Raw genomic sequence first — 57671 nt, forward strand, 5'->3', positions numbered from 1 at the left:
TCTAAGAACAGGTGGGAAATTCATTTCAAGAATGGAAGCCAAAGATGGCAGTGCTGGTTTCGATTTTGGTGGAATCTATGATGAAGTAAAATTACATGAGGTTATTGCTTATACCATAGGTGATGGAAGAAAAGTAAAAATCACTTTTAAAGGTAAAGAAACCGAAACCGAAGTAATTGAAACTTTTGATCCTGAAACTACACATCCGATTGAGTTTCAACAACAAGGATGGCAGGCGATTTTAAATAATTTTAAAAAATATGTTGAGCAAACAAACGATTAAAAAAGCTACTTCAGTTATTAATTTTATAAGTCATTAAATTCCATTAGTGGAGGTATCTGTAGATATAAAATAACTACAGATATCGCCATTTTTTATTTTTTCCTATTGTACTAACCACTTTAGTTGAACAACAAAAAAACCGCCAATTATGGCAGCCCAATCTTCAAGTAACGCACCCGTTTGTTTAAGTGAATTGTTTCACAAATGATAAACAAAACCTTAATTAGAAAAGGCGATACAACATAAAAGTATCGCCAGTCTTTTTCTCCTCATTCATTAAAAAGGTTTCATACAGTAATAACAACTTTCACTTTATCAATGAACGGTTTTACCTTTTATCGTATCAAAACCCATTATGTCAAGTCGTACTTCCGACCCCTCTCTTTTTTGCAGTAATGGCAGCTAATGCAGATTCGTTGAAACCTTTAACAATGAGCCATACCGCTAGAATCATTTCATTAGCTGCAACTGGCACAGACAAAATCGCACCCCAAACTGAAACTTGTTGAATGACGCCAAACATTTCTAATAAGGCTGCAATAAATACAAGAGTTGCACCTGTCATACCCAAGATGGGGATAAAACTTGGTACAAGCTTTGATTTAAAAAATATATAACTGTACATCATGGTATTGATTCCGAGCATGAAATTGGGACCAAGTAAAAATGACCAGTCATGTACTGCTTTTAATAAAATGCCTGAGGCTTGGAAAGAGGCGATATTCGGAAAACCTGTTGCTGCATATTCCCTGCTTAAGGTCAATAGTGACAGTACGCTTATTACACCAACTGTAATGATAATCGCTTCAAGAAATCTGAAACAAAGATGCCAAAGAGCAATCGTTTCATTATACTTTCTTAAAAATGGAAACATGGTAGTGGCAGTACCAACCGCTGAAACCACCAGAATTAGCTCCATAATCGCTCCCATTATTACCTGGTTAGTGTGTTCGGAACCTTTAATCAGGTAATTAGGATCCTTTAGGATAGGGTTGTATAAATTTAGACCAATGACTGCTGTAACGGCTGCGAGTATAAAAAATATCCCCACAACTTTTGCTGCTTTTTTATTTGAATTCATTTTTTATCCCCATTTCCTCATAAATTCAAAAACGGTGAAGCAATAAACGAACATAATAATTACTTTTTTGTGTTTTCCCCATAAAAGAATACCTCTTCCAGCGGTAAGTTAAAGGCGAGAGCAATGCGGAAGGCAAGTTCTAGAGATGGGGAGTAATTTCCTTTTTCAAGAGCCACGATGGTCTGTCTTGTTACGCCTGCCTTGTCAGCTAACTGCTGCTGTGTCATTTCGTTATGGTCAAATCGTAATCTTCTGATATGATTGCCGACAAGATTTTTTCCCATTATTAGACTCCTTTCCGATAGTGATAAAGTTTTGTCAAAGACCCGGTCACATCGGAAGTGAATCCCGAAATGATCAGGATGATAAACATCGCATGTGACGGCTGAGAGACGACCAGCGATCCCATTGCTAGTAGAAACCCGACGATAAATACGAAAAAAGAATTTCGGTTCGCTTTCAATTCAATTAACTTATCCAGTTCATCCGCAAATTTTGGCTCCTTCTCACCAGTCGTAAATCTAAAGAAAATATTAAATAAAATGCTGATAATGATGTGTGCCACTATTGAAAACAACATCAGGTTGAGGACGAATAAACCCCAATAGCGTAAGGTGGCAAGCGAGACAAGCTCTCCTTCAGGGTGTCCCGGGTACATGTATAAGCAATAAGTACCAAAAATGAGAATCGTACTGATTAGTGATATGATGCTTTTCTTTTCTTGATACGTCATGGTTTCCCCCTTGTATTTTCTATTTTCCTTCGGTAAAACCTGTTATACATAATGTAATGCAAACTTTACATAAAGTAAAGTATAAATTACAAAAAACCAAATATCTTTAATTGGCACTGTACCGACATGTTCGAAAACCAATTGACAGGGGATGTCATGCTTATTCAACAAACCTGCCCCGTTACTTTAAGTGCACTTCTTCACAATCTCTTATCTATCTTAACATAAATATCCAATCGATTTTCTAAATATAAGCACCAAAAACGAACGTTTTAGGGAAAACTTTCCCTATCTATAATTCACATGATTTATGTTGTTTTCTTATACCTAAACCCTTCCCTTTATCATCTTCCCTTAAATTGACTTACTACCCGTATTAGGGAATAATTATTCCTGAGGAGGGAATTAAATGGGGAAAATTTTTGGATATGCTCGTGTTTCTACTCAAGATCAAAATTTAGATCTTCAAATTGACGCTTTAGAGAAAGTAGGCGCAGCCGTTATTTACCAAGAGAAAATGACTGGAACGAAAAAGGAACGCCCAGAATTAGAGCAACTCCTAAAGGCTATAAGTAAAGGCGATTCTGTGGTCGTTTATAAGTTGGACCGTATTTCAAGGTCTACAAAGCACCTAATTGAGTTAGCTGAAACCTTTGAAGAAAAAAAGGTCAATTTTATTTCCATACAGGATAGTATTGATACATCCACAGCTATGGGACGGTTTTTCTTTCGAACAATGGCGAGTATTGCTGAATTAGAGCGAGATATTATCAGTGAGCGAACAAAATCAGGTTTACAATCTGCAAGAATGAGAGGTCGAAACGGAGGAAGACCTTCCAAAGACCCTAAATTGGTGGAACGGGCTTTAAAACTACATTCTTCTAATCAATATAGCATCAAAGAAATTACGGATATGACAGGTGTAAGTAAATCAGTGTTATATCGAGCTTTGGAAAAAATTTAAACCTTGGGGTTGGAATAGGAGGGATTTTCCTTTGTACCTAAGAGCAAGAGAACTACTTACACCTGATCAAAGAAAGGATTTCTTGACAATCCCTTCTACTTTAAGCAATTGGGAATTAGCATACTACTATACCCTTACACATGATGATATTGAGGTAATAAGACGTAGAAGAAGAGATTATAATCGATTGGGTTTCGCTATTCAAATCTGTCTTTTTCGTTATCCTGGTTGGTCTCTTTCAGATATTAAGAACATTCCTAATAAGGTGATAAATTATGTTGCTAAACAGTTACAAATAGATCCAAGTGAATTTAAGCTATATTCTGAACGAGAGCAAACGAAACATGAACATATGGAAGAAATACGAAAACATTATGGTTTTAATAATTTTTCTGCCCAGTCATATCGAGTTATTTCACAGGCATTACTGCCCCATGCAAATGAAAATGGAAATGCCATGTTCCTAATAAGGATAACTTTAGAAGAAATGCGTAAGCGAAAAATCATCTTGCCTGCTATGACAACGATTGAAAGGTTAGTATGGGAAACAAGGCGAAGGGCAGAGGGAAAAGTATACAATTCACTCTTTAAACCGTTATCTCATTGGCAAAAACAGCAATTGGAGAAATTAATTGATCCCCCTTCAGATAAATCAAAAACTAAAGCTTGGATGGCTTAGAGAAATACCAGGTCAATCATCACCTGATGCTTTTTTGAAAGTAATTGAAAGATTAGATTATGTCCGTTTATTAAATCTTTCTATAGGGTCCGAACATATTCATTCGAATAGACTGCTTCAGCTTGCTAGGCTAGGTGCCCGATATGACCCTCATTCTTTTCGAAGATTTAATGAGAAGAAAAGGTACGCGATTCTTGTAGCTCATCTATTAACTCTTAGACAGGATTTAATCGATCAAGCTATTGAAATCCATGACCGCCAAATTATGATCTTACAGTCAAAGGGAAGAAAAGCACAAGAGGAACTACAAAAGCAGAATGGGAAATCTATCAATGAAAAAATATTGCACTTTGCAGATATTGGAGAAGCTTTAGTAAAAGCACGAAATGAAAGACTAGATCCATTTGAAGTATTAGATAAAATAATGCCGTGGGAAAAAATCGTTGATTCTATAGAAGAAGCAAAACGTTTAGCTCGCCCAATGGATTACGATTACTTAGATTTGTTGGTTACCCGGTTTACCTATCTTAGAAAGTATACACCCTTACTGCTTAGTAAATTGGAATTCCAACCAACACAGGCTGCTGAACCTTTATTACGTGCTCTAAATGTTCTACGTGAAATGAATGAAAATAGGAAACGCCACATTCCCGATGGAGCACCATTAGATTTTGTGCCAAATAGATGGAAAAAACATGTGTATGATGAGGATGGTAATATTAATCGCAAGTATTATGAATTAGCAGCATTAACCGAATTAAAAAACCATATTCGTTCCGGAGATATATGGATTGTCGGAAGCAGATTACATAAGGATTTTGAGGAATACTTAGTTTCCAGAGACGATTGGGAAGGAACTAAAACTACAGGTAATAGGTTAGCTGTTAGTATGTCCGCCAATGAATATTTAATAGAGAGGAGTGCATCTTTAAATGAAAGATTAGATTATATCTTGAAAAACCTAGATTCTCTTGAGGGAATAAGTATTGACAAGTCAAGGATACGACTTGACCGTTTAGAGAAAGATACACCTGAAGAAGCAAAATCTCTTAGCCAAACTTTATATAACATGTTACCTCGGGTAAAACTTACTGACTTATTGATTGAAGTTTCCAATTGGACAGGATTTGATGAACACCTTACTCATGCATCTAATAATCGTTCTCCTAAGGGTGAAGAAAAATCTATTGTAATGGCTGCGATTATGTCCATGGGGACCAATATCGGGCTTACCAAAATGGCTGAAGCAACACCAGGAATCACCTATCACCAGTTGGCTAATGCAGTCCAGTGGCGATTACATGAGGATTCTTTGAGTAAAGCTCAAGCAACTTTGGTAAATTTTCAACATCACCTTTCTTTATCAAAACGTTGGGGAGATGGGAGCACTTCTTCTTCGGATGGCATGCGTGTACAAGTTGGCGTTTCTTCTCTTCATGCTGATGCTAACCCACATTACGGAACAGGGAAAGGCACTACTATCTATAGATTTACCAGCGATCAATTTTCTTCCTTTTATACAAAAGTTATTAACACAAACGCTCGGGATGCCGTTCATGTTATAGATGGGCTTCTTCACCATGAATCAGAATTATCTATTGAAGAGCATTATACAGATACGGCTGGTTATACAGATCAAGTCTTTGGGTTAAGTCATATATTAGGTTTTCGTTTTGCTCCTAGAATGCGAGATCTATCAGACTCTAAGCTTTATGTTATGAATAAATCTAACGATTATTCAAAGATTGAAGGAATTCTACGAGGAAAAATTAACATTGGGGTTATTCAAGATAACTATGATGATGTCTTACGATTAGCACATTCCATACGAGAAGGGAAAGTATCAGCTTCTCTTATTTTAGGAAAGTTAGGGTCCTATTCCCGTCAAAATAAAATGGCAACAGCATTGCGTGAAATGGGCAGAATTGAAAAAACAATCTTTATATTAGACTATATTTCTAACGAAACATTACGTCGGCGTATCCAAAGAGGATTAAATAAAGGAGAAGCCATGAATGGATTGGCTAGAGCCTTATTTTTTGGTAAACGTGGAGAATTACGGGAAAGAGGATTGCAAGATCAACTTCAACGGGCTAGTGCTTTAAATATTCTTATAAATGCTATTACAGTTTGGAATACAGTTTATCTCACAGAAGCTACAAAGATCCTAAAAGCAAAAGGATTATTAAAAGAGGAGTTATTATCTCATATTTCCCCATTAGGTTGGGAACACATTAACTTACTAGGGGAATATACATTTGATTTGAAAAAGGTACCTAACTCAAATAAATTGCGTCCTTTAAAGATATAGAGATATAGCTGATTTTTCCTTAGCGTCGGAGAAATCAGTTTTTATTTTCCATTTATTGTATTAGCGTGGGTTATATGTCAAAATGTTGGCTGTACCCCTTATTCTCCTAATGTTAGTAGCTTGTCAAAAAGAATATAGCGGTAAGTTAGTACAGTGGGGTGATACTGCTAATAGTGTTGACACAACTAAACTAAAAAGAAATAACATTCCATATGAAATAAAAGACGGTAAATTGTATATTCCTAAAGATGCAGTAAGTGATGCTACATATTGCTGTACATAAGTAATGATGTAAGTCCCTTTCTAAATAAAGAGAAGGGATTGCAATAACTTCCGCTAACGATAATTATGTAAATGAGCTGATTTATTTTATTCTTTGCTTAGCGTGAGGTTTTTCTAAAATGCTGGCGATGCCCTTTGTACTCTGAATAATGGTTTTCCGGTTATGTCTGTTAACCGGAAAATTGAAATATCAAATCTATTTCCTAAAGTGACACTTGACTGGAAGCCCCTAATTTTTAGTTCGGTCACAATATATTCGGATTGGGTATTTATCCAGACTCGTACTTCTATGGGGAATTCTTTAGGAGTATTGATACCTCCATAGTGATTTTTATATTTGTATGCATTTCATCAATCATTCCCTTGACTCTTCATTTGTAGTACTGTATAGTACTAATATGAAAAAAAATACACTTAGTAATAAAGATATTGCTCTGCAATCCGCTTTTACATTGTTTCTTACTAAAGGTTTTCTGGCAACAAGCATGGACGACATAGTCGCACGTAGCAAAGTTTCAAAAACGAACATTTATTATTATTTTAAGAGCAAGGAGGAGCTGCTGCTCGCTATTGTTAATCAGTTGATAGCACATTACGAGCAGCGAATTAATTATATTGTGTCTCAAACTGAGCTAACCGTTCAGGAGAAATTAGAAGCGGTACTCCACATTTTAAGCGATACTATTGAACAAAATAACTACCTTGGCGGTTGTCCTTTCCTGACTCTGTATACACAGACGCCTATTGACGCGGTTGAAATTAGAGATAGAATCAAGAGTTTTTTTGAAAAACAGCTGCATGGTGTTGAATTGATTTTAGCCCAAGGGATTGCACGACAAGAACTAAAGGAAGAGCTGCCCGTTAAACAAACAGCTATGTTGATTGTCTCCTCTATTGAGGGTGCTCTCTTCTTGGCTCAAGCTTCTAACAACCAAGATATGATCAAAAATTTATTTCCTGCTTTAGCTTCCATGCTAAAGTAATATTTTTAGATATATTAGTACTAGTTAGTACTATAAAATAATAAAGGAGTGTTTTTATTATGAATATCTTCATGACCGGCGGAACTGGTTATATTGGACGTCATTTAATCGCTGAGTTAGCTTCTCAGCATCAGATTTATGCACTTGTACGTCAAAAAAATCGTCTTCTTACCATCATCAATCAACTGGCACCCAATCAACAGAACAACATTGTTCCTGTTATCGGTGATCTAACGCAGCCTCGATTAGGTTTAAGTGATGACAGCTACAAGCAATTACTTGCAACTGATCTAATTATTCATGCAGGAGGTCCAATGAATATTGAGTTGAACCTCAGTGAAGCTGAGCAGTCTTTCCTCGCCCCTGCAAAATCCCTTGCTCGGCTAGCACAGGATATCCACGCTGCAAAAGAATTAAAGCATTTTATCCATGTCGCAGGCTTTATGAGTCCCTATCATGAACAAAATGCATTGTTGGATCTAGATCATTTGCTGGACAATCAACCGCCTTATGAAAAAATGAAGTTTTTAGCCGACTCTTATATACGAAAATCTCTTCATAACATGAGCATTCCCTTATCTACTGTTAATCCTAGTGTAATCGTCGGAGACTCCTTCTCAGGGAAAACAGAACAGATTGGAGGCCTTAGTATCTTAGTCGATGCCGTAAGGCGAAATCTTATGCCGCTTGTTCCAGGCGGCGACGATTATTGGTTACCAATGGTTCATATTGATCATGTGGCTTCGTTTATTTCAAAACTTGCTAATACAGAAGGGTTATCAAGCAATACCTACTATCTTTTAGATTCTAAGCAAGAGAGTCCGTCGATCCGAACTTTCATCAAACTCATGACACACGAATTGCAGACAACAAAGCCGTTAGGAACTATACCGCTTCCGTTATTGAAAACTGTGCTTAGAATGGGTGCTGGTAAGATGCTTGGTATTCCTAAAGAATCCATGAGTTTTCTTGTTAAGTCGGAATTCCCTGTTTACAGTAAATTAGAAATAGAACAAAGGAACGGCAGAAATTCATTCGTAGTTCCGTCCACGCTCCCTTTTATCATTAGTGATTTGGATTATCGGTTAAATCATTTAGGCCTGAATCAAAATGAGCAGAAAGATTTTAGTCAACGAAGAAGGGCTAACTTAGTTTCGCTAGAGAAAGATAGGAATGAAACGCCTATTATTTTTCTTCATGGGACGTTCAGCAATGCCGATGCCCTTTTGCCCCTCTCACAATTTTTAAGCAGTTTAAATACTTGGTTCGTAGATTTACCTGGATTTGGGCGTACCCCTTATCACCATAATCCTTCTGTGCTAGAAGGCTATGTAGAGAGCATTTCCACAACGATCACTGAGTTGAACAGACCCGTTATATTAGTGGGGCATTCATTTGGCGGATTGATTGCGGCTCAAGTGATGGAACGGCTGCCCTCACTGATTAAACAACTCATTTTATTGCAGCCAGTACTGCATCCTATCCAACCTAAATATAGATTTCGACGTATTACAAGTTTCGTTCTAAAATATATGGAGCCCGCCCGTTTGGAAAAAGAGCTACTTCAAGCCAATAGCTTCAGAACATCCAGTCAGTTATTGAGTAATTACGCTCATTCTGTGGTCCGTGATTTAAAATCCCCCCGTATACGCAAAACTAACGCTACGGTCATGTCTTGCTTAACTATATCAAAATCCATTCAGTTAAATCCCGAGACATGGGATAAGAGGAAAATTAAGATACTATGGGGAGCTTTGGACAAAGATCATCATGTCCCAAAGCAGTTTGAACACTTGGATATTACACGTATTCAGTACGGTCATCAGTTTCCTGTTGAATCTCCTGAACTAACTGCTCAATGGATTTCTCAAGCTGTAACAGTATAAAGGTTCTTTTGATAGTATTGATGGAGGTGTGGATTGTCAACACAAATTCAGACTGCTTTTTTAAGGGCTCGTTTTCTGAACTCAACTGGACTTAAATAACCTAAAGTTCCATGAACATGATGATGGTTAAACTGGTTCTGTTGCAAAGTTTGAAAAAAGCATAAACAGGTTGGTAAATGAAGAACAATGTTTAGGAAGTAGCTAGTAATTGTTGAAGTTCATTGTACGTTGAAAAGGAGGAGTCTCTTTGAAGACTTCGCCTTTGTTTATATAGGGCATGAATGGTTTCATAAGCGTGCAGATTTATTTTTTACTTTCCAAATTTGATAGATGGGATTGCCATATTCATGAATCCATCGCATAATGGTTGTTGGGTGCACTGAAATACCACGTTCTTTCAGGATTTCAGATACATCACGATAACCTAAAGAAAAACGGCAGTAGTAGCCGACAGCTACTAAAATAATATCTTTCTTGAATTGTTTTCCTTTAAAATATCTCATGTCTGATTCTCCTAGATCCTGTTTTCTAGAGTGTAGCTTCATGTAGAAAATTTTGCAACAGAACCGGATTTCCTACATTCCATAATTAATAAGATTACTGTTAATAAAGGTAATTCCCCAAGTAAAAGAAACAACAAAGATATTGAACTATTCTTTGATGTTTCTTCTTCAACAAACTATGTGCTTACTTATGGTACGGTTTACCGTAATTAATCCTAAACAATAAACAAAATTAAGAATCAGAAAATGACTATATACCTTTGGAAGTCGTATTCTAACGTTTTTTCTCGTTGATACAGCAAAATTGTATAAGGAATTATTTTAAACAAAAAGCTAAAAAAATATGTACCATTTTTTCAGGTGAAATAATTGAAAAACATTTAAAAGCCATTTAGAAATATAGTCAGGAGAATATAAAGAACTTGACCGATATAGAAAGGGATCATCTCGAAACCCAATAGGTAAGATACATCTCTTAAATATTTTCTCCATCTTGCGTTCTCATGTTTCCTTTATTTTACAAAAAAGGTACTGCTTTATTACTCCAGATTCAATATTATATGTATTTTTATCGCCTATTTCTAAGTAATACCAACCTTTTGCTACAAAAATCGCCTCATTTCTACATAATTATGGTATAATTACCACATGTAACTAGTCGGGTGGGAGGTTGCCCTAATCCTTTCTCTTCTAACTGAGAGAGAAGGGGGGTGACCGTAATGAATGTACTTTTTGACGTAGTAGTAGTTATCCTAAAAACGATTGTCTCCCAAACGACGATCCTTCTATTTAGTAAAATAACTATTAAAAAAGACAAAAAGAAAACCACCCGTCATGCATCCAACAAAACCGGGCGGTCTTCTAAAACGAGGTAATTAAATTTTAGGAGCAACCGACCACATTGGATTGGTTACAGAGACGAGATGTTAGCGCATCTCGTCTTTCCTTATATATTCCCCATTATAACATAAATATTCTAAAAATATACAAAGAACCTATCAATATTCCTTCATTAGTACTTGTTTAAATTTCTGGGATTGCAACCGAGTAGATACAAAAAGTTTTTTGTTAATAAAAAAATATCCAGCTTAGTGCCGGATACATGTCATGAAAGAAGTTCGACTTATACTCAAATTTTACACATTTAGCATATACAAAGGATTATAGAATCGTAAAGGTTATGTAAATTTTGTGAATGTGAAATAGAAAATCCCGGTTATGCTAACCGGGTTACAATGAAAACAACTTATCTTAGGGTTTACTTTAGTATATGACCAAGGTTCAATAAAGAAAGTTAAGAATCTGTAAATATGAATGAAGGTGATAACTTGTTACAGAATCTATCTTGTTGGTGGTGTATTTGTCTTAAGAATCTTCTTAGCTAGGCAGGGTAATAACCCTGTATTTTTTATACGAAAATGTTCACTTTAGATAAACAAAATCATCTTGGTATGTAACTTGTTATTGAAATTGAGAAAATTATGCTGGTGAAAGTGTTTATTACTTTACTAAAAATTGGGCAAAGTTTGTAGATATTTGGGGAAAGAATATTTACTTTTATAAATTTTTATCCTGTCTTACTTTCTTAAGATTACTTAACATATCGAGACGGAATTTATTTTTTCTTAAGTCCTCTACCCCTCTCAATTATAAAAAAATATCATTATTACGTCAAAACAATATTTTACGTAATTTTCGGTACTCCCGAATATTTAAATTAAAAATCCCCCACTCTGCAGCAGGAGACCTTCTGTTAAGCTAACTGAAATTTTGTAAATGAATCATATTTTCCACGTCATATATTGGTTCTAAGAAGCTATATTAATTGGGCTCATTTAGAAATTATCTCGAACTGCCTTATTTAAAAGGCCAATGCTACGGTCTAAATCCTCTTTCACTTGCTTCTTATAACGTCTAGCTTCATCCATATTGGCAATTTCATATACTTTAAGCTCTTTACGCTTAGAACCCTCTTTTATAATCCGGGACCTTGTGATGATTCCGTCTTCCAGAAGTTCATGCAATCCTTTGTAAACTTCAGAATGGTTAGGCTTATAATTAAAGTGTTTAAATGTTTTATAAAAATCCTCCAACATCTCTTTACCGTATGGTCTCCCCTGCTCGATCCACGTGAGCAAATACAGCTTCACAAACGCACGCTGCTTGATTAAAAAGTTATCTCGGTTCCGTGGTTTTACCTCTTTTTCTTCTATTATATTATCCTCCAAAATAAACCCTCCTCGCTGATTGTTTAGTGGATTATAAACCGTTCTTAGTCCGGGCGTATATATACTATTCAATATGAATTTAGAACATATTGACGTTAAAAAATTGTTGAGAATGGAAAAGACCGCATATCAAGAGATGTCCTCGCTTGTATATGCGTTTCCGATTATGATATTCAAACCACCTAAATAACATAGATTCACAATGAGGAATATCATAAGTAAAAAGGTTCGTTGAAAGCTATTTTACTGTCTACTTATGGACAGGGAATACAATCAATTTTAAGTAAATCTAGGATATCAATAATAGTAGAACGATGGGATTGGGTTAAAAATCTAAGTGTTTGCGAACGGTTTTTATATAAGAGCGGCTAACTGGAACCTTATATCCATCACAAAAAACTATATTATATGTGCCGCTAAACCATTGTTCTATTTCATTAACATATTCAAGGTTAATAATATATCCACGATGTACTCTTAGGAATGAGAAATTTTCTAATTTTTGTTCTATCTCATATAGGTGAGAATCAATTAAGTACTTATCATTTAGTGTTTTTATAAATACTTGGCGATTTTCTGTTCCTACATACATAATGTTATGGATATCCACCAATAGAATTCGTTCATCTTTGACTACCGCAAGCTTACTTATAGTTATGTTCGGCTTTATTTCTTTTACATCATGTGATTGGTCTTCTTCTTTTTTTAATTGATTCCACTTTACGATTTTTTCTATTGTCTGTTCAATTCTTTCCTCATCAAAGGGCTTTAAGATATAATCAACTGCATCAAGGCTAAAAGCTTTTACAGCATACTTGTCGAAAGCGGTTACAAAAACAACAAAGGGTGGCTTTTTTAATGTACGAAGTTGTTTAGCTAATTCAATCCCGTTTCCTTTTGCTAAATGTATGTCTAAAAATACAACTTCGGGCTCTAATTGATGAATCTCCCAAATGGCTTTTTGAATTCCATCTGCTTCACCTATTACCTCTATTTTATTACTTTGACAAAGTAAATCATTGAGGTCCTCTCTAGCAAATATCTCATCTTCAACCAAGTAAGCTGTTATCACACACTTTTCCTACCTTTCATAGTGTAGTGGAACCACAATCGTAATAACCGTTCCTTTTTTAAACTGACTTTTTATAGAAAAAGAAGCTTCTGAACCAAAAACTAAGGATAGCCTCTCCTTAATATTTTGTATCGCTATCCCAGTCCCTTTATTTGATGGAATTTCTTTGCTTCCTATGTTTCTCATTCTTTTGCTAGGAATTCCTATACCATTATCTTTAACTAAAATTTTCAAGAGATTTTCTTCTTTGTATATATTAATTTCAACAGTTTCTTCTTTACACCGTTCTGAAAATCCATGAACAATTGCGTTTTCAACTAGAGGCTGAATTGTAAAGGGAGGGATCAATGCCTTTTCAAGACTTGAATGTATATTTTTCTTTAGTATAAATCGTTCGGGAAAACGGGCTTGTTCTAAAGTGAAATAAGCCATTACACTTTCCATTTCCTTTTCAATTGGAATTAAAATCTGGTTTGTCGCACTCGTATTATTACGAAGAAAGGTACTTAATTGAATAAGAAGTTTCCTAGCAAAAAAGGGATCTCTTTTGCAAAGAGCGCAAATAACATTAATAGAATTAAAAAGAAAATGAGGATGAATTTGAGCTTGCAATGCTTTTATCTTTGCATTCTGAAGTAATTCTTTATGACGCTCAGCCTCTCCTAATTCTAACTGTGTGGAAAACAACATCATTAACCCTTCAGCTAATTCCTGTTCCGGTTCATTAAGTTTATAAGGTCTTGTATAATACATTTTCAAGGTGCCAACAGGCTTTTCTCGAACAAATAATGGGGCAATAATGACTGCTTTCAATGGACGCTTGGTATTTATAGTTGATTTTAAAGTAAATATTTCCCCTGTCTGAAGTACTTTTTCCATGAAATTTTGATCATCTTCCTGCAGTAAGTGGTCATATTTCTTCCATTTTCCTACATGAATCAAAACTTCATTCAAATCGGTAATGGCTACAGAATCCGCATTTGTATGCGTATACAGTATATGTGCTACTTTTTCGCAAGTTTGCTCATTTAAACCTTGACGAAAAAATGGCAATGTTTTATTTGCGATAAATAAAGCCTTTTGGGTCTGAATGGCTTTTGCTTTATCTTCTTCACGTAAGACACTATAAAAGATTAAACTACAGATCCAAATTCCAATGCCATTTACAATGATGATGGGTATTCCTGTGAATTTTATTAATAGAACTCCCATTTCATGGGATTCAATTAATTCAGGGATTAATATAATTTGAATGAATAAGATACAAACACTTATTATTAAAATATGCGATGGTTGAATTCTTTCTTTATAGGCAATTTTCCGATTGATCCAACCAGCAATTAATCCACCTACTACTGTTAGAAAAAAAGTTGCCTTATTAATAAATCCTCCTAGAAGGTATCGATGTCCTCCAGCAATAATTCCAGAGCCAAGGCCTACTGCTGGGCCGCCAAAAAGACCTCCCATAATAACACCTATATTACGAGTATCAGCAATTGCTTTAAAGGATTCCATATTATGATCCGGATAATTAAAAGGTTTTTTGAAAATATCTGGTTGGATTACAATCCCTGTGTAGTTACCGATTATTCCAAATAAACCAAAAATTAAAATCATAACTACTTTACCCTTCCAACTTAAACGCTGGTAAATCATTTGTCGAAAGAGATTAAGTCGAGTAATTAAGAATGCAATCGTAACAATCATGCTCATCCGCCAAATCATTTGATACATTAGATCTAACATAGAAACTTCTCCTATTTTTTCATTTAAAGAAGTGAGAAAATCATTTTTAAGTATTATTAAATGTGTAAACTTCATAATTCAAACCTAGATATGACTAAGTTTGTTAGCCATGAAAAAGGAGTAACCTCCCTAACATCTCGAAAAATATAGTTTGTAAACTATACTTTTCGAGATGTTAGGAATGACCTTTCTCTCTTTAGTATACGACAAGAAAGTTAATTTGGTGGAAGAATTAAATCAAAATGTCTCCACGGTTGGATCTTTGAGTTTCTTTGTCCAACTTAAATACAAATAATAGTTTTCTTTACAAACACCACTCAGAGTTGTGTTTGTTAGTTTAATTAAGCTATTTGCATTCTGTCCCTCAGCTTGATAAGAATATCTCTTGAATTTTCTCTGATTCACTGGATTTCAAAATCCATGTTATCATCATAACGGATAAATAAAATGAGTTCAGATCACTCTGCCTCATGGGGCTATGGAGTTCCATTAATAAAGGATGCTTTTTATTTTTTTATCAGAATGTGAAAAGGCTGCCTAGAGGTTATACTTTTGTAGCAGTCACTCCTTCTACTTACACCCCGTGCCTGCCTAACATAGTATATATTTAATGTCTGGTAGAGCTTTTTCTAGCAAATATGCAATCTTAGAAAGATCACTACTTGCTTCCTTTATAGTAGAAATATTTCTGAAACGTAGTATTGTATCTGTTGCTACGTCTACCTCCGATCTTTCTGGAATATTATAGAGCATAATAGGAAGATCTATAGAATTAGTTGTTTAATTAAGTGATCATAGAATTGCTTTGTTTTCCCATAGTCAATTTTCAGTTTATCGTTAAAATGCGTTACAATTGCGGTCAATAGACATCCAAAAAGTCAGTCAAAAAATATTTTTCATCATATGCATTGCAGCATAATGATATCCTTTTCTTTCTAATTTAAGATTACCATCTCTTAACGAGAAAAAAGGACTATCCCACTAATTTGGTCGTTAACTTATTCCAATCTATTATTTTTTCTAAAATGATTGATATAATCACACCCATTATGAGGCAATTTGTAATGAAAGGCCGCAAAAGCACTGGAATACTGCCAAATAAGCCTGGAGGGATATTCATAATACTGGGTCCATCCGAAGTGCAGAGGCGGAGATACCAATATTTAAATTAAGCTCCACATTAGCCCCGCGTGGCTGTCCAATAATGGATAACGATGTCCAATCCAAGACTGCAGGATTCTGGAAATTCCTGTAAATACAAAGGAGCATCTTATTGTCATTTCAATCGTATTTGTAGGAGTTGGAACGTAGCTCCTACAGAAAATGGAACAACAACGGTATTGGCAAACATAAAAAAAGCCACTGTAAAGGAGACAATAATTTCTCAATAGCTCCTTGCTTTTTCACTTATCATCACTTCTTCCAAAATCAATTTTTGCTTAAATCGTCTATAAGCTCATCATAGAAGCCAATTCTTAAACCGGTTGTTTCTTTGGATTCAATAGGTTTTTTATATAAATTTCAAATCTTCTTTTTAACATATATAAAGTTAAGAGAAGCGACTGTTTTCATTACAATCGCTTCTCTTTAATTACTTAATCAGGCCTTCGTTACAGTATACAGGTTCAACCTCCATTACTTGATTAAACTTTATTTGAAAATTGTTAAGCCGTTTAAGTTTTCAAAATGCATACCCGGTTACTATTTAGAACCATAAGGTTTGGCAATAAATTTTTCCGTTTTTCTTATTTAGCGTCTATTGTAAGCTCTAAATTTACTGGTTCTTCTTTTGGCTTACCGCTAATAGTCAACGCGGTAATAGCTGCTAAAACTAGAGCAGCTATCATCATAATGAATGAGGAATGGAACGTACCGGTTTTTTCAATCATATAGCCCATTAAGAATGGTGAGATGAAACCAGCAATAGATCCAAAGCAGTTAACTGTCGCTGTACCCGATGCCATTATTTTTGCGGGGAGACTATCAACAACCAGACCCCAGAACCCTCCCTGTGCAAGGAACATAAAGAACGCTGCAAAACATTGATAAATAATTACCATTGTTAAACTGGAAGCTTGGAACATAAAAAATAAAGATAAGCCACCTATTAATGCGTTAGGAATGAAAACCCATTTCCTATTCCCTTTTACTTTATCTGATAAATATCCGCCAAAAACGATGGCTACTGTTCCAACTAAATATGGTAATGCACTAAAGATACCTGTACTCATTAGAGAAAGACCTTTTTCTTTGATCAGGTAAGAAGGAAGCCAAGAAGTAAAACCCCAGAACGTTATATCAAAGAAGAACCAAATAATAGCCATTTGCCATAAGATTGGTTTTTTGAAAAGCTGTTTAAAAGAAATAGATTTCGTTTCCTCCGAAGGCTTTTCATCTAAATCCTCATCCAACTCTGAAAGTTCTTCTTTTGTTATTTTAGAATGGTCTTTTGGGTTATCTTTAATCCTCAGCCAAATGTAAATACCTACACAAAGGCCCGGGATACCCATGATGATAAAGACAGCTCGCCAGCCAAATAATCCTATAATAGCTGCTGTTGCAATAACTGCTAAGGCCGGCCCCAGAGTGTTTACTGTTGATTGAATTCCTGTAGCAGTACCGCGTTGCTTACTAGGGAAGTAGGTAGCAATTGCTTTGTATGATGCCCCGGGTAAACAAGCTTCCCCTAAACCGAAGATAAAACGAAGCATTAACAAAAGTGGAAAAGAGAAGATTAGTCCAGTTAAAGTTGTAAAAATGGACCACCAAGTAATAGCAATACTCATGGTACGGCGGAAACCAAATTTATCTGATAAGATTCCGCCTGGAATCTGGAACAATGCGTAACCGGCAAAGAATATACTTAATAGTAATCCTTGAGATGTAGCATTTAAGTTGAAGTCTTTTCCAATAAATGGTAATGCAATCGTAATTACCATACGGTCCATGAAAGAAAATAACCAACATAACCACAGTACTAATAAAACCGAATAACGAACCTTCCATTTTTTCTTTGGTATTACCTGCGATCGATCATTCATTGAAGTTACCTCCTGATTTTTTTAATTGTACCCTTTAATTAAAACGCTTTCACTTATTGGAATAATCAAAATTTTTACTTATAAATTTTATTTTCTGATGAACCTCCCTTAGATTTATTTTTAGAATTTTTTAATTATTCCGCAAGTTATATGCTATAAAATAATTTGTATTTTTTGTTAAATTTGTGACGAAATGTTTTTTTTTAGAGATGAAACGCTTTTATTCAGAGACGAATTGAATCTATGCTTTTTAATATAATTGTTGAATTAAAAAAAGGATGACTGTTTAAAATTCAAATCTTGAATTTTAAACAGTCATCCTTTTTTATCTTAAATTGTTAGATTCATTGAATCGGAAAAAGATGTAATTCGTTATGGAAACAAGGGATTTTGTTTTAGATATACACATTTCGTCATGAAAAAATACTAAATTAATAGATTATTATGTATTCTGGAAATAAGAATAAATTAACAATGCTATAATGGCAATTTATTTTTATCAAATTAGAGTATGTGATTCAACCAAAAATATGAGAAAGGAGTAATTTCATGAAAATATTCTAGATTCTCTGATTTATCTATTAACTCTTCAAAAATTTGTGTAGCATCATCATATTAAATGAGAAATGAGAAAAATGTTAAGCTTGTAGCTCTTTCATCTCCCTTATTAATCAATCATAAACTCGTTTTTTTGACCATACTCTGTGGTTTGAAAATTTTTGCGAGTGGCTGCAAATTGTATGATTATCATCAGTAAAATCATTGCAATCAACCCAAAAATGGCAGATGAAAAGCTGTTTGTAGCGTCATGAGCGTTATTTGTTGCATCTATTGGCAAAAGAAGGTTTATGGGAAACAATCCACCTGCGCCAATACCAATAAAGGCTGAAGCGATCAAAGGTTCAATGTGTAAAAGGATTAAGATTAGACCTATAAGCTCAAGCAAGGATCCTATCACCAGCCTAAGGCGACGTGAGGAAAAATTTTTTAACAAAATAGGAAAAATTAGATTTACAGGAATTTTGAATAACAACGAATACAGTAAAAGAAGTTTGTGCGTAAGGATTTTGTGTATCCTTTCCCTTGAATCACCTGAGGAAGCCATGCTGTATACGAGTAAAAAAGCATAGCCATCAAACCAAAGGATAAAGTTAGTTTCCAAGCCTTACCGTTCCACCATGGCAAATTGGTTTTTGTACCTACTAAATCATTTTGTGCTGATTTTTTTACTTGAAGTTGAACAAACAACCACCAGATAATAGCAGCAACGAAAGCGATTATCGACCAAAATGCAAGTGAACTCTGCCAGGAGTGGAAGGTTTTCTTAAGCGGTGCCGACAGTGCAGAACTGAAAGCAGCCCCCAATGTAAGTGCAATTGAATATACGGCAATTAAAGAAGAGACATGCTTAGGAAAATACTGTTTAATAAATCCGGACAATAGCGGACCTATAATTGCAATACCTATACCAGCAATCAAGGCTGTGATGACCAAGAGTGCTACGGAATTCGTAAATAATCGAATGACAGTACCAACGCCAATAACCACCAGCGACAAGCCGATGATCCGTTCAATTCCCCATTTACCTCCAGCCTTTACAGCGACCGGGGAAAAAAGCCCCATACAGAATACTGGTATAGAGGTTAGCAGACTAGCTTCAATGATTCGATTTTCTTTTGTTGATTTTGGAATGGTTACAACACCGTTTGTATGTCCCAACGTAAAATGACTTGAGCAACGGACTTGTTATACTTATTAGCAATTTCAGGTAGAACTTAATTATCTAATAATTGTCCTTGCATTAATGGTGACCATGCTTCAAGTTGAATACCATTTTCTTGGAAGAAAGATTGAACTTTCTTTTGTGTCAAATGTGGATGGTACTCTACTTGATTCACCATCGGTTTAATTTCTGCATCTTTCATCAATTCAAGGTGATGTGTTTGGAAATTACTTACCCCAAGTGACAATTTATCCACTCTCTTTTAATTGTTATTATTTAGATTTTATATACCAAAATATCCAATTCAATTATTGCGACAAGATTTGAATCAATTTGTCTCCATGATGTTTTGATTTCTGAAGATATTTTTCATTTTTGTTTAAATCTATACTTTTAGCTAATAGGGTGTTATAACTGATAAACCAGAATTTATGCCATTCTCTTTTCATTTTAGCAACCATTATAATCACTCCTATATTGTTCTTTCCTTAAGATTACCAAACAATTGTAAAGGGATTTCATTAGAAATATTAAAATTTCGAAAAATTGATTGGATAATTTATTCAAGAAAAAAGAGTGATATTAGCTACTCTTAGGTATAAATTTTATCTGTCCTTTATTACTCTTCATCGTCTTTTCCTTAAACTCCTATAATTTCTTTTCCTTGAAACGCTGGATTTGTGACTTTTAAGTCGTGTATGCTGCTAATCTGTTTAACCTTGAATGGATAAACTTCAGAATGGTTGGGCTTATAATTGAAGTGTTTAAAGGTTTTATAAAAATCATCCAACATTTCTTGGCCGTATGGTCTGCCCTCTCGATCCACGAAAGCAAAAACAGCTCCACAAATACACGATGCTTAATTAAAAAGTTATCTCGGTTCCTTGACTGCTTTACTTCTTTTTCTTCTATTATATTATCATTCCTAATGACCCCGCCTTGCTGACCGTTTGGAGGTGAAACTTGGATTATAAATCAATTATTGTCCGGGCGTATAAAAAATAAATTATGTGAATTTAACAAATATTGAAATTAGAAAATTTTTTTGTATAAAAATCCCAAAATGGATGCTAAAGAAATTAGAACTAGTGAATATTTTGCCATCCTCAGTATTGCTTCTCAATTGGTGGAACCTGCAATTGCAAGTTGAATCGCATAAATAACTCCTGTATGCATTCCTTCATGGTGTAAACTAAACGCGAGAATTTCTCCGATTGTTTCCATCTTAAAACCAAGCCGTACAAAGGGTTTTATTGCTTTTTCCTGCAGTCGGTTGCCGAGTGACTCCTTGATGTAAGCAGTTTGCTTTTTTAATTCATAGGATAAGGTTTTCAACGTTGGAGGTTCTACTTGCCATTCGCTTGGTCTCGTCCGATTGCCAAATAGGGTAACAAATTCTGGAGAAAGTTGTTGCGGTAATCCTGCAAATTTCGAAGATAGCTGATCCTGAACAATTAAAATATGACCAACGTTCCAACGGATTGTATTGTTAAATCCCTTCGGAATAATATCAGCCACATCTTCTGTGATAGATACCAACTTTTGGAGAGTAATGGCTCGAACTACCTCCACTTGTCTCAGCAACATTTCCTTCGTCATAATAGCCGCACCTCCTATTAAAGCTACGGATTAAATTTTTGTGTATTACCTGTGGGTGTTGTTCCTTTTAATGTGAATCCTCCCGTTATCCTCAAACTTCTCTTTAATCCATTAAACTCTTATGAATCCAAATAGCTGCCGCAGAACCGTCGCCCATAGCTATTGTCACCTGTTCAGAATGAGCAACCACATCACCTGCTGCCCATACATTGGGTATATTCGTCATTTTGGTTCGTGGGTTGACATCAATATGCTGATTTTCAAGAAGTTCTACCCCTAATTGCTTCGCAATCTTCGACTTCACTTCATTCCCCCCGAATGCAATAAAGCCACGTTCACTCATAATTTTTTCTCCACTTTGCATGATAAATCCTTGTAGATAAGAATTTTCTGCCAAGACCTTTTGGATGGTCTCTTCAACATAATGAATCCGATGAACCTTAAGTTCTTTTAATAGGTGTTCTGATATCTCCGTCTGTTCATGATTGATATAGATAAGATCTTGTGTCCAGTAAGAGAGGGTTATGGCCATCTTGGCTCCTACATTTCCCGCGCCAATCACAATCGTACTTTTATTCTTCACTTCATAGCCATCACAATCTGGACAAACATAAACGCTTATACCTAGACAGTTTAGAAGCTCAGGAAATGCAGGTATCCTGTCCATTACACCAGTTGCCAATAACAATCGCTTTGATACATATTGGAAACCAGTTTTTACCTTGAGCTGAAATCCCTTTCCAATCTTTTCAGCACTGTCAACTACTTCGGATTTAAACTCTACTCCCAGGTTTTCTGCTTGCCTTTTTCCAATCTGACGAAGTTCTTGCCCACTAATACCATTTGGCCAACCTAATATATTATGATAGCTCTTACATAATGTTGATCGACCATAATTTGAATCAATGACAAGAACTTTATGTTTATATCTGCCCAATTGGATAGCTGCTTGAAGACCAGCAATACCGCCACCTACAATAATACAATCATAATTCACAGGTAGATCCCCTTTCTTGGGCCCTTTACATAGAAGGAATTTTCAACCTTAATTCCCCCTCTTTGCCTATTTTCCCCCAAAAGTTTCACCAAAAATAAAAGCCACCCACATAGTAAGAATGGGTTTAACTTTTTTAGGGTTCTTTTAATTGTTGGAATTGTTCTATTTTGGGTTTAAGATTTGAATAGCATTTATCACTTACAGCCCGAAAAAAAGTGTACCATCTTTATCAATTAAGAAGAACGCTGGCACAAATTCTTTCTGAAAGGAATCCGTAATTTTTTGCAGGTTATCTACAGCAACTGGGTACTTGATTTAATACTGAGAGGTTCCTGTTTCACCTACTTAATATCCGTATCACTTTGCTGCTTTGACATGTGAATCCCTATCGTTTGAAATCCCTCCCTATTCCTTCCTGATACGCTTCCCGATAAGACACAACCTTATTCATCACTTCACGACAATATGACAGTATAAAAAGGAAGAGCTCCTGGCGTTTAGACTCCTCTTATATATTCCGGGACCTCGTTAATTTCATCATCCAGCAGCTCATGCAATCATTTGCAAACTTCAGAATGATTGGGCTTATAATTGAATTGCTTAAACGTTTTATAAAAATCCTCCAACATTTCTTTACCGTATGGTCTCCCCTGCTCAACCCACCATAGTAAATACAGATTCCCAAACGCACGATGCCTGATTAAAAAATTATCTCGGTTCCGTAGATATACTTCTTTTTCTTCTATTATATTATCCTCCCCAATAAACCCTCCTTGCTGACCAATTGGTGGTGTTACATGGATTATAAGCATTACTTTGTCCGGGCATATGTATAATAAATTAAGTGAATTTAGCATTTTGAAATTAACAAATTATTAGGAATATCCATGGCCCCATTTTTAATTGGATTCAGCTCTAAGAATTTATTTATCCTAATGTTTTATAAGTTAATAGTTATAATAATGTTATCAACGACATATAAAATACGTTATATAATAATATATAGAAAATATATATGTTAAAATATATGTTTACATATATTTATTAATATACACATAAGTATATTTAAGTATTTAAAAATCCCAATCTCTCAGTGATAAAAATAGGAAAATAGGATATAAGTATTCAACAAAAACGGTGCAACTTTATTTCAAAGGCACATTGTGACTTTCATTTCTCATTTAGCAAAATGATAGTCAAATGTAATTAAAGTCTTTTAACCGAATTTTTTAATACATCCTTGCAACTATTTCTTTATAAAAGGTTCTGCAAATAACGAAGATATATTTATACAAGTAAAGAATTTAGTAAAGAATTTAGTAAAGAATTTAGTAATGATAAGTCATCTATAACAATCCCTTAAATCACAAATAGACGAACACGGTCGTTATCCTATTTATTCAGGGTTACGTAATTTAATTTCTTTTTAAAATTAGAAGGAATATAATAAATCTAAATAATTTTCTTAAGAAAAATCATTTTATTGATACCCATAAATCGTTACAAATCACTACAGCTATACTTTCCTATAAATCCCTAATAATCCTTATTGATTTCTTTTTTATGGGCCAAAAGCTGCTATTTTTTTATTCAATAAGGATTGAAATATTTGTGAATTTTCTGTAAATTATAATTAAAAAGGGTGAGACAAATTGAAGATGGCTGAAGTTAACGATCAGATATGTTCCATAAAAGGAATTGTTGGGATTGTTGAAAAAGTTTATGAAAGCTCTGTAATGATTAAGATTCTTAAAAATCCAACAGATATTATTTACGAAAATAATGTAACCGTTATCAATCATAAAAACTACGAAATTATTCAAAAAGCAGCGGTTTAAAACTTAGATTAAAAGAGCCTGGAATAAATCCAGGCTCTCCATTTTTGTTACTAAGATGATAATACAGCCTTTTTAATTCTCAATTCGTTGTTTTTTATTTAAATATTGCTTACGTTTCATTTACCAACGCTATTTAACTTTTACCGGAACCGCTAATTCAACAACCGCGTCCATTGTATTTCCGTTCAATAACGCTTCAATGACATAGGTATCTTTATACTCAAGTTCAGGATGGTTTGGTAAAATTTCTCCAAAAAATTGGCGAATTAATAGGTCTAATAATTTCCGACTTGGTGCTCCTTCAGCGGTAAGCACGACATAATCATTAGCTGGTAAGACTAATTGTTCCGCATCTTCAGCAACGGTTGCTGTATTCGCTCCTGCGAAATAGGATAAGCTCTCACTGCCAGTTGTCCCGACTGCATAACCAATTTTGTCCCTACTACCGGCCATTAGTGCTCCAAATTTGCCACTTTGTGCGAGTGCTCCAAAGTGCGCTGATTTTTGTTTCGATACCTCATCCACATTCTCCATTGTTGGCATTGGAACGGAGGTGCTATAGCCAGTCAATGTTAATTCATCCATGTGTTTTATTGTTAATTCATTCATTTTATTTCCTCTTTTCTTATTTTGTAACTATACTATAACCAACAAACCCTGACAGCTATCTGTCATATATTTGGAGAAACTTATGAAAATCGAACGATTAATTAGTATGATTATGATTTTATTGCAGCGAGAATTAGTTTCTGCAGCAGAACTAGCAAAAATTTTTGAGGTAACTACACGGACGATTTATCGCGATGTCGAAACACTAAGCATGGCGAATATCCCAATCTTTACCGTTCTGGGACGAGATGGCGGGATCGGACTAATGCCTACCTATAAAGTTGATAAAAAGCTTTTAACCTCTAAGGATTTGCAAAATATTTTAACTGCCTTACATGGTGTGGAACAGCTGATTCAAAGTCCAGAAATTAAATCAACTATGACAAAAATCCGTGCAATGCAAACAGAACAACGGAATTCTGAGTTGGATTTTTCTTTGCATTTTACTGGTTGGCAAGGAACAGAAGAATTGAAGGCCTTAGCTGAGTCTTTACAAGAGGCAATCCGTGTACATTTAATTGTCAAATTTGATTATTACGATGCCAATGGCACACACTCTTCTCGAAAAATTGAACCATATCACTTGATGTATAAAGGTGAACGCTGGTACGTACATGGCTATAGCTATGAACGAGAGGATTTTCGCATCTTTCGCTTGGCTCGCATGTCGAATTTGATATTTACAAACGAAACATTTAATGCACGCTATTATATCGTAAAAGACATAATACCAAAAGAAAAGCTTCCCAAGTTTTACCCAGTTCGTTTGAAAGCGAATATGCGGGTTCGCGATATTATTATCGAACGCTTTGGCACCTCGGTGATTACTCCGTGTGATGAAACAACCTACTATATAGACCTTCAACTACCGAATGTTGAGTATGCCTATCGTTTTATTTTACAGTTAGGAGCGAATGCCGAAATTATTGACGGTGGTCTTTTTGAAAAGGATTTTCGCAAGTATTTGGCAAAAATCATTAACCTCTATGAACCTAATCTTTAAAGCAAAAAGGGAATCCAAAAAAATCAGAACTACATTTCCCCCTTATGGAGGTGACAATATGATTTGGATATATATATTTACGCCTGTCATTATATTGGCTGGAATAGCTATTTATTTTGATAAAAAATCTGGTGCATCTTCGCCAGAAGAGAGTCGTATAGCTGAGAAGCTAGAGGAAAATCCTGAAAAGGGAAATAGCGGAAATGGTATTGGTCCATTGTAATTTGACATTTGTTTTTACTTTAAATATTCTTCTAGAACACACAAAAAAAGTGCTAAATTTTCAAATTTAGCACTTTTTTGTTTATTAATTTATTAATTATTTATGACATTTATTGATGCAGAGTTTAATATATATGCACCTCAAAATGGAACCATTTAGAGCGAATTCAGTTGCGAATTATGCGAGAATTTTATTGTTAAAACTACAATATTTCAATAGCGAATTAGGACAAAAGTATAACTTTTAGGGGTGCCCTCTTTTTATTCACAAAATACTAAATTTTGAAACCTGAGGTAAATGATTTGGACATTTGGTTCAAAGTAACTAAACTGATTGGATTCTTCTAGAAATTATCTCTAACAGCCCTATTTAAAAGGCCTATACTACGATCTAAATCTTCCTTCACTTGCTTCTTATACCTTCGAGCCTCATCCATATTGAAAATTTCATATACCTTAAGCTCCTGGCGCTTAGACCCCTCTTTTATAATCCGGGACCTTGTTATAATTCCATCATCCAGCAGCTCGTGCAATCCTTTGTAAACTTCAGAATGATTGGGCTTATAATTGAATTGCTTAAACGTTTTATAAAAATCCTCCAACATTTCTTTACCGTATGGTCTCCCCTGCTCTATCCACGAGAGCAAATACAGCTTCACAAACGCACGCTGCTTGATTAAAAAGTTATCTCGGTTCCGTGGTTTTACCTCTTTTTCCTTTATTATATTATCCTCCAAAATAAACCCTCCTTGCTGACCGTTTGGTGGTGTTAATTGGATTATAAACGATTCTTTATCGGGTCGTATATATAATAAACTATGTGAATTTAGAACATATTGAAATTAAGTTTCAGCATTACTACTTGATATTAACTTCCATTATCTAACACTATATGGCCTTGCCTCTTTATGGACTGCTGGCACATAGGTAAAATTTGCTATACAATTTGAGTATGAAACTGAAACAAAGTGTGGTGAACATGATGTTTAAACTATTACTAGTTGAGGATGACGCAACGCTTTATGAAGAGATAAAAGAAAGATTAACAGGTTGGTCTTATGAGGTTCATGGGGTTACGGATTTTAGCAATGTGATGCAGGTCTTTACAAATGTGAAACCTGATTTAGTGATCATTGATATCCAGCTGCCCAAATTTGATGGGTTTCATTGGTGCCGGATGATCCGATCCCATTCGAATGTGCCGATCCTTTTTCTGTCTTCACGGGACCACCCTTCCGACATGGTGATGTCCATGCAGTTTTGCGCGGATGACTTTGTCCAAAAGCCGTTTCATTTTGACGTGTTGATTGCCAAGATCCAAGCGATTTTAAGGCGCGTCTATAATTACAATACCAAACACTGTTTCTTCAAGGAGAACAAAATATCATTATGAATTGTTTAGTAATGCCCCACTCTCCTTTGATCGAAACTGTGCGGCTACTTTTTCTTTTTGGAATATTATAATAACCATAGTAATTAAAACTGCAATTATCCATTAACAAAATCGCCTACTGATCTTCAAATACCATCCCCCCGAAGCAACCGCTTTTTAAAGCATAAAATGACTTATATTCTCATTTTTTATTATTTAAAAACAGAGATTATAAAATCATATCTTGTCTTAATGAATTAAGTATTTGGTTAGAAGACAGCAATGTTTTCAACGAGATAAAAAACGAAGTATAGGTATTCTTTAGCTAATCTTACCTGATCCAACTCGTCCAAATGCTGTTTGTCAATAATAATAAGAGTAGTAGGAGATCTAAAATAGTTGGGGTTGCTCTATTTGTAAATTATGACCTGTGATATCCAATATTGCAAATGACCCTTAATCATGTACAGGTAGTAACCAATAAGCTCACCCGCATTAAATGTCGTTTGCCCCTTAAAGAACGGGACAAGGAACAAAGATTCCGCATACAATTTATCAAGATGGTTGTTTACCACGAACCTCAAAAATAGGGTAAGGGGTAGTAAAATCAATAAATTTTGTAATTTTAACTTCTCTACAAAAGAATTCATTTTTTGAATCATTTCAATCACCTCCCAATTGGTTATCATTACCTTAATCAAAGTGTAATGTCTTCCGTAATGAGAGAGTCAATAATGAATTTATAGTTTATTCCTACTGAATAGATGAAAACTAAAAAGCCGACATCTGATTTACCGAAATCAGCTTTTTGGTAGTTTTCCAGTATTTCAAATCTTCACAGTCTCCAAGATCACGTGCGCCGTTTCATTTGGGTGACTTAGTGGAAAATGATGTCCATATGGAAGCATCGTGATGTCTCCTAACTTTGTAGGCGGTCGATAAGCCTTATCCTGATCACCCCAAATAATCTGAAAATGACTGCTCTCCACATCGTTCATCTCCATTCCGCCCTTCTTCGACAACCATTCATCCAATAGAACCGTCGTATTTAGAATTCTAGGGGAATTAAAGCTACTTTTGACCTTTGCCATATAGTGCATAGGAATTTGCTCAGCACTACCGAACAAGCCTGTATCCAAGACATATTTTTTTAAACGATTCAAACTCGCATTCTTTAATACCCATTTTTTCATAAAACCCGGAAATGTTGTAGCACTCTTTTTCATCATGGGCGGTTGCAATAGCGTGATAGTATCATGCGAACGAAAATAATGTTCTTTGAATGCAGCCAATAAAATAAACGCTCCAAATGAGTGACCAATAAAGTGAGCACCTTCAAAAGCTTGCACCAATACATCCTTGAGTGTATGAAGATAAACAGTCATCGTATTTTTTCCCTTTAAAAAAGGAGAACGTCCCAAACCAGGAAAATCTACTATCCATACAGGCCGGCCTGTTGCTTCATGTAAATGAATCCCTAATGGAAACAAATCTTCTCCATCACTCAGTAAACCATGGAACAAAATAAAAGGCTTACCTTCTCCATTTTTTTGGTAAACGACTATGTTTCCAATACGAACTCTGTTAAACCTGTTATCTAGTTGGTGGTTGGGGTACGCTATACGATAATCCAAATCCGCTATTACAGCCGGTAAAAAAGTCGTTACACTCGTCTCTTTGAACCAATGTTGTCCCATTACTTTTTTGACCATGACATTAGAAAAATCTCTGTTTGTCATAAAGTTTAATCCATCTGCCGGGATTCCTGTTAGTTTACTTCCTCCGCTATTCAGTAATAATTTCATAGCTTGTATCGGAACCGACTTAGTAGGTGCCTTCACGTTCATACTTTCTGCCATGATACGAAGTAATTCCGGTACATTAAGATCCGTTTGTTTGTCTGGAACAAGTGTATATGTATGGCTCTTTGGCTGTTGTTGCTTCAAAATCCGAACTATAAATTTTGCTAATGCATCGTTTGCAATCAGGGGGAGTCTATAATCTCTTCCCACTGGCACAACAGGCATAAGACCTTTGCTCATACTTTTCACAAGTAACCCTAAACCCCCCACCTGCTCCGTGCTCCCCGTCTGACTAGGACCAACTACTGTAGGGGGATTAACAACTGAAAGCGGATAACCTACTTTCTTTGCGTGTTGTCGCATATAGAGGTCTGCTAAAAATTTTGTGCGTTCATACGGATTTTTTATTTTTAATTGCTGATGTCCCTCTTGAAATACATCAATATCTATATTGCTATTGTCATCATCAAAAGGACTCATATAACCTACTACATGGATAAATTGCTCTAAACCTTTGGTTAGATGAATACTTTGTGCTAATTCACTCACATGTTTTGCACCGTTTAGAAACGCAGACGTCGCTTGTTGTTCGGAAACACTGATATCCATCGGTCCACCTGCATGAATGATCACATCGCACTTTTTTACTTGTTGTTGATCTTCTTCACGTAACCCTAAACCTTTTTTCGTTAAATCACCTTCCACAAACTGCAAACGATTTTCGTGTAGACGCTCACTTTCTTGGAACATCGTGATGGCCTTACTTTTAGATCTTACCAACAGTAAGATTTCGACCTGTTCAGATACTAATTGTTGTACTAACTGCTTACCAATAAAACCTGTTCCTCCTATTAAAAAAATCTTTTTCATCATCTATCCCCCATTTTAGTACTATACAGTTCTAGTTTAGTGTAAAAAAATTGCCTCTTTAGCGAAGCAATTGCATAAATTGTTGAACTGTTTTTATAATGATTGTTGCATCTTTCTGCGTTTCTGCAATAAATAATGCACCTTCCAAATTAGTGATAAATAATGCTGCTACTTCCTCAGGCTGAATCGTATTGCGAAATTCTCCTCTTTCGATTCCTTGTGTGATAAGTAAACTGACTTTAGATTGCAATTCAGTAAAAAACATTCCGATTCTTTCTTTAAGCTGTATAGCTTGTGCCGGACATTGAATAGCTAGTGTAATAAATGGACAACCACCTTTAAACTCTCTTTCTTGCACTCCTTGCGATAAATGCGTTAAGAACATAATCACACGTTGTTCAACCGAAAATTGCTGCTGATTCAGCACCTCTTCCATTGCATAATTGTACATCGCGATCCAATAATCAACTACCGATTCTAATATTTCTTCTTTGTTCGAAAAATGATAATACACATTTGACTTGGACACTTTACTGACGCGAACCAATTCATCCATACTCGTGTAGAGAAAGCCCATTTCTAAAAATAAATTAGCCGCTATTTCAATGACACGCTTTCGATTCATTAATTTATTCTTTACCATAATTAGTACTATATAGTACTAATTTATATTTTTCAAGAAAAAACAGGTGAATATAGGAAATAAAATTGGAATCCTTTGTTAATATTTTTTTACAAAGTTAGTACACTTATTGCTAAAGGATGGATCAAATCAGATTGTAGTCATCCTGTGACTAAAAGTGAAATTTTGTGATTACTTTTCGAACAGCCAGGACATTATGTATATTTGGCAATTATAAAATTGCTAATTATTGAAGTGCGTTTCTTGAATGTAAAAAAGCCAAAGATAAGCAATTAATTAATAAAAACCTGCATATCTTTGGTTTATTGATAATTAAGAATTTAACAAAAGCACCCGTTAGCTGAATAAGGAAAAATTCCGTTTATACAACTATCCATGCTCTGTCCCTACCGCTGATTTTCACTTCTTTCCCATGTATATCCAGGATTTTTAGACTGTATATGCCTAATGGCTCTCAGGTCAGTATCCTGGGCATAATACAGGTTATATACATTTGAGAGGGGGGTTAGTATGAGGCTAAGAAATGGAGATTTTTATACAAATGTTTTTACCAATAAGTTATATAGGTTAAATGAAGATAAAGATAGCAGCTGGTACTTGAGTTTGCGTGATGAAGAAGGTTATCATGAAACAGAAAAGATATCAGGGCGTGATATGATTAGATTGGTAGAAGGTAGTTATAAAAAAAAATAAAAAAGTTACCCCATTCCTGTCATAGTACCAGTAATCTGATTTTTTTTAGTGGAAAGTAGGTAAAACATGAAACAATATAAGATGTTCCAAGGAAAAAATCGCCTTTATGTCGAATATAGTAGATAAAGGAGATTTTCCAATGAATAAAGTTGAGTTATTAAAAAAATTACTAAATAGTAGTCGAGGTAATTTGTTTTCATTAGAGATTCCTACTACAAAAGAAAATGAAAAAAAGATTCAAGAATTGGTTAGAGTATTAGAAACAGAAAAAAGAATTAAATTAAGAGAATATGTACAGAGAGAATACTCAGTTTACTTACATGGAATAATTAAGTATGCATCCGAATAATCGGATGCTTTATAATTGAGTGATTCACCATAGGATTCTTCAAGTTATACAGTAAGCCAAGATGGGCATAGGATTTTTATGAGATTTTAGAAATTGTGAACCTTCATAACCCATAGAGCCAATAAATCCCTTGGGCATCTATTTTCTTAAATTAACCCGCTTCGTTAGTCGAATAAGCAAAAGGATCGCCGCAGCAAACCCGGTTGTTCTACTCTTGCACCTGTTAGTTTAAGTGAAAATCTTCACAATCTTTTTTTACCTTAACAAAATCTAATCCGTTGATGTGTAGTGGCATATCAAAAAGACGCCTTCTTACTAAAGAAAAGCGCCCTTTAATGGAATAACCAAAAAAAGCAGCAGCCAAGGCGAGAAAATAAAGTCCTAAGTTCTATTGAACAAACATTCCCAGCTGAAACGTAATATTCAAAGTGATTAAGGTTTTTTTGGCCGATTAACTTTTTTATCGTATTCTAATTCAGGGAGACAAGATAGTCGGCAAGTTTATCGAAAGTACCCTCAAGATCTTGTTGAAGCTTTGGAGCCATACCTTTGTATGTTTCTTGTTCCTCAGCTGAAGCGTTCACAGGGCAACCTTTCAGTTTTAAAACAGTTTTACCGTCGTCATCTTCTAGCGTTATGATATTCATAATTTCAAGAGGCCAGCTCACGCTAAAAGGCGCTCGGACCGTATTGCCTTGCTCATCGGAAAAGGATCGGATAAAAACCACTTTCTCAGGTTCGACAATCTCCTGGTATTCAAATTTTCCCCACATAACCTGATTTCCGTCAGGAGACGTCTGAATACCTAAAAACTCGCCTCCAGAACGAGCATCCATTTTAACGATTTCGAGGGTGACCCCCTTTGGTCCCCACCATTTCGCGAAATGCCCGTACTCTGTCCATGCTTTAAATACGAGTTCGCGAGGGGCATCGAATACACGCGTAATTGCAATTTCGAACGATTGATTCAGATTGTTATCCATGAAAATCCTCCTTGTTTTTTTGAAGGGAACTATTCCCCTACTTTGACAGAGTGCTTGAAGCCTGAACCAGAAGATCTGCCAGGAGATCGTAATCGGGTGATATCTTCGTCTGGCCCGCCCATTTAACGGATTAAAGACCAAGAAAAATGGACTGCTGAAAACAGTCCATCGCTGTTCAATTCTTGCACCCTTTAATGGAATAACTACACCACTTGATTTATCTATTAATGTGGAATAATAAGCCAACGTTTCTTAAACAACATTTATTGATTTTATAATTATCTAAAGCCATTCCGTTAATTCAAGATGAATTATAATTCCCTCTCTTTAGCACTTATCATTTCGTAATTCCCGAAGCATTTGAAAAATTTGACCTCTATGATGCGATTCATGTTCAATCAAATGGTAAACAACCCACTCAGGTGTGACGTCATAATGTTCAATTACTCTCGGTTTACGCCAATCGGTTAAGTCCATTGAACGAAAGTGAGAAAGAAATACTTCGCGTACCTTATTAAGGCGGTAAAAATGTTCCTCTATACTTTCTCCCTCAAAGTGAGTTAAATTGCCGTCAGTTCGATGTTCTAAAGGAAATAATGCGCTAATTTCTTGATCCCAATCAGTTCCAAGTACTTCTACATATAACCAATCTGCCTCGATCAATGCAATGTGATACAAGAGTGTCCCATTGATTGTCCTTCGCCTAATTTCCGGTCAATTAAGCTTTGGCTGGTTCCAGTTAATTCAGTTATAAGAGTACGTCGTACATCCTCTAGACACCATAGCCATCGGCCAATCTCTTCTTCATACTCTGGTAATGAAGATACCAGTAAAGTTCTTCTCTCCAACAGATCAACCTCCTCTAATTAAAATACTTAACATTCTATTAAAAATAGATGTTTCCTTCTTTTAAATAAAAATATTCTTCCCGTATTCCACAATCTGTCCCTTTAATAAAGAAAGAGCGCTATTCTTGCTACAGAATCGCGCCAGATTGCGGAGTATCGGTAAAATAAAAATTAATGTTTACCCTTTATAGGTATAAAAGCTGAGTGGTCTTGGATCATCAGCCAAATTGGGCACTCTACGATATATCACGTAGGATGCCTTGCTTTATTTTATGTGTTAGCCCTCAGATAAACTTGAAAAGTAACTATTTTACTCATTTTAAATATGTTCAGTTAATAATTTCTCCCTTGTTTTTGGCTAAATTTTCGCGCCATTCACGTCGCTCCGTAGTTGTCAGTTTCGCCCACTCTGTTTCTTCACCAATAATTCTTAAAGGTTCTTTTGAGCGATAAGATCGTGTTAAGTTACCCGGAAACTTTTTGTCAGTAACATTTGGGTCGTTTTCAAATTCACCTGTTGGTTCTATTATATAAACGCGTTCTCTTCCTTCTCCTTTTGCTAATGCTGCTGCAAGTCCTGCGCCATTGGCATTAGCAGTGAAATAAATATGGTTCATTTTAAGCTCAGGTTTGTAATTTGAATCTCCACCCGCTGTCAGTAAATCACCAACCTGCAAATCTGCCTTTGTCCCATGATAAAATGGTCCTTCATCAGAAGGTGCACCCTCATATGAATTTGACAATTCATAATTTCTTTTTGCATTATCAGAATCACACAACTCCTCATAGAATTTGGCAATGTTTAAATATAATGTTGAGTATGCACTCTTAACATTTTCATCATTTATATTTAGTGCACACTGTAAAGATGTTTCCATCCATTTCAATTTGTCTGTAATACTCTTTTGTTGACGAGCCAAATGATAAGCTGCAATAAACCTTTCATAGTCGTCTTTTGCTTCGTGCCAAGCTTGATGAAACATCGTGGTTGCACCTTCAACGTTTCCGCCATCTTCCATGTTCATCCCACTCATACAGAGTTTAATAACGACGTTGTTTGGATCAAATTTTATATTCATCTAATCTTACCTCCAAATTAATGAAATCACATTTTGAACTACATTTCTTCATTATTTAAAAGCCCATGCCTTTCCTGTGATATTCTAAAAAAATAAATTTATTCCGCTAACTGGCCCAAGAAATGAATACGTTATTCCCCGAAAGCGCCCGATTATTGAAGAAACTTGGTCTGTATGATTTACTCATTAGCCACACAACCATTGTAATTGCAACTGAGTAAGCCTCCTGTCCATTCGCGAACAGGAGGCTTTGTTTGTTGGTGAAACGGAAGTATGTTTGCTATTACTGCGGTTGCTCTCCTGGGACATTCACTTGGAAAGTAACGCCGAACTTTTCTTTTACTTGCCCGTACAAGGGGCTCCAATCCGTCTTCTGAAGAGGCATAATGACTTGTCCGCCGTCTTCCAAAGCGGCGAAGATTTCTCTAGCTCTAGCCTCTTCTTTGGGATGGATGGCAATCTGAATCGTATCGCCTGGCTGATAAGGCATGCCTGCGAACGTATCGGTGAACATGAGATCCGCGTCGCCGACTTTCAAGTGTGCATGCATAACGCGATCCTTCATGTCATCCGTCAACGGATGATTCGGGTCCGCCGGCATATCTCCGAACGTCATGATACCCATCACTTTCCCGCCAAGCGCTTTCTCGTAAAAATGGATCGCTTCTCTCGTGTTACCGTCAAAAATCAAATACGGGTTCAAACTAATTGACATCATTCAACAGCTCATTTGGAAAAATTTGGACAACCTCTTATTCATGATACATCAAAATTGAGCTTGCGTAAACTGGACTAACCCACTTGATGGATAACGGTTCCAATTCTAAATAATCCTTATTCGATTAAATGGCCCGATTGTTGAATAAAAGCTAATGACTATTGTTCAACTAAACTCCCTCTATATAGAAAGGAAAATCTTACGATTTCTCTTGTTTTCTCCAAATTTCGTAGTAGTTTGTTTTAAAATTCATTTGAGGATTGGAATTTTAGTGTACTACCATGAAAATAAACTTCTGTAATTCTGGAAAAAAGGCAATACTAAAGAAGACGCAGCTCATTCATTTTTAAAAAAGGGGAGAGCGCCTAATTCATTGATCCTTGGAATCGAGTTGAATAGATTAAGATGCTTCTGGTTCTTGTAAAGTAACTGTGTATCCTAAACTTTCAAGTCTTCGTAGTGAATGCCGAACAATGGATTGCTGTCTTTGTTTATCAAAGTAGTCTTCGCCTAAGTCTACATACATTTCTTTTCGTGTTAAGAGATAATAAGAGATACGTAACATGGCATGGGCGACCACTATTCCGGCTCGCTTTTTGCCTTTTCGTGATGCTGTTCGTCGATACAGTGCTCCGAGATAGTTCTTCGAACCTTTTACTGAATGAGCTGCTTCAGTTAATGCGGATCTCAAATACTTATTTCCTTTTTTGGTTTTAGCTGATTTCCTTTTCCCAGCACTTTCGTTCTGTCCAGGAACCAAACCTGCCCAGGAACACATATGTGCTGCACTTGGGAATTGTTTCTTAATATCAGTTCCGATTTCAGCTAAAATTTGCTCAGCCATCCTGGTGGCTATACCAGGAATAGAATCTAATCGTTCCACATCTTCTTGGTTGGTACGTACTCTTTTCGCTACTTCTTGATCGAGCATCTCAATCTCTTCAGTCAAAAAGTCAATATGTCTTAAAATCGTTTTTAACATTAGACGTTGATGGGATTGAATATAACCTTTAAGTGCGAGTTCCAGTTCATCTTTCTTCTTTTTCATTGAGCGACGTGCAAAGTTTGCTAGTTTTTCAGGATCCTCTTCTCCTTTGGCAATAGCATCAAGCATATCTCGAGCGGAAACACCCAAAACGTCTGAAACAACTGAACCCAATTTAATGTTCGCTCCTTCTAATACCTTTTGGATTCGATTGATTTGTCTTGCACGTTCCTCAATGATGCTCCGACGATAACGAACGAGTTCACGTAGTTCCCGTTGATTACGATCTGGAATGTAACTAGCTTTTAAAAGTCCATGACGAAGAAGTTTGGCAATCCATTCTGCATCCTTAACATCTGTTTTACGTCCGGGGACTGCCTTCATATGTTGAGCATTCACCACTAAAAACTCAATATCCTCAGCTTCTAGTAAATTCACAATAGGTTTCCAATAAACACTCGTGCTCTCCATGGCAACATGGGTACAATTATGTAGTTTAATCCAGTCAACCAACTGTAGTAGAAATACAGTTTTAGTAGAAAACGTTTGAATCTCCTTTCCTTCAGGTGTCAAAATACAGGCAGTAATATTGTCCTTATGGACATCCATTCCGCATGCTCTTTCAATGACTACATCCATTGAAAACATCCTTTCTACGGCTCACAATAATATTGGAGGCTGGTGCATCAACCAGAATAGGATTAATCTACCATGTGTGCTTCCCGTAAGGGAGCGACAGTCAGTGGTGCACCGTGGTCGGTGGAGTCAGACTAAAGGATGGGCTCTAACGCACCATAGTACAGCGACCTTCCTCTCCCAGCCGTAGAATCAGTATTGACGGTTTAAAAACATTTTCATTCTCTGTGGTGAAGAGCTGGTTTTTAGCGATTCATGTATGGCTAAAGGGTAATTTTGGGGGCAAAGTGAAAAAGAAACTTATAGTTAACCAAACCAACCTTATCCAAAAGTTGGATAACTAGCTAAAGTATGGTTGCACTGGTGGATCTCCACATTTCTCATGGAGGTCAACCCTCCCATATCTCACAGAGTCTTTGCTCCAAAATTCCTTCGTCCAACCTTTCCATGAGGTGGATGTCAGTCATGCTGCCCGACAGGGTCCTTGCCCGTATTTTAGTTGATTTACTGACTAATCCGTGCTTCAAATGTCTAAAACAATAAAACTACTACCTAATGAATTTCACTAAAAGAAATTTAAGCTGCTATCTGTAATTCCGCCATATGAGGAATGTCCCTTAACATACGCTCTTCACTAAATTCACACTGCTTTTTACCGATGGTAAACAGAATACGTATGAGCTTATTACATATTGCAATTAACGATTGCATTTTCTTCAAAGGATTATCTGGGCGCTTTGTAAAATACTCGTGTAATGCTTTAAAAGCAGTATTTTTAGCGACTAAAGGCATTGCTACTCGAAAAAGAAGTGCTCTTAAAGTCTTCCTTCCTCTCTTTGTAATTTTGGTTTGTCCTTTGTGCTTTCCAGATGTATTTTCCTTTAGGCTGAGCCCAGCTAATTTGATAATCTGCCCTGGATGGGTGTAGTTACCTAGGTCTCCTACCTCCGAATAAAAGCCTGCAATCGTATCTTTGCCTATTCCCTTAATAGCCAACATTTGTTCAACACCTGGAATTTGTTCAAGAAGTCTATCTATGTTAGATTCCAGTTCTTCGAACTTTTCCTTTATAAGTTCATATTTGTCTATTAACGTGCTTAGCTCTAATTTAGCCATGTCCGAACCTTCACGAATGCCAATAGAATCGGTGGCAACCTGCCTTAGTTCTTTTATTTTACTGAGTCCCACTGCACGTTTAACAGCTTTCCGAAGATGTACTAATATTTCTTGTTCCGAAAGGTTGACTAACTCATGTGGCAATAAATTTAGTTTTAATAATTGGATCGCCGACTTACCTTCCCAATCTTTAAATACCGTAAGGAATTCTGGAAAGTAGCGGTCAATCCAATTATGGATTTGCCCCTGAACTGCTTGAAGATCAACAGCTAAGAGATCACGTATTTTTCGAGCCACTCGGAGTTCTGCATAAACTCCTTGCGGAATGTTCGGTTCAGCATATCTCCCGTCTTTGACCAACTGAGCGATAACTCTTGCATCCTTTACATCATTTTTAGTTGGAGAGTTATCATCCAGCTCTTTACTCTTCTTTACATGCATAGGATTTACGACCACAAACTTAATATGATGATCCTTAAGGAAGTGAGCTAAATTAAGCCAATAGTGACCTGTCGGCTCCATTCCTACAATCACTTTTTCCATTTTGTTATGAACCATTAAATTTTTAATCCACTCTATGAAACAGTTAAAGCTAGAATTTGTATTTTCAAAGTATAATGGTGCCGAAATTTCTAAACCTCTAAAGTCCTGGGCTCTTGCCACATGCTTGTATTTGGCAATATCAACACCTATAATTAATGTTTGAGAAGTAATTTGAGCAATCTTTTCATTTTGGTTATAATTCATTTAAATAGCCTCCTGGTAGTATATTTGTATCCTTTTTGCCGCCAAGCTTTGGACACTCATATCTTACCAAGGGGCTTTTTTATATTCAAACCCCATATTTCTTCATTACAGGAATGCTGCCCTCTAGCACAATAAGAAAAACTGTCTCAATGACAGCTCTGAACATTAATCTTGCACCCGTAAGTTAACTTTTTTCAATCTTACAAATCCACTTATAAAAATTCAGTAAAATAACTAACAAAATAGGGTCAAAAAAAATAGAATACTCTAATTTCCACCACCCATAATTGAAGTACCCCCAAGGTTCTGGCAGTAACGCTATTAATTCATAAATCACCATAAATACCATCCAATAAATATAATAGAGGATTCTTTTTACTAAAGGAGAGTTAAAGGGAAACCAATTCAAAAACATCATATTTACAGGTGGTAAAAGTATTGTAAGGGAAGGTAAACCTTCCCAATCAACATCTTGTGTAAAGTACCAATAACCGTGGTATTTTTGGTCAATAAACAAATCAGCAATAATTTGTAAAGTAATGGTGAACGACCAAATATGAACAATTTGATTTTTAGTAAGCCGCTTGTTAGTTTTAAAAGCAATTAAATTAAAAAGAATAACAGCAATAATAAGTCCAATCATAAAAAATGTCCTTTTTTAACTAATTTTCTCTAATCACTGTTCTTTTATCCTGCACGTCCCTTCAATAAGAAAATGCGTCTCTACTTAATGTAGAAACGCACCCTATAGTTAAGTACATTTGTTCACAAACTTATTACAGGAATGCTGTCCCGTTAGTTCAACAAAAATAGGCATATATCCTAATTGAACCTATGCATCGATTGGTGAAAAAAGATTAACACCTGCACACCATCAAATGATTTCCATAAGGGTCTTTGAAATTAAACCAATGATTATGCTCAATTTCTGTTGTTAATTCAACATTCTTACCCTTCAAAAAATTATAGGCTGCTTCAATATTGTGGGCATTAAAATGAAAAGCTGGAGTTTTGAAAATATTTTCTTTTGAATAAATCTTGCTATCTAATACAATTCCAGTTCCATTCGTTGTTGGTACAATAAATAAATGCCCAAATAAAATCTCACCTTCTGCATTTAACCCCAAAATGTCACAATACCAATTCCGTGCTTCTTCGACATTACTTACAGGAATAAAGACTGTTCCGATTTGATTTAAAACAGGATTCATTGACAACCTCCTAAAATAGAATTTATTAAAATAATTCGCTTTATTTTTATTTTTCTCCTTTTTATTAAACTAACCTGCCCCGTTAGTTCAATAACTTCAACAAAAAAGGCGTTAATCCTTCCTGGAATAAACCACCCTTAAGTCGAGCATTTTTATTTTTTTCAACATAAAAAAAGGTAGTACCAGCTAAGCTGACACCACCCGCAATGTAGATGTTAATTAAATGGGGAATTATTTATTGATGACCTCGTTATATCCCTGCTGGGCATCAGTGATTGCAAGCTTTGAATAGACCTCCAAGGACTTGCGTCCATTCCCCTGCCCGCTCCACTCCGTCCAACCAACTCTGTGTCACGTCATGGTTCTGCCCCAATAAGATCGATGAAATTCACCGGCCTATTTTTAAACGAACGATGAACCATAGGCTCGGTGTCAGTCTTCGATTGCCTGGTAGACCATGGTCCAGAAGTCGTGGATAAGCCGCGTTGAATCCGGAGTGGACGCCCCGACCTGGGTGAGAAGGATTCCGGTGAGCTGTTTGTCCGGGTCAGCATACGTCGCGGTGCCGCTTCCGCCGTCCCAGCCGAACTGGCCGATGGGCGCGTAGTCACCTCGGTAGGTGCGCACCGCCATCCCAAAGCCCCAGCCACCGTGCTGCCCTTGGCCGAAAGACACATGTACGTTGTTGCGGGCCATGGCGTTTCGGGCGGCTTGTTGCTCTGGCGTGAGGCGGTTGGTGGTCATCAGTTGGACGGCGGGCCGGGATAGGATCCGTTCGGTCCCGTGCATCCCGTGATTCAGCAGCATCCGGAAGTAAGCGTGGTAGTCGTCGACGGTGGAGACCAGTCCGCCGCCGCCGCCCTGAAACGCCGGAGGCTGGCTGTGGCGTCCCCCCTTGGCCTCGTCCCACACTATGTACTCTCCGGTCTGCGGGTCGGGGGCGTAGAGGGTTGGCAGCCGGTCGATCTTGTCGGCGGGCACGTGGAAACCGGTGTCCTTCATGCCCAGGGGGTCAAAGACGCGTTCGCGCAGGAACGTCTCAAACGACTGGCCCGTGACCCTAGCGACGAGCACGCCGAGTAGATCGTTGCTGATGTGGTACTGCCAGCGCTCTCCGGGATGGTGCATCAGTGGAAGCGAGCCAAGGCGCCGCATCCACTCATCAGGCACGGGCACTGGCTCCGGTAGATTGGGCGTGAGTCCCTGCTCAAAGATTGCGTTCATGATTGGAGTGCCCAGCGACGTCATATCCATGCCGAGCCCAAACGTGGAGGTCAGCAGGTCCCGTACGGTGATCGGCCGCCGCGCCGGCACGGTATCGTCCAGCGGGCCGTCGATCCGCTTCAACACCTGCCGGTCGGCGAGTTCCGGTAGCCACTGCTCTACCAGGTCATCCAGCCGCAGCCTGCACTCGTCGAGCAGAACCATCGCCGCCGCGATCGTAACCGGCTTGGACGTCGAGGCCATCCGGAAGATCGTGTCCCGGCGCATCGGCGCACCACCGTCATGGCGCATCGTCCCGATCGCTTCGACGTGTGTCTCATCGTACCTGCTGACCAGGGCGACGAGCCCAGGAATCTTCCCGGACTCGACATGTCGTGCCAGCACGTCGCGCATTCTGCGCAGCCCAGTTTCGGAGAAGCCGCTGTTGCTTTGTACCGTTGTAATCTTTTTCATTTGGTTTCCCTCTCTTTACTTTTTTATCAGCCCTATGGATATGTCCTGCGCTTAGCATAGAGCCAATTGTTCATGGGACGTTTATTCTCGGTTTCATCAAATTCAAGGTCACCATTATTCCGTAAGTAATCTTCTTTGACAACCGTTATCTCGCCCTCCCCATTGGAGCTGAGAAGGGCGAAAATACTGCCCTTATCCATTTAAGCTCCCGCCTTCACATTACCTAATTATGTATACTCTGTAAGTAAATACATATTCCTTATTCAACTATCCTTCCCCTTTAGCCATACATGAATCGCTAAAAACCAGCTCTTCACCACAGAGAATGAAAATGTTTTTAAACCGTCAATACTGATTCTACGGCTGGGAGAGGAAGGTCGCTGTACTATGGTGCGTTAGAGCCCATCCTTTAGTCTGACTCCACCGACCACGGTGCACCACTGACTGTCGCTCCCTTACGGGAAGCACACATGGTAGATTAATCCTATTCTGGTTGATGCACCAGCCTCCAATATTATTGTGAGCCGTAGAAAGGATGTTTTCAATGGATGTAGTCATTGAAAGAGCATGCGGAATGGATGTCCATAAGGACAATATTACTGCCTGTATTTTGACACCTGAAGGAAAGGAGATTCAAACGTTTTCTACTAAAACTGTATTTCTACTACAGTTGGTTGACTGGATTAAACTACATAATTGTACCCATGTTGCCATGGAGAGCACGAGTGTTTATTGGAAACCTATTGTGAATTTACTAGAAGCTGAGGATATTGAGTTTTTAGTGGTGAATGCTCAACATATGAAGGCAGTCCCCGGACGTAAAACAGATGTTAAGGATGCAGAATGGATTGCCAAACTTCTTCGTCATGGACTTTTAAAAGCTAGTTACATTCCAGATCGTAATCAACGGGAACTACGTGAACTCGTTCGTTATCGTCGGAGCATCATTGAGGAACGTGCAAGACAAATCAATCGAATCCAAAAGGTATTAGAAGGAGCGAACATTAAATTGGGTTCAGTTGTTTCAGACGTTTTGGGTGTTTCCGCTCGAGATATGCTTGATGCTATTGCCAAAGGAGAAGAGGATCCTGAAAAACTAGCAAACTTTGCACGTCGCTCAATGAAAAAGAAGAAAGATGAACTGGAACTCGCACTTAAAGGTTATATTCAATCCCATCAACGTCTAATGTTAAAAACGATTTTAAGACATATTGACTTTTTGACTGAAGAGATTGAGATGCTCGATCAAGAAGTAGCGAAAAGAGTACGTACCAACCAAGAAGATGTGGAACGATTAGATTCTATTCCTGGTATAGCCACCAGGATGGCTGAGCAAATTTTAGCTGAAATCGGAACTGATATTAAGAAACAATTCCCAAGTGCAGCACATATGTGTTCCTGGGCAGGTTTGGTTCCTGGACAGAACGAAAGTGCTGGGAAAAGGAAATCAGCTAAAACCAAAAAAGGAAATAAGTATTTGAGATCCGCATTAACTGAAGCAGCTCATTCAGTAAAAGGTTCGAAGAACTATCTCGGAGCACTGTATCGACGAACAGCATCACGAAAAGGCAAAAAGCGAGCCGGAATAGTGGTCGCCCATGCCATGTTACGTATCTCTTATTATCTCTTAACACGAAAAGAAATGTATGTAGACTTAGGCGAAGACTACTTTGATAAACAAAGACAGCAATCCATTGTTCGGCATTCACTACGAAGACTTGAAAGTTTAGGATACACAGTTACTTTACAAGAACCAGAAGCATCTTAATCTATTCAACTCGATTCCAAGGATCAATGAATTAGGCGCTCTCCCCTTTTTTAAAAATGAATGAGCTGCGTCTTCTTTAGTATTGCCTTTTTTCCAGAATTACAGAAGTTTATTTTCATGGCAGTGCAAAAAGAAAAGCTGCCTCAATGACAGCTTCCACTCCTAAACTCAAGCACCCGTTCGTATTATAAGGTCAGCCAGAAAATTTTTCTGGTTGACCATTTTTTATATCGATATATGATAGCTGTAGCCGGGGTAGAACGTAAGCACCCGTGGGGCAAAGACCTCGTCAGCTAAACCGTTCGCCCCCTACTTGTAGAAACATGTTTGAGGCTGGTTGGGACTACGATCTCGCATAACAAGCGAAGCTATGATACTGCAAGAGGAATTAGGGGTAACCGGTAATTTAATTATTTGGAGGAGATCTGGAATGAATCCAGTCGTTGGTCTGGATATATCAAAAGGGGAAAGTGAAGTTCAAGGATTTTTAGATAAAGGAAAACCTTATCGTAAAAGCTTTAGCATCAAGCATGATCTCGGAGGTTTAGGATCATTACTTAAGTTTCTTAAGGAGATAAAAGATGTAACTGGTAAACAACCTCCGGTTGTATTAGAGGCTACGGGGCATTATCATGCGCCAGTTGTTCAGTATTTGGAGGATCGAAATTATTTATTAATAATCATCAATCCATTGATTTCCCATAGAGCCAAAAGTTCAAGTTTACGAAAAGTGAAAACAGATGCAGTTGATGCTTATCGGCTCTGCGAGCTTTACTATAAAGAGGAATTAGAGCCCTATAAAAAGCGTGGAATACGACTATTAAATCTGCGTAATCTTACTAGGCAACATGCAAATATAACCGAGATATATGTACAAACCAAATTACAATTTCAAGCTGTATTAGATCAAGTATTTCCTGAATATAAGGGAGTTTTTGGTGAGTTATACTCTGTAGTATCTTTACTTACCCTGCAAAAATATCCTACATCCCAAGATATCTTGGCTGCTAGTGAAGATGAGTTGGCTGATGGTATAAAACAGTTATATAAACATGGATCAAAAAAATGGGTACAAGAAAAGACACAAAAACTTAAGAATGCCGCAGCTCGAAATCCATTTCAAGAAACTTTATACAAAAGTCATTTAATAAGCATGAGTATGTATATTAATATGCTTCTTCAATATAAAGAGTATCTATCAAAGTTAGAAACAGAGATAGATACTCTCGCTAAGGAAATTGAAGAATATAAGATTATCCAATCTATCCCTGGTATTGGTGAAAAAATCGCGGCAACGATTATTTCCGAGATTGGTGAGATAGACCGGTTTAATCATCCAAAAAAGCTGGTCGCATTCGCTGGAGTTGATCCAGAAGTATTTGAATCTGGTAAATTTAAAGCCACATTAATACGAATTACAAAGCGTGGTTCAAGCAGACTACGGCATGCCTTGTATTTGGCTGTCCGTGCTGGAATACGTGACGCTCGTAAAAAGAAAACAAGTGATGAGATCATCCCTAGAAATAAGAGATTAAGAGAATTTTACGATAAGAAACGCAGTGAAGGTAAATTGTATAAAGTAGCAGTTATTGCTTGTGTTAATAAGCTTTTACATTGGATATTTGCCATATTAAAAAACAAGACCACTTTCCAAGATATCGCTTAAGAACTATATCTAACTAAAAACAGAAAAACCTTCCAGTAACCGTTTGACGGAAGGTTATTTGGCATGCGCATTTTTAGTATAACATGGGTAATTAAAGATTTTCAGTGAAAAATGTTGACAAACTATTAGCTGGTTTAGTTTAAGTGAATAACTTCACAATATCTTTATTAAATAGCACAAAAAGACCACCTTGCCCTCTGCTCCGTGGTCTATTTTTTAAATTTTAATCAGTTGAGTTAGCAATCTTAACTAATATTTCAGGTGTAACTTTGTTTGTTACCTTTTTGTCAATTCCGAGCATATATTGCCAGTTATCTTTTTCAAAAACAAGAAAATTCATAATTGGAGTATTATCCGTATAAATGGCTTTTTGCCCATTTTGAAGTGTATATACTTTTTGATTAACCTTGTCTTTGAAAACCACTTTATTTTTTAAGGGGCGAATATCAATTTTATAATTATTTTCTGATGATTTTTCATTCACAAAACGAATTGACAGGAAATCATTCGTGTCATATTCCTTATCTTCATAAAATCTTCCGAATTCATGGGTGAAAGAAATAGAAGGTTTGATTTTGGGAAATTTCATATCTTGTTTAAAGTGATTTTCAAATTCCTTTACTGCATCTTTAACAGGTTTATACCCAACATCAGTGAACTTTTCCTCAAAAGAAGGAGGTGTATCCTTTGGACTTGCAAAAGCAATCTCATTTATTGGTACAAAACAAGCAATACAGAGTATTAAACAAATAAAGTTAATTCTTTTACTCAATGTTCCATGCACCCTCTTTATCCATTTAATAAGTATTCTTCTCCATTTATGAAAGATTATTTATCGTGACTTATGTAACTAACCTGCCCCTTTAGTGCAATAAGAAACGTATTCCTAACTCTACAATAATTGCTAAAACTGAAGTAATGAATATGTCCATTACTACATATTTTTTTGCTCTATTTTTATAATTGGAGTCCATAAAGTATCTTATTATGTAAAGGACGATAAAGATGGAAAGTATTTGAAAAAAATTCATTCAAATCACCCCTTTTTATCATTCTTTGTTTCGGCATTTCCCATTAAATTCCCTTCTTTTTGTTAAACTAACCTGCCCCTTTAGTGAAAGAAGAGAAGCTGCCTATTGGCAGCTTCTGCAATTCTTGAATCCGATTTATTTCATCGACCTTGCAATTTCTAACAATTTTTCTTTCGCTAATCTTGAACTACTCATTTCTACATAAGTACCATCTTGGACCCAGTTGAGTAAACCACCATTAATGGTATCTCCTTTAATATCAGACTTTCCTCTATCTGCCCATTCCTGAAAATAGCCTTTGCTTCCATTAATCTCGATTTGTTGAGCATTAGGAAAATCGTCGTTGGATAATGGAAATCCCCTTGTCTCATGAATAGCGACCATCAGCTTGGTATCCTTGTTGTTCATATAATGTAGCATTATCCAAGAAGAGGTTTTAGTATCTAATGTCCAATCATTAGGTATTTTTTTTGGAGTTAAAAGGGTAAAGTCAACATCTTTCTTTATTTCTGAAATGGTTTTGCTGTTGTGGTTGTACTTTATCCCTTTAGCCATACTTAACATTGGACTACTAACTAAAAGGATTATAAAGAGAAATAGACGAAAAAGAAGTGCCATCTTTTAATACCCCAATCCAGACTGATTTTTTGGAAATAGTATCCCCGATTTGACACTTCTTATTTAACTGAACTGCCCCTTTAGCACAATAAGAAAAAGCTGCCACAACGACAGCCCTGTTCTTCTACTCTTGCACCCGTTAGCTTAAGTATATTTCTTCACAATCTTTGGATTATTATCGACTATTTCTTTTTTTAAAAGACAAATAAATGATACCAATCAACAAAATTACTCCAATTAAATACGGTAATACATTTTGCCAATTATATATGCTATTGCCTTTTTTACCGGTAGCACCATACTTTCCCTTATAATTAACTTTTATAAATAACCCTTCGTTTTTCTTAACTGCGATTGCATCTTTTGTATTAACACCTTTGATTTCATAGTATTCAGTACCCTTGGGAAATTCATTAGAAAAATTTCCACTATATGTGCCACCTTCCCAATCTGAATAATCAGTTACCTCACCTATTTTCTTACCGATTTTATTGGGTTCGATATGAGTTTCTGAAATAACATAAGCGTTGCCTTCGTAGAGAACAAAAGCATATGCCCAATCTGCAAAGGACTTACTAACAAGCAAAGTACACCCGATAAAAAAAACGAAAAACAGGATTATTATCTTTCTCACCTACATCCCCCTTATAAAATTAGACAGATTCAAAATTAATTATCGTTGTATTGTTAATCTATTATTTGACTTTTTAAACTATATCCCTTTCACAACAAAAGTTTCACTACTTTTTAAATTCTTTTCTCAAACATTTTAATGTTCAGAAAGCCTTGTTCCACTAACCTGCTAGTTCAATAAAAAAAGCTGCATCAATGGCAGCTCAACAAAAAAAGGGGTCGCAACGATCCCCATTGTTCAAGTATAGCACCCGTTACTTTAAGTGAAGTATCTCACAAAAAGATTGTTTTTAGGATTTCTGAATAAAATACGGTCCGAGTCCTAAGTCAGTTTCGTGAGTTATGATAAAGGTCCATTTATTATCCCAATCCATGATATAAATGTCACTATAATCTAAATAGTTTTCTTTATATGGCAAATCTTTAACTGTAAGAGTTTTGGCATTTTGAACTAAGTAAGCTTCATCTGTGAATTGATAAAAAATTGTACATTTATTCTTTGTTTGATTTTCAAATGCTTTTATAGCTTTTTCTTTTTCAAGGCATTTTACCTTTTCTCCACTACATAGATACCACAAAAAATGGTCCAAGCCAATCGATTTTTGTTCCTCTTTTGATAGATGACTTGCAAAACTTTCACGCCACTTTTGCCGTAAATATTGTCCCCACTTTGGTATTTCCACTATCTTTAATTCTTTATTTTTCATCCCAATTAACCTTTCTCTACAATATATACTAAAGTTAAGCACCCGTTCGTATTATAAGGTCAGCCAGAAAATTTTTCTGGTTGACCATTTTTTATATCGATATATGATAGCTGTAGCCGGGGTAGAACGTAAGCACCCGTGGGGCAAAGACCTCGTCAGCTAAACCGTTCGCCCCCTACTTGTAGAAACATGTTTGAGGCTGGTTGGGACTACGATCTCGCATAACAAGCGAAGCTATGATACTGCAAGAGGAATTAGGGGTAACCGGTAATTTAATTATTTGGAGGAGATCTGGAATGAATCCAGTCGTTGGTCTGGATATATCAAAAGGGGAAAGTGAAGTTCAAGGATTTTTAGATAAAGGAAAACCTTATCGTAAAAGCTTTAGCATCAAGCATGATCTCGGAGGTTTAGGATCATTACTTAAGTTTCTTAAGGAGATAAAAGATGTAACTGGTAAACAACCTCCGGTTGTATTAGAGGCTACGGGGCATTATCATGCGCCAGTTGTTCAGTATTTGGAGGATCGAAATTATTTATTAATAATCATCAATCCATTGATTTCCCATAGAGCCAAAAGTTCAAGTTTACGAAAAGTGAAAACAGATGCAGTTGATGCTTATCGGCTCTGCGAGCTTTACTATAAAGAGGAATTAGAGCCCTATAAAAAGCGTGGAATACGACTATTAAATCTGCGTAATCTTACTAGGCAACATGCAAATATAACCGAGATATATGTACAAACCAAATTACAATTTCAAGCTGTATTAGATCAAGTATTTCCTGAATATAAGGGAGTTTTTGGTGAGTTATACTCTGTAGTATCTTTACTTACCCTGCAAAAATATCCTACATCCCAAGATATCTTGGCTGCTAGTGAAGATGAGTTGGCTGATGGTATAAAACAGTTATATAAACATGGATCAAAAAAATGGGTACAAGAAAAGACACAAAAACTTAAGAATGCCGCAGCTCGAAATCCATTTCAAGAAACTTTATACAAAAGTCATTTAATAAGCATGAGTATGTATATTAATATGCTTCTTCAATATAAAGAGTATCTATCAAAGTTAGAAACAGAGATAGATACTCTCGCTAAGGAAATTGAAGAATATAAGATTATCCAATCTATCCCTGGTATTGGTGAAAAAATCGCGGCAACGATTATTTCCGAGATTGGTGAGATAGACCGGTTTAATCATCCAAAAAAGCTGGTCGCATTCGCTGGAGTTGATCCAGAAGTATTTGAATCTGGTAAATTTAAAGCCACATTAATACGAATTACAAAGCGTGGTTCAAGCAGACTACGGCATGCCTTGTATTTGGCTGTCCGTGCTGGAATACGTGACGCTCGTAAAAAGAAAACAAGTGATGAGATCATCCCTAGAAATAAGAGATTAAGAGAATTTTACGATAAGAAACGCAGTGAAGGTAAATTGTATAAAGTAGCAGTTATTGCTTGTGTTAATAAGCTTTTACATTGGATATTTGCCATATTAAAAAACAAGACCACTTTCCAAGATATCGCTTAAGAACTATATCTAACTAAAAACAGAAAAACCTTCCAGTAACCGTTTGACGGAAGGTTATTTGGCATGCGCATTTTTAGTATAACATGGGTAATTAAAGATTTTCAGTGAAAAATGTTGACAAACTATTAGCTGGTTTAGCTTAATAAGACGATGAATAACTCTTTGTATTTCATTGGATATTTTCCCCATTTGTATTTTGAAACTTATAATAAATTAAGACAACTATCATCATTCCAAATCCAAATAAAATACCTCCTGCTACTAAAAAGTTATTTATATAGCTTTTAAGAATAATTTGGTAAATACCTGTATCTGCCCCACCACGCCCCGTTAACCAAGAGTCTGCAAATGATGTTCCAAAATTAACACTTGAAAAAATCATTACAAGTCCACCTATTACTAATATAAAACCCACAACAATTAAACTGATTAACTTTTCTTTTGACATTATGCTCCTCCCCCTCTTTAAATAAATTCACCATAATAATCCAGTGAAAAGATACTGTAATTCTTATTTCGCTAACCTGCCCTCTTTAGTTGAATAAGAAAAAGACTGTCGCAGCGATCCCCGTATTAACTCTTGCGTCCGATAATTTAACAAACAATGGGAGTTGGTAACTAAAATTCATTTATTTCATTAAAAAAAAGCAAACCGCTGCAATTAATAAATTAGGTAATCCTATTAACAATATAGAATTAGTTTGTAAAAATCTTTGTTTTCTATCTTCTTTTGATTCAGATTGTAGATTTCTTCCCAATCTATCCCCATCCAAGAATGCTCCAGATAACAAAGCTCCTAATATCAATGAGATAATTCCGACAGCCCTGTTCTTTAACTCTTGCACCCGTTTGTTTAAGTACATTTCTTCACAAACTTTATTTAGCTTAATTCATTGACCTTGCTATTTCTAACATTTGTTCTTTCGATAATCTAAAACTATTCATCTCAACAGAAGTACCATTTTGTACCCAATTCAGTAAGCCACCAGTAATGATGTCTCCATTTTTATCAACTTCACCACTGTCGTCCCATTCCTGAAAATAACCTTTGTTTCCGTTGATATCAACTTGCAGTCTATAAGGAAAATCGTCATTGGATAATTGATAACCTCTTCTCAAATGAATAGCGACCATCAACTTTGTATCCTTACTGTCCATGTAATGTAGCATTAGCCAAGGGGATGTTTTGGTATCCAATGTCCAATCATCGGGAATCTTTTTTGGGGTTAAAACAGTAAAGTCAACTTCTTTCTTTATTTCGGATATAGTTTTACAGTTGTGATTATACTTAATTCCTTCAGCTTTACTTATTAATGGGTAACTATATAACAGGATTTGAAAAACGAACAAACGAATTAAAAATACCAATTTGCTACCTCCATTTTAATTCAAATTTCAGGAAGTAGTTTCTCCAAACCAGAGACTAATTATTGTACCAACCTGCTACCGTTTGTTCATCTCTCGCACCCGTTAGCTGAATAACATTATTTTTTGAAGTCATCCATATTCCAATTCCAATTAGCATTGATAGTGTTTAGAAACTCTGCGATTTTTTCTTTTGATAAATCCTTTTCTCCTGTCAACTTGTTACCGTAATATTCCAATATCCAAGTATCACCGTAAGGTTTTTTTGGTGCTTTCCATCGCACGCCGAACCTATATTCATTTTCATCTATTTTTACTTCAACCGAGAGAATATCACCATGTAGAATAAAACTTCTCATTTCCACTCGCTTACACACCTCCACGATTAAACTTTATCGTAAATTTCACTATTCCCTTATTTAACAATCCTGCTCGTTAGCAGAACAAGAAAAAGAGCTTCCGTAGCAACCCCATTCTTTAACTCAAGCTACCCGTTACTTGAATAAGTATGTAAAAAAATTAAGCACCAGTAGTAGTCAAGTAATACAGTCCTATAAGGATAACCATTATTACCAATATACCAATAAAAACACGTTTCATTACATTTCCCCTTTTAAAATTATATTGTCGATTTACCTACTTAAAGCTGTAAATTCTCCACTGTAATCGCATAATCCTTCTTCAAGTAACCTGCCATTTAGTGCAAAAAGAAAAGCTGCCAAATTGACAGCTTGATCTTCAACTCTAGCACCCGATAGTTTAAGTACATCTCTTCACAAAGTTAAACTTCAAACCTTTTCAATTCCCATTCCAGAAACAACAAAATGAGGACTATTATCTTTTCGATTAAAGAACCTCCAGTATTCGCCTTGATCATCATCTTCCGAACTATCTGGAAATGCTTCTAGTTTGTAACCCTCTGATAAAATGACCTTTAATCCACCAATATCATCAGATTCAATGTTCTTTACCAGGTATTGTCCTTTGTCCTTTATAAAAGTTTTAATTCGTTCATCAAATCTATTCTTACCTTGCATATCCCAATCGAAGTCTTCAATGTCTCCATCCCATTGCGAGCTTGGAGAATAGAAATCCCGTGAAGCTACAACAATTTTATTATTTAAGGTAATTCTCCAAGAACATTGAATATGAAGTGCGTATTCTGCTGATACTTGGGTTTTTCCTCTTCTAGTGATTGGAATCATATCCCCAAACCCCAGCCAAAATAGGTTAGATGCTCTTCCTGCATCCTGTAATTTTAGTCCCATTAATTTACCTAATTCAGCAATAATGAATTCTTTCATACACGTCTCCCTGCTTGGATGTTATTTAAGGAAAGCACTCTTTACTTTAAGTGCATCTATTCACGTTCTAAAATAATATTTTTCTTCATTTTCTTCGTAATCCCTAAATAAATAACAATGCTAATAATCATTAGACAATATGTAACATTTTGTGCAATACCTACAAAGTCACCCCAGCTTCTTATACCATTCACAACCAACTGCAATAATAACCCGACAAGTAATATAAGTAAGACATAAGGTGTTTTCTTTATTAAAAGTCCAGTAATTCCACCAAAGATCCCGCCGATAGCTGACGCTCCGTACCAACTCACAAAAACGGTTGTTTGATATTTAAATGATAATGGGACTTCCGTATCCGTATATAAATCCCCAATCACAAAGTAAAATGTAATAGTGCAAATTGTAAAAATGGCTCCAAATATTGCAGCCTCCCTAATGTTCCTCGCGAAAATATATCCAACTAGCATTGCTAAAATAAACCACATTGGTAAGGAATTAATCATTACTGCTAAATACGAAATTACTAGTTCTAAAACTGTTGAACCATCTCTTAAATATGGCAAATTATCTGAAAGAACCGAAAAAAATGCAACAATTAAACCAACGATAAGTGTAAAGGTAATAAATTTATTAAAATGCCTTTTAGATTCTTTTTTCTCCTTCAAAAAAGGACCTCCCTATTAATATATGTGGAAATTACTATTTTTTTCATATACTAGACGAAATATTTAGATGTGTGGTTTCATTTCTTATTGAACTATATGCCCCGTTAGCACAATAGAGTAGGAGGGGAAATTTAATCCCCGACCTCTCACACCACCGTACGTACGGTTCCGTATACGGCGGTTCAATCTTTTAAGTATCGTAACTCATAAAGTTGGGATATATCTTTTAATCCCCATTTTGTGAGTTTTTCTTTTGTTATCGCTTGATGCAGAATCTCACTTTTAGATATCCGCCAGTATCCCTTACGGGAGTTTGCTAATTTCATGGCATCATCATGATTAATTCCATATTTACGAAGCATCCTGTACTTTGTACTTAGCTTTTTCCATCTCTTCCAGATGAGTTGTCTGAGTCGGTGATTTAACCATTTTTGAGTTTTTACAATGAATTTCTTCATTCGGGATATCCCGTAGTAGTTAATCCACCCTATGGTTACTTGGTTTATTTTCGTTACGATTTCTTTGAACTCACCCGGGCATTTTCGACCGGTTATTTTCCTTAGTTTATTTTTAAATCGTTGTTTTGCCGACTCACTTGGTCGGCAACCGACTTTCCCATGAGGTTATGTATATTGAACCCAAGGAATGTAGCCGAAGTTGCACCACACACTGTACTTTTCTTTTGGTTTATAACTTGTCCGAGGTCTTTCTCGATGTAGCTTGCAACGCTGTCCATTACCCTTTCGCCTGCACGTTTACTTTTGACATAGATGACGAAGTCATCCGCATATCTAATAAAACGGTGCCCTCTCTTTTCTAGTTCTCTATCCAGATTGTTCAAATAGACATTTGCTAGAATCGGGGATAACGGACCACCTTGCGGTGCTCCCTCTGTGGTTTCGATATAAATATCTTTGTCAAGAATGCCTGAACGAAGAAATTTCCAAATCAGTTTAAGGACAATTTTATCCGAAATGAACTCCTCTAAATAAGCTCTAACTCTTTGGTGATGAATTGTGTCAAAATAACTTTTCAAGTCACAGTCCACCACTACTCTGTATCCTTCTTGATAATACCGTTCGGCAAGTTTGATTGCCTGGTGGGCATTCTTGCCTTTACGAAAACCAAAGCTATTCTCAGAGAAGTATGGATCTATGATTGGTTCAATTACTTGGAGAATGGCTTGTTGTACCACTCTATCCAATACACATGGTATTCCTAGATATCTTTTGGAACCGTCCGGTTTTGGAATCGCAACCCTTTTGACAGGTTGGGGCTGGTAAGTTCCCTCCATAAGTTTCTGTTTAAGAGGTTGTAAGTATTTTTCCATATGTGATTTCAATTGATATACGGTAATCCCATCAACCCCGGGGGCTCCTTTGTTACTTTTCACTTTTTCATAAGCGTTCCAAAGATTCTCGTTTGCGATAACTTTATTGATTAAATTGATACCATCTTGTTCTTTCATACCCATGTTGGCATCCCTACGCACTCCTATGTAACCTTCGGTTTCCAACCTATTTCTTCATAGGTAGCCATCTTTTGGTCTATACCGCGATGTTTTCTGCGATTAGGCGGGGTGCCTACACCTCCTTGTTTTCCAAGATTTAAGATTGTTCAGTCCTTCATTTCCACTGGAAACTACTATGACCTCTGCTGACTTCTCACGATAAATCTTTTTTCAACCGAGCGAGTTCGCTCGTTCGTGAGACCTCCCCGGGTAAGAGCGATAACCTTCTTCTCATGTAACTGCTATATTTACTGTATGGGGTTCGGGCAGTATTGGACTTTATCTTGCTATGCAGATTCGTCCTCCCCAATTCAGCCTTGTATATAGTTTCTGTTCGTCAGTTCGAGAATTTGCCTCCAGCTTCCTTCAGATTCCACCTCACGGTGGACACCCTTGCTATTGGCTAACAGTTCCTACTGCCAAGCCTGTAGTGGACTTTCACCACCAAGTTATCGCCCATGCCGGGCGCACATAAGAAAATGGGATCGCCGCAGCCATCCCATTCTTTAACTCTTGCACCCGTTAGTTGAAGAAGATCTATTCAAATAAGGTGCTACCAATTGAGGGTAACACCTTTTCCTGTTACTTATGTTGGTAATCTAATACTTCTACCTTAAAACCGTGACTACATCCTATTTTAGGACTATCACAAGATGGAGATACTCTTACTTTAACTATGTCTTCCGCATATTTGAAAGGTATTTTGTTTGTATCAGGAACTTGAATTCTTAAGGACATATCATAAGAATGATTGTTATTATAAACAATATTAACAATTCCCCGATACTGCCAGCCAAAACCAGAAGCTTCTTTTCCTCCATATTCCTTTATTACTCTCTTATCAATAACAGGAAACATAATATCGAGAACTATATTTTCTGTTGTAACATACCAGTCTTCTGCATACGGTTTAATTTCCTTTGGCTCTGGGGGTTTAGCTTTAACCAAGTTATCTGTGGTAAATATTAATAAAATTGTGACGAAAACAATTATTTTCTTCAAGATGTTCACTTCCATAAATTTTTTTACAGTTATTTTTCACAGCGTCAATTAATATTATCCACAACAACCAATCCGCATCTCCAAACCAAACTGATTCGTTTGCTCCTATATGACATAAATAAACCATTTAATCTTCAACTACCTGATACGTTAGCAGAAATTGAAAAAAGATGCCGCCGCCGCAACACCTTGTTTAACTCTTGCACCCGTTAGTTGAATAAGATTTTTTGCACTTGTTGGTTAACTCCCTAAAATTTTAAAAAATTTAAGTTTCAAACTTTTCCAGAATTGCATTAAACCTATTTTCTATTTCCTCTTGGTTTAATCCTTTTGATTGTTTTTTTTAGAGATAAAGTTCCTCCCACAACAGATATTTTGTTTGCCGAAATTCTGCTACTTCCTTGGCATAATGAATCCAAATCCAAGTAATGATGAAAACAGAAACAACAGAGAAAACTATTAAAAGAAATGGATGCTGATGCTTCATCCCAAATAGCGTTAGAATAAGATTAAGGGGAGGTCCTAATAACGGAACGGTGAACCAAATTTTAGAATTTAAATTAGGCTTTAAAATATACATCAGGGCACTAATGGTTTTGATACATTTCTTTTTTGAAGAAGACATCCAATAAACTCCTTCTCTCTCAATCAAGGTGTATTCTAAATACTATCTACCCCTATTCTAATCGCTTTTCTTACGGGATTTAAATATACAAATGTTGTTATTTAAGGGAAAATGTTCTTTCACTAAACTGCCCCTTTAGTGCCACAAGAAAAAAGGATCGCCTCAGCCATCCCAATCTTAAACTCTTGTACCCGATAGTTGAATAAGGGGTGCCATTTTTATTTGGAATTTCAACTTAATTCCTTTTCAAAACTAAAGAATACCTTACCTTCGTAAGTTCTCTCATTAAATTTAATAAAACCTAGTGAGGTCCAAAAATTTAATGCTTTTTCATTTGTAGAATGAACTGCTATTTGAATACATTTTACTTTTTTATCTCTCATTAATTTTTCATATGTCATATATAGTTTTTTTGCATATCCTAAACCTTGATATTTTTTATGTATAACAAGTAAACTTAACCAAGGTTTTTGAAGACGAGGGCTAGACATTCCATAATCAAGAATACCTATATACTCATCCCCTTTTTTTACTAAGTATCTCTCAACAACTAATTCCTCAGCTTCCTTATGTTCTTTTAAAATATCATTTTGCTCAAGAAACTCTTTATCAAACGCAATTAAATTATACTCCACATTAGAATTCATAATTTCTTTTTCAATGTCTATTTTATTTAATTCATTTTTAATCAAGTTAAACATATTTTCTCCCACCCCTTTTATTAAATTATAACAAGCTTATTGAATTAAACAGTGCAATAAGAAAAGCTGCCTAAATGACAGCTTGAACTACAACTCTTGCACCCGATAGTTTAAGTACAATCCTTCACAATCTTGCTTAAACTTGCTGTGTCCAAATTTTATAAATGTTTTTACCATCTATGATTGTTTTCTCTCTATGGATACTAATCTTTAAATTATTGTAACTAGCCCATTTAGGTAAAAAGTATTCTAGATAGTTGATTACCTTTTCATCAGGAGTAGCATATCCAACATTAATCTGACTAATTAAATATGGACCGAAATCAGGGAGTAGGGCATCCACCCATTCTTCTGCTTGAATATCGGTATCAAAAATACGATTATCTTCCTCATAAGTACCATTAATCCACACGATTTTCTCCATAGAGTCACCCACTTTTTTGGAGTTAAAAGAAATAAATGCAACCACATCATAAATTAGCTTTAAAAACAACTCAATTTAATACATTATTCTCCGATGAAAAGATACATTCCTTCTTGAAGTAGCCTGCCAGTTAGCACAATAACAAAAAAGGATTGCCGCAGCAATCCTTCCTGAACTCAAGCACCCGTTAGTTAAAGAAGCATCTTCTTATTTGCTGCACATTTTAATCGTATTATTTATTACTATTTTGTTTGAATGAATCGGTTAAACAAACACCAAACTAATCTAAAAAAAGGATGTGACACAGTGAAAAAAATAGCAGTATTTCTTTTATTTTTTATTTTATCTACAATGGTAATGCCAAAGGACTCAGAAGCTAATGTATTGGAAAACTTGCCTCGGACACTAGAAACAAAACAATGGAAAGTAACTGTTGGAAAGCCAGACCATAGTGACCAAAAGCTCAACAAGTCTATAAGACCAGCGTTGTATAATGTATACAGCCTAGACATTAAAAATATTGGTAACGAAAATATTGAATTAGTAAGGGTTGAGGGATATAAAAATTTACCTAAGTCAGCGTCAACATTTTATGAACTGTTTAC

61 protein-coding genes and 4 pseudogenes (2 of these 65 running past the window's edge) are annotated in these 57671 nt (G+C 36.2%); 17 read left to right on the plus strand and 48 right to left on the minus strand.

The genetic code is table 11. From position 1 onward, the window contains the following. Positions 1-283 carry the 3' portion of an SRPBCC family protein gene (locus RCG21_RS31615; protein ID WP_308914422.1) on the plus strand. 143 nt of this gene lie to the left of the window's left edge, so only the last 283 of its 426 coding nucleotides appear in the window; its start codon lies off the left edge, out of view; the stop codon is at positions 281-283. 358 nt (positions 284-641) lie between these two features. Here the strand turns inward: RCG21_RS31615 and RCG21_RS31620 are convergent, their stop codons facing one another. The 3 genes from RCG21_RS31620 to RCG21_RS31630 are packed head-to-tail and all read right to left on the minus strand — an operon-like array spanning position 642 to position 2097. Next, the gene (locus RCG21_RS31620; RefSeq protein WP_308914423.1) at positions 642-1364 is read right to left on the minus strand and encodes a DUF4386 domain-containing protein; all 723 of its coding nucleotides are present in this window, start codon (positions 1362-1364) and stop codon (positions 642-644) included. A gap of 59 nt (positions 1365-1423) precedes the next feature. Continuing rightward, positions 1424-1648, minus strand: a complete 225-nt coding sequence (locus RCG21_RS31625; RefSeq protein WP_308914424.1) for a helix-turn-helix transcriptional regulator — start codon at positions 1646-1648, stop codon at positions 1424-1426. 2 nt (positions 1649-1650) lie between these two features. Then, complete coding sequence (locus RCG21_RS31630) at positions 1651-2097, minus strand: hypothetical protein (protein WP_308914425.1); 447 nt, start codon at positions 2095-2097, stop codon at positions 1651-1653. A gap of 409 nt (positions 2098-2506) precedes the next feature. On the opposite strand from RCG21_RS31630, the gene RCG21_RS31635 reads away from it, so the two are divergent. The 5 genes and pseudogenes from RCG21_RS31635 to RCG21_RS31655 all read left to right on the plus strand — a co-directional run bounded on the left by RCG21_RS31635 (position 2507) and on the right by RCG21_RS31655 (position 9202). After that, positions 2507-3061 carry a recombinase family protein gene (locus RCG21_RS31635; RefSeq protein WP_308914426.1) on the plus strand — a complete coding sequence of 185 codons (555 nt, stop codon included), beginning with the start codon at positions 2507-2509 and terminating at the stop codon, positions 3059-3061. A gap of 31 nt (positions 3062-3092) precedes the next feature. After that, positions 3093-6051 (plus strand): annotated as a pseudogene (locus tag RCG21_RS31640) (Tn3 family transposase). An 82-nt stretch (positions 6052-6133) separates the two neighbouring features. After that, entirely contained in the window at positions 6134-6334 is a 201-nt protein-coding gene (locus tag RCG21_RS31645) for a hypothetical protein (RefSeq protein ID WP_308914427.1), read from the plus strand. 397 nt (positions 6335-6731) lie between these two features. Further along, complete coding sequence (locus RCG21_RS31650; protein ID WP_028402269.1) at positions 6732-7316, plus strand: TetR/AcrR family transcriptional regulator; 585 nt, start codon at positions 6732-6734, stop codon at positions 7314-7316. Positions 7317-7375: 59 nt separating this feature from the next. After that, positions 7376-9202, plus strand: coding sequence for an alpha/beta fold hydrolase (locus RCG21_RS31655; protein WP_308914428.1), 1827 nt, complete (start codon positions 7376-7378; stop codon positions 9200-9202). Positions 9203-9498: 296 nt separating this feature from the next. Here the strand turns inward: RCG21_RS31655 and RCG21_RS31660 are convergent. Further along, positions 9499-9705, minus strand: a pseudogene (locus RCG21_RS31660) (IS6 family transposase); the annotation flags it as partial. Positions 9706-10424: 719 nt separating this feature from the next. On the opposite strand from RCG21_RS31660, the gene RCG21_RS31665 reads away from it, so the two are divergent. Further along, entirely contained in the window at positions 10425-10580 is a 156-nt protein-coding gene (locus RCG21_RS31665; protein WP_308914429.1) for a hypothetical protein, read from the plus strand. Between the two features lie 960 nt (positions 10581-11540). Here the strand turns inward: RCG21_RS31665 and RCG21_RS31670 are convergent. The 13 genes and pseudogenes from RCG21_RS31670 to RCG21_RS33690 form a co-directional block, all read right to left on the minus strand. Further along, positions 11541-11933 (minus strand): Replication termination protein, encoded by a 393-nt coding sequence (locus RCG21_RS31670; RefSeq protein ID WP_308914430.1) that lies wholly within the window; start codon positions 11931-11933, stop codon positions 11541-11543. A 325-nt stretch (positions 11934-12258) separates the two neighbouring features. Continuing rightward, complete coding sequence (locus tag RCG21_RS31675) at positions 12259-13005, minus strand: LytR/AlgR family response regulator transcription factor (RefSeq protein WP_308914431.1); 747 nt, start codon at positions 13003-13005, stop codon at positions 12259-12261. A gap of 9 nt (positions 13006-13014) precedes the next feature. Further along, entirely contained in the window at positions 13015-14826 is a 1812-nt protein-coding gene (locus RCG21_RS31680; RefSeq protein ID WP_308914432.1) for a LytS/YhcK type 5TM receptor domain-containing protein, read from the minus strand. Between the two features lie 516 nt (positions 14827-15342). After that, a complete protein-coding gene (locus tag RCG21_RS33680; protein ID WP_372512800.1) occupies positions 15343-15519 on the minus strand; it encodes a dihydrodipicolinate synthase family protein in 177 nt (58 codons plus the stop codon). Positions 15520-16496: 977 nt separating this feature from the next. Continuing rightward, positions 16497-17792 carry an MFS transporter gene (locus RCG21_RS31685; protein WP_308914433.1) on the minus strand — a complete coding sequence of 432 codons (1296 nt, stop codon included), beginning with the start codon at positions 17790-17792 and terminating at the stop codon, positions 16497-16499. A gap of 667 nt (positions 17793-18459) precedes the next feature. Further along, positions 18460-18738 (minus strand): hypothetical protein, encoded by a 279-nt coding sequence (locus tag RCG21_RS31690; protein WP_308914434.1) that lies wholly within the window; start codon positions 18736-18738, stop codon positions 18460-18462. A 65-nt stretch (positions 18739-18803) separates the two neighbouring features. Next, positions 18804-19415 carry an MFS transporter gene (locus RCG21_RS31695; RefSeq protein ID WP_308914701.1) on the minus strand — a complete coding sequence of 204 codons (612 nt, stop codon included), beginning with the start codon at positions 19413-19415 and terminating at the stop codon, positions 18804-18806. Positions 19416-19448: 33 nt separating this feature from the next. Beyond that, positions 19449-19759, minus strand: a pseudogene (gene pgoN / locus RCG21_RS31700) (glyoxal/methylglyoxal reductase); the annotation flags it as partial. Positions 19760-19823: 64 nt separating this feature from the next. After that, positions 19824-19976 carry a hypothetical protein gene (locus tag RCG21_RS31705; protein ID WP_308914435.1) on the minus strand — a complete coding sequence of 51 codons (153 nt, stop codon included), beginning with the start codon at positions 19974-19976 and terminating at the stop codon, positions 19824-19826. 179 nt (positions 19977-20155) lie between these two features. Further along, positions 20156-20341 (minus strand): hypothetical protein, encoded by a 186-nt coding sequence (locus RCG21_RS33685; protein ID WP_372512783.1) that lies wholly within the window; start codon positions 20339-20341, stop codon positions 20156-20158. Positions 20342-20634: 293 nt separating this feature from the next. After that, positions 20635-21114: a DinB family protein gene (locus RCG21_RS31710; protein ID WP_308914436.1), complete on the minus strand. Its 480-nt coding sequence runs from the start codon at positions 21112-21114 to the stop codon at positions 20635-20637. Positions 21115-21217: 103 nt separating this feature from the next. Beyond that, positions 21218-22111 (minus strand): NAD(P)/FAD-dependent oxidoreductase, encoded by an 894-nt coding sequence (locus RCG21_RS31715; protein WP_308914437.1) that lies wholly within the window; start codon positions 22109-22111, stop codon positions 21218-21220. A gap of 557 nt (positions 22112-22668) precedes the next feature. After that, positions 22669-22968, minus strand: coding sequence for a hypothetical protein (locus RCG21_RS33690; protein ID WP_372512784.1), 300 nt, complete (start codon positions 22966-22968; stop codon positions 22669-22671). Positions 22969-23769: 801 nt separating this feature from the next. Here RCG21_RS33690 and RCG21_RS31720 point away from each other — a divergent pair. After that, complete coding sequence (locus tag RCG21_RS31720; RefSeq protein WP_308914702.1) at positions 23770-23949, plus strand: DUF2187 family protein; 180 nt, start codon at positions 23770-23772, stop codon at positions 23947-23949. Between the two features lie 129 nt (positions 23950-24078). Here RCG21_RS31720 and RCG21_RS31725 read toward each other — a convergent pair whose 3' ends face one another. Next, entirely contained in the window at positions 24079-24558 is a 480-nt protein-coding gene (locus RCG21_RS31725; RefSeq protein WP_308914438.1) for a GyrI-like domain-containing protein, read from the minus strand. 82 nt (positions 24559-24640) lie between these two features. Here RCG21_RS31725 and RCG21_RS31730 point away from each other — a divergent pair, with 82 nt between their 5' ends. Then, positions 24641-25561, plus strand: a complete 921-nt coding sequence (locus RCG21_RS31730) for a helix-turn-helix transcriptional regulator (protein ID WP_308914439.1) — start codon at positions 24641-24643, stop codon at positions 25559-25561. A gap of 58 nt (positions 25562-25619) precedes the next feature. Then, the gene (locus RCG21_RS31735; RefSeq protein WP_308914440.1) at positions 25620-25784 is read left to right on the plus strand and encodes a hypothetical protein; all 165 of its coding nucleotides are present in this window, start codon (positions 25620-25622) and stop codon (positions 25782-25784) included. A 343-nt stretch (positions 25785-26127) separates the two neighbouring features. Here RCG21_RS31735 and RCG21_RS31740 read toward each other — a convergent pair whose 3' ends face one another. Next, complete coding sequence (locus RCG21_RS31740) at positions 26128-26520, minus strand: Replication termination protein (RefSeq protein ID WP_308914441.1); 393 nt, start codon at positions 26518-26520, stop codon at positions 26128-26130. 245 nt (positions 26521-26765) lie between these two features. Between RCG21_RS31740 and RCG21_RS31745 the strand changes: the two are divergent. Continuing rightward, positions 26766-27140: pseudogene (locus tag RCG21_RS31745) on the plus strand (response regulator transcription factor); the annotation flags it as partial. Between the two features lie 842 nt (positions 27141-27982). Here the strand turns inward: RCG21_RS31745 and RCG21_RS31750 are convergent. After that, on the minus strand, positions 27983-29827 hold the full coding sequence (locus tag RCG21_RS31750; RefSeq protein ID WP_308914442.1) for an alpha/beta fold hydrolase: 1845 nt from the start codon (positions 29825-29827) through the stop codon (positions 27983-27985). Between the two features lie 58 nt (positions 29828-29885). After that, positions 29886-30452 carry a TetR/AcrR family transcriptional regulator gene (locus RCG21_RS31755; protein ID WP_308914443.1) on the minus strand — a complete coding sequence of 189 codons (567 nt, stop codon included), beginning with the start codon at positions 30450-30452 and terminating at the stop codon, positions 29886-29888. A gap of 528 nt (positions 30453-30980) precedes the next feature. Between RCG21_RS31755 and RCG21_RS31760 the strand changes: the two genes are divergently transcribed. Continuing rightward, positions 30981-31163: a hypothetical protein gene (locus RCG21_RS31760; protein WP_308914444.1), complete on the plus strand. Its 183-nt coding sequence runs from the start codon at positions 30981-30983 to the stop codon at positions 31161-31163. Positions 31164-31302: 139 nt separating this feature from the next. After that, positions 31303-31512 carry a hypothetical protein gene (locus tag RCG21_RS31765; protein ID WP_071353701.1) on the plus strand — a complete coding sequence of 70 codons (210 nt, stop codon included), beginning with the start codon at positions 31303-31305 and terminating at the stop codon, positions 31510-31512. Between the two features lie 470 nt (positions 31513-31982). Here the strand turns inward: RCG21_RS31765 and RCG21_RS31770 are convergent, their stop codons facing one another. The 11 genes from RCG21_RS31770 to RCG21_RS31820 form a co-directional block, all read right to left on the minus strand. Continuing rightward, the gene (locus tag RCG21_RS31770) at positions 31983-32495 is read right to left on the minus strand and encodes an SRPBCC family protein (RefSeq protein ID WP_133340415.1); all 513 of its coding nucleotides are present in this window, start codon (positions 32493-32495) and stop codon (positions 31983-31985) included. Positions 32496-32822: 327 nt separating this feature from the next. Continuing rightward, the gene (locus tag RCG21_RS31775; RefSeq protein WP_235824973.1) at positions 32823-33173 is read right to left on the minus strand and encodes a DinB family protein; all 351 of its coding nucleotides are present in this window, start codon (positions 33171-33173) and stop codon (positions 32823-32825) included. After that, positions 33155-33343: a hypothetical protein gene (locus RCG21_RS31780; RefSeq protein WP_235824974.1), complete on the minus strand. Its 189-nt coding sequence runs from the start codon at positions 33341-33343 to the stop codon at positions 33155-33157. The genes RCG21_RS31775 and RCG21_RS31780 overlap by 19 nt, the downstream gene beginning before the upstream one ends. Positions 33344-33672: 329 nt before the next feature. After that, entirely contained in the window at positions 33673-34086 is a 414-nt protein-coding gene (gene arr / locus RCG21_RS31785; RefSeq protein WP_308175926.1) for an NAD(+)--rifampin ADP-ribosyltransferase, read from the minus strand. Positions 34087-34705: 619 nt separating this feature from the next. Next, positions 34706-35137 carry a VOC family protein gene (locus tag RCG21_RS31790; RefSeq protein ID WP_308914703.1) on the minus strand — a complete coding sequence of 144 codons (432 nt, stop codon included), beginning with the start codon at positions 35135-35137 and terminating at the stop codon, positions 34706-34708. A gap of 403 nt (positions 35138-35540) precedes the next feature. Continuing rightward, positions 35541-36764, minus strand: a complete 1224-nt coding sequence (locus RCG21_RS31795; RefSeq protein ID WP_308913361.1) for an IS110 family RNA-guided transposase — start codon at positions 36762-36764, stop codon at positions 35541-35543. Positions 36765-37337: 573 nt separating this feature from the next. After that, positions 37338-38624 (minus strand): IS110 family RNA-guided transposase, encoded by a 1287-nt coding sequence (locus RCG21_RS31800; RefSeq protein WP_308914445.1) that lies wholly within the window; start codon positions 38622-38624, stop codon positions 37338-37340. Positions 38625-38808: 184 nt separating this feature from the next. After that, entirely contained in the window at positions 38809-39267 is a 459-nt protein-coding gene (locus RCG21_RS31805; protein WP_308914446.1) for a hypothetical protein, read from the minus strand. A 214-nt stretch (positions 39268-39481) separates the two neighbouring features. After that, entirely contained in the window at positions 39482-39835 is a 354-nt protein-coding gene (locus tag RCG21_RS31810) for a VOC family protein (RefSeq protein ID WP_308914447.1), read from the minus strand. A gap of 432 nt (positions 39836-40267) precedes the next feature. Beyond that, entirely contained in the window at positions 40268-41512 is a 1245-nt protein-coding gene (locus RCG21_RS31815; RefSeq protein ID WP_308914448.1) for a serine hydrolase domain-containing protein, read from the minus strand. 32 nt (positions 41513-41544) lie between these two features. Next, complete coding sequence (locus RCG21_RS31820) at positions 41545-41712, minus strand: hypothetical protein (RefSeq protein ID WP_308914449.1); 168 nt, start codon at positions 41710-41712, stop codon at positions 41545-41547. A 344-nt stretch (positions 41713-42056) separates the two neighbouring features. Here RCG21_RS31820 and RCG21_RS31825 point away from each other — a divergent pair, with 344 nt between their 5' ends. Next, the gene (locus RCG21_RS31825) at positions 42057-43280 is read left to right on the plus strand and encodes an IS110 family RNA-guided transposase (protein ID WP_308913361.1); all 1224 of its coding nucleotides are present in this window, start codon (positions 42057-42059) and stop codon (positions 43278-43280) included. 430 nt (positions 43281-43710) lie between these two features. Continuing rightward, positions 43711-44946: an IS110 family RNA-guided transposase gene (locus RCG21_RS31830; protein WP_308914354.1), complete on the plus strand. Its 1236-nt coding sequence runs from the start codon at positions 43711-43713 to the stop codon at positions 44944-44946. 223 nt (positions 44947-45169) lie between these two features. Here RCG21_RS31830 and RCG21_RS31835 read toward each other — a convergent pair whose 3' ends face one another. From RCG21_RS31835 to RCG21_RS31850, 4 genes are all read right to left on the minus strand, one after another. Continuing rightward, positions 45170-45718 (minus strand): carbon monoxide dehydrogenase, encoded by a 549-nt coding sequence (locus RCG21_RS31835; RefSeq protein ID WP_308914450.1) that lies wholly within the window; start codon positions 45716-45718, stop codon positions 45170-45172. Between the two features lie 394 nt (positions 45719-46112). Continuing rightward, a complete protein-coding gene (locus RCG21_RS31840) occupies positions 46113-46595 on the minus strand; it encodes a DUF4367 domain-containing protein (protein WP_308914451.1) in 483 nt (160 codons plus the stop codon). A gap of 175 nt (positions 46596-46770) precedes the next feature. Beyond that, entirely contained in the window at positions 46771-47229 is a 459-nt protein-coding gene (locus RCG21_RS31845) for a hypothetical protein (protein ID WP_308914452.1), read from the minus strand. Positions 47230-47518: 289 nt separating this feature from the next. Next, the gene (locus RCG21_RS31850; RefSeq protein ID WP_308914453.1) at positions 47519-47935 is read right to left on the minus strand and encodes a DUF4275 family protein; all 417 of its coding nucleotides are present in this window, start codon (positions 47933-47935) and stop codon (positions 47519-47521) included. A gap of 296 nt (positions 47936-48231) precedes the next feature. On the opposite strand from RCG21_RS31850, the gene RCG21_RS31855 reads away from it, so the two are divergent. Continuing rightward, on the plus strand, positions 48232-49467 hold the full coding sequence (locus RCG21_RS31855; RefSeq protein WP_308914354.1) for an IS110 family RNA-guided transposase: 1236 nt from the start codon (positions 48232-48234) through the stop codon (positions 49465-49467). Positions 49468-49636: 169 nt separating this feature from the next. On the opposite strand, the gene RCG21_RS31860 is transcribed toward RCG21_RS31855, so the two are convergent. From RCG21_RS31860 to RCG21_RS31910, 12 genes are all read right to left on the minus strand, one after another. Next, positions 49637-49915 carry a hypothetical protein gene (locus RCG21_RS31860; protein ID WP_308914454.1) on the minus strand — a complete coding sequence of 93 codons (279 nt, stop codon included), beginning with the start codon at positions 49913-49915 and terminating at the stop codon, positions 49637-49639. 181 nt (positions 49916-50096) lie between these two features. Beyond that, positions 50097-50330: a DUF5316 domain-containing protein gene (locus RCG21_RS33695; RefSeq protein WP_372512785.1), complete on the minus strand. Its 234-nt coding sequence runs from the start codon at positions 50328-50330 to the stop codon at positions 50097-50099. A 22-nt stretch (positions 50331-50352) separates the two neighbouring features. After that, positions 50353-50835, minus strand: a complete 483-nt coding sequence (locus RCG21_RS31865) for a DUF4367 domain-containing protein (protein ID WP_308914455.1) — start codon at positions 50833-50835, stop codon at positions 50353-50355. 116 nt (positions 50836-50951) lie between these two features. Next, complete coding sequence (locus RCG21_RS31870; RefSeq protein ID WP_308914704.1) at positions 50952-51191, minus strand: hypothetical protein; 240 nt, start codon at positions 51189-51191, stop codon at positions 50952-50954. Positions 51192-51620: 429 nt separating this feature from the next. Beyond that, complete coding sequence (locus RCG21_RS31875; RefSeq protein ID WP_308914456.1) at positions 51621-52136, minus strand: hypothetical protein; 516 nt, start codon at positions 52134-52136, stop codon at positions 51621-51623. 56 nt (positions 52137-52192) lie between these two features. After that, positions 52193-52804: a hypothetical protein gene (locus tag RCG21_RS31880; RefSeq protein WP_308914457.1), complete on the minus strand. Its 612-nt coding sequence runs from the start codon at positions 52802-52804 to the stop codon at positions 52193-52195. Between the two features lie 182 nt (positions 52805-52986). Beyond that, positions 52987-53358, minus strand: coding sequence for a group II intron maturase-specific domain-containing protein (locus RCG21_RS31885; protein ID WP_308914705.1), 372 nt, complete (start codon positions 53356-53358; stop codon positions 52987-52989). 5 nt (positions 53359-53363) lie between these two features. Next, complete coding sequence (ltrA, locus tag RCG21_RS31890; protein ID WP_308914458.1) at positions 53364-54278, minus strand: group II intron reverse transcriptase/maturase; 915 nt, start codon at positions 54276-54278, stop codon at positions 53364-53366. A gap of 618 nt (positions 54279-54896) precedes the next feature. Beyond that, the gene (locus RCG21_RS31895; RefSeq protein WP_308914706.1) at positions 54897-55325 is read right to left on the minus strand and encodes a hypothetical protein; all 429 of its coding nucleotides are present in this window, start codon (positions 55323-55325) and stop codon (positions 54897-54899) included. 334 nt (positions 55326-55659) lie between these two features. Beyond that, entirely contained in the window at positions 55660-55941 is a 282-nt protein-coding gene (locus RCG21_RS31900) for a hypothetical protein (RefSeq protein WP_308914459.1), read from the minus strand. Between the two features lie 230 nt (positions 55942-56171). Next, complete coding sequence (locus RCG21_RS31905; protein ID WP_308914460.1) at positions 56172-56642, minus strand: GNAT family N-acetyltransferase; 471 nt, start codon at positions 56640-56642, stop codon at positions 56172-56174. Positions 56643-56778: 136 nt separating this feature from the next. Beyond that, the gene (locus tag RCG21_RS31910) at positions 56779-57066 is read right to left on the minus strand and encodes a hypothetical protein (protein WP_308914461.1); all 288 of its coding nucleotides are present in this window, start codon (positions 57064-57066) and stop codon (positions 56779-56781) included. Positions 57067-57372: 306 nt separating this feature from the next. Between RCG21_RS31910 and RCG21_RS31915 the strand changes: the two genes are divergently transcribed. Then, positions 57373-57671: the 5' portion of a YozF family protein gene (locus RCG21_RS31915; RefSeq protein ID WP_308914462.1), read on the plus strand. Its footprint extends 163 nt past the window's final position; 299 of the gene's 462 nt are visible here — the first part of the coding sequence; it begins with the start codon at positions 57373-57375; the stop codon falls past the right edge of the window.

The sequence above is a fragment of the Bacillus salipaludis genome (genome assembly GCF_030938565.1).
Classification (GTDB): Bacteria; Bacillota; Bacilli; order Bacillales; family Cytobacillaceae; genus Neobacillus; species Neobacillus salipaludis_A.

Bases quoted from the DNA above. Each gene is read 5' to 3' on its own strand.
- RCG21_RS31750 (WP_308914442.1), bottom strand. From the start codon at position 29,827: ATGAAAAAGATTTTTTTAATAGGAGGAACAGGTTTTATTGGTAAGCAG.
- RCG21_RS31910 (WP_308914461.1), bottom strand. From the start codon at position 57,066: ATGGAGAAAATCGTGTGGATTAATGGTACTTATGAGGAAGATAATCGT.
- RCG21_RS31765 (WP_071353701.1), top strand. From the start codon at position 31,303: ATGAATAAAGTTGAGTTATTAAAAAAATTACTAAATAGTAGTCGAGGT.
- RCG21_RS31875 (WP_308914456.1), bottom strand. From the start codon at position 52,136: ATGAAAGAATTCATTATTGCTGAATTAGGTAAATTAATGGGACTAAAA.
- RCG21_RS31770 (WP_133340415.1), bottom strand. From the start codon at position 32,495: ATGGATAACAATCTGAATCAATCGTTCGAAATTGCAATTACGCGTGTA.
- RCG21_RS31755 (WP_308914443.1), bottom strand. From the start codon at position 30,452: ATGAATCGAAAGCGTGTCATTGAAATAGCGGCTAATTTATTTTTAGAA.
- RCG21_RS31725 (WP_308914438.1), bottom strand. From the start codon at position 24,558: ATGAATGAATTAACAATAAAACACATGGATGAATTAACATTGACTGGC.
- RCG21_RS33695 (WP_372512785.1), bottom strand. From the start codon at position 50,330: ATGTACTTAAACAAACGGGTGCAAGAGTTAAAGAACAGGGCTGTCGGA.
- RCG21_RS33690 (WP_372512784.1), bottom strand. From the start codon at position 22,968: ATGCTAAATTCACTTAATTTATTATACATATGCCCGGACAAAGTAATG.
- RCG21_RS31830 (WP_308914354.1), top strand. From the start codon at position 43,711: ATGAATCCAGTCGTTGGTCTGGATATATCAAAAGGGGAAAGTGAAGTT.
- RCG21_RS31695 (WP_308914701.1), bottom strand. From the start codon at position 19,415: ATGGGGCTTTTTTCCCCGGTCGCTGTAAAGGCTGGAGGTAAATGGGGA.
- RCG21_RS31840 (WP_308914451.1), bottom strand. From the start codon at position 46,595: ATGGCACTTCTTTTTCGTCTATTTCTCTTTATAATCCTTTTAGTTAGT.
- RCG21_RS31630 (WP_308914425.1), bottom strand. From the start codon at position 2,097: ATGACGTATCAAGAAAAGAAAAGCATCATATCACTAATCAGTACGATT.
- RCG21_RS31730 (WP_308914439.1), top strand. From the start codon at position 24,641: ATGAAAATCGAACGATTAATTAGTATGATTATGATTTTATTGCAGCGA.
- RCG21_RS31685 (WP_308914433.1), bottom strand. From the start codon at position 17,792: ATGAATGATCGATCGCAGGTAATACCAAAGAAAAAATGGAAGGTTCGT.
- RCG21_RS31655 (WP_308914428.1), top strand. From the start codon at position 7,376: ATGAATATCTTCATGACCGGCGGAACTGGTTATATTGGACGTCATTTA.
- RCG21_RS31735 (WP_308914440.1), top strand. From the start codon at position 25,620: ATGATTTGGATATATATATTTACGCCTGTCATTATATTGGCTGGAATA.
- ltrA (WP_308914458.1), bottom strand. From the start codon at position 54,278: ATGGGTATGAAAGAACAAGATGGTATCAATTTAATCAATAAAGTTATC.
- RCG21_RS31855 (WP_308914354.1), top strand. From the start codon at position 48,232: ATGAATCCAGTCGTTGGTCTGGATATATCAAAAGGGGAAAGTGAAGTT.
- RCG21_RS31650 (WP_028402269.1), top strand. From the start codon at position 6,732: ATGAAAAAAAATACACTTAGTAATAAAGATATTGCTCTGCAATCCGCT.
- RCG21_RS31800 (WP_308914445.1), bottom strand. From the start codon at position 38,624: ATGAATTATAACCAAAATGAAAAGATTGCTCAAATTACTTCTCAAACA.
- RCG21_RS31645 (WP_308914427.1), top strand. From the start codon at position 6,134: ATGTTGGCTGTACCCCTTATTCTCCTAATGTTAGTAGCTTGTCAAAAA.
- RCG21_RS31625 (WP_308914424.1), bottom strand. From the start codon at position 1,648: ATGGGAAAAAATCTTGTCGGCAATCATATCAGAAGATTACGATTTGAC.
- RCG21_RS31790 (WP_308914703.1), bottom strand. From the start codon at position 35,137: ATGTCAATTAGTTTGAACCCGTATTTGATTTTTGACGGTAACACGAGA.
- RCG21_RS31860 (WP_308914454.1), bottom strand. From the start codon at position 49,915: ATGTCAAAAGAAAAGTTAATCAGTTTAATTGTTGTGGGTTTTATATTA.
- RCG21_RS31810 (WP_308914447.1), bottom strand. From the start codon at position 39,835: ATGAATCCTGTTTTAAATCAAATCGGAACAGTCTTTATTCCTGTAAGT.
- RCG21_RS31795 (WP_308913361.1), bottom strand. From the start codon at position 36,764: ATGGATGTAGTCATTGAAAGAGCATGCGGAATGGATGTCCATAAGGAC.
- RCG21_RS31705 (WP_308914435.1), bottom strand. From the start codon at position 19,976: ATGGTTGCTAAAATGAAAAGAGAATGGCATAAATTCTGGTTTATCAGT.
- RCG21_RS31820 (WP_308914449.1), bottom strand. From the start codon at position 41,712: ATGGATAAGGGCAGTATTTTCGCCCTTCTCAGCTCCAATGGGGAGGGC.
- RCG21_RS31805 (WP_308914446.1), bottom strand. From the start codon at position 39,267: ATGATTGGACTTATTATTGCTGTTATTCTTTTTAATTTAATTGCTTTT.
- RCG21_RS31710 (WP_308914436.1), bottom strand. From the start codon at position 21,114: ATGACGAAGGAAATGTTGCTGAGACAAGTGGAGGTAGTTCGAGCCATT.
- RCG21_RS31900 (WP_308914459.1), bottom strand. From the start codon at position 55,941: ATGTCTTCTTCAAAAAAGAAATGTATCAAAACCATTAGTGCCCTGATG.
- RCG21_RS31620 (WP_308914423.1), bottom strand. From the start codon at position 1,364: ATGAATTCAAATAAAAAAGCAGCAAAAGTTGTGGGGATATTTTTTATA.
- RCG21_RS31720 (WP_308914702.1), top strand. From the start codon at position 23,770: ATGGCTGAAGTTAACGATCAGATATGTTCCATAAAAGGAATTGTTGGG.
- RCG21_RS31905 (WP_308914460.1), bottom strand. From the start codon at position 56,642: ATGTTTAACTTGATTAAAAATGAATTAAATAAAATAGACATTGAAAAA.
- RCG21_RS31680 (WP_308914432.1), bottom strand. From the start codon at position 14,826: ATGAAGTTTACACATTTAATAATACTTAAAAATGATTTTCTCACTTCT.
- RCG21_RS31870 (WP_308914704.1), bottom strand. From the start codon at position 51,191: ATGAGAAGTTTTATTCTACATGGTGATATTCTCTCGGTTGAAGTAAAA.
- RCG21_RS31825 (WP_308913361.1), top strand. From the start codon at position 42,057: ATGGATGTAGTCATTGAAAGAGCATGCGGAATGGATGTCCATAAGGAC.
- RCG21_RS31815 (WP_308914448.1), bottom strand. From the start codon at position 41,512: ATGAAAAAGATTACAACGGTACAAAGCAACAGCGGCTTCTCCGAAACT.
- RCG21_RS31760 (WP_308914444.1), top strand. From the start codon at position 30,981: ATGAGGCTAAGAAATGGAGATTTTTATACAAATGTTTTTACCAATAAG.
- RCG21_RS31665 (WP_308914429.1), top strand. From the start codon at position 10,425: ATGAATGTACTTTTTGACGTAGTAGTAGTTATCCTAAAAACGATTGTC.
- RCG21_RS31850 (WP_308914453.1), bottom strand. From the start codon at position 47,935: ATGAAAAATAAAGAATTAAAGATAGTGGAAATACCAAAGTGGGGACAA.
- RCG21_RS31635 (WP_308914426.1), top strand. From the start codon at position 2,507: ATGGGGAAAATTTTTGGATATGCTCGTGTTTCTACTCAAGATCAAAAT.